Here is a 57671-nt window from a genome sequence, read left to right as displayed (position 1 = left end):
TCCTGGGGGGCTGTACCTATTTCGTTTCGCATCCCGGAGGACGTAGTTTTGATACTTATCCGGTTAATAGTTTCGAAGCAGAATCGCGTCGGATCAGTTTGTTCCAGGGATTTGGACATACACCTTCTGCAAAACAGGAAGTGCCGATTTTGGAAAAAAACACAGGAAGTGTTTCCCGTTTTGTTGCTGAAACGAAAAAGGAAATGAAGGCAGATGCGCCGATAGAGCTGATCAATCCTGAATATCCGAATACGCTGGATTTGAGGAAATTCTGGCATGCAAAAAACTAATTGACCCGACGTTTAATACATTTTATAGATTATGCTTACTGAGGCTTCCGTGAATCTTTTACAATCTTATCAAAGTGGAATTGATTCTTATGATGAAATTCTGGATGTAAACGGTCTCGTGAAGCCGCATTGGCGGGCGCTTTTTTCTACGATGGAAAAGCTTGGCCTCGATGAGCTGAAAATCAGGAACCAGGAAATTATAAGTAAGCTTCGTGAAAACGGGGTTACCTACAATGTTTATGAAAGTCCGGATGGGATGAACCGTCCCTGGCAGCTGGATCCGATTCCGTTTCTTATTGAGCAAAAAGAATGGAACGGGATTGCAAAAGGCTTACAGCAAAGAGCTTTATTGCTTGATCTGATCCTCCGGGATATTTACGGCCCGCGTAATCTGGTAAAAGATGCTGTAATCCCTGCTGAACTTGTTTTTGATAACACTGGCTTCTGTAGGCCCTGTGTCGATATTAAACTTCCTGCGAGCCGGCAGCTCATGTTGTATGCCGCAGATATGGCCAGGGGCCCGGACGGGCAGATGTGGATTTTGGACAGACGTACACAAGCACCTTCGGGTTCGGGTTATTGTCTTGAAAACCGTATTGTAATGAGTAAGCTCATTCCGGAACTTGCTGATGGGATGTATGTCAGTAAACTTTCTCCTTTTTTCAACAGTCTTCAAAACACCGTTTTAAGGTTATCAGATAAAAGTAAGGATGCACCCAACATTGTTTACCTGACACCCGGGCCTAATAACGAAGCCTATTTTGAGCATGCTTATCTTGCTTCTTATCTGGGTTATACTTTGGCACAGGGGGATGACCTGATGGTTCGAAACGGATTTGTCTGGTTGAAATCGATTGATGGTTTACAAAAGGTAGACGTCATTATTCGGAGAATCGACGACGACTGGTGCGATCCGCTTGAACTTCGGGAAGACTCGCGGCTTGGTGTGCCGGGTTTGCTCCAGGCGATTCGTATGGGGAATGTACAGGTGTTGAATCCTCCCGGCAGCAGCGTTCTGGAAAACCATGCTTTTTTGGCTTTCATGGAAAATATCTGTCAGTATTTTCTTGGTGAAAAGCTCATCATGCCTTCTGTTGCAACCTGGTGGTGCGGACATAAAAAGGAGTTGAATTATGTAGTAAATCATATCGATGAACTGATCATAAAAAAGGCAAACCGAAAATCCCGTTTCAGGTCTATTTATGGAAGGCTGCTTACAAAAAGTAAGAAGGCTGAACTGATCGCCATGATCAGCGCTCATCCGCATGAATATATTGCACAACAGGAAGTCAGCCTTTCTACGACTCCGTCACTTATTGACGGAAACATTGTGCCCCGATACGCAGCGCTGCGGGCTTTTCTGGTGGCTGATGAAAATGGCTATCACGTGATGCAGGGCGGACTTACGCGAAGTTCTCCTGTTAAAGACCGGTTTGTTATTTCAAATCAGTATGGTGGATTGTCGAAAGACACCTGGATCGTTTCCGATAAAACGGATGTGGCGCAGGAGAAAATCGTATTGAATGCACCTGCTTCTGTAAACCGGCATATTTCCCTCCCTAGCCGCAGTGCGGAGAATCTTTTCTGGGTAGGGCGTTATTGTGAGCGTACCATGGCTGTGATCAAATTTATGAATATCACAATCAACGTACTGAATCTGGATAGAAACTTTGGTGGTTCAGCGAAACAGGAACACATCAAATTCCTGCTTCAATCGCTGACACATTTGTCTTCAACCTATCCCGGTTTTATCGATGAGGACGATTTGCTTCTGGATCCGTATCCCGAAATTATAGATCTGGTGTCAAACCACAACAGGCCCGGAACAATTGCTGCAAATATTGGCGCGTTCCTGAATTCTGTCAGTGCGGTACGGAACCAGTGGGATCTGGAAATCTGGCGTATTGTCGATCATATTGATAAAGGTTATCATGAGATCAAAAATGCGTCGTCGATGAACAGCAACAATATTCAAAAAACGCTGGACGGACTTTACAACAACATGTTTATGTTTCTCGGTGTAATATCCGAAAGCATGCCAAGGGATAATAGTTTTCTTCTGCTGGAAACAGGCAAACTAATTGAGCGCATTTTATCCAGAGTTAGTGTAATACAATCAAATTTTGGTGTAAAAAATGCTGAAAGTGTTGAAAATGAATTGATCGAAGCAACCTTGATCAACCACCATTTACTGGTTAATTATCGTCAGATCTATAAATCTCAATTAAGTGTGGAAGCGATGCTTGATATGGTATTGCTGGAAAAAAGATTGCCGTTCTCGATTGTGTATATGCTCGATGAACTCAAAAAGAATCTGGGAAAATTGCCCTCCACAACACGCGGGGAAAGGTTAAATGACGCTCAAAAATCTGTTTTAGAAGCATCGACTCTGGTTAAACTGGCGAGTATTTCCGCATTAAGCAAATGTGATAAAAATTTGGAACGGATAGATCTTTTTCATCTTTTGTCAGAAATTTCCAGATTGATTTCGTCAGTATCGTTTAGTCTGACCAACATGTATTTCAGCCATACCATGATGCAGCACTCCTTTTTTAATCCTGTTGACAACGATAAGGATGAAATATAAACTGACCCACAAAACGGAGTATAAATATGCAGAGCCGGTAAATAACTACCATAGCCTTGTTTGTCTTACGCCCAGGACTTTGCCTAAACAGCTTTGCCAGGATTTTACGATTACCGTTTCGCCTGAGCCGTCACAAATTGTGGAAAGAGTTGATTTTTACGGAAATACAACGCATTATTTTTCCCTGCATTCTCCGCATAAAACGCTCACGGTACTGACAACCAGCGTTGTGGAGTGCCTTACTGAGACAACAGGAGATCCTTTAACAAAATCTTACATAACCTGCGAGGAGGCGAGATTTCGTTTTAAAGAGGAGCGTGCACTGAAAATATCGTTGCTGGAATATATCCTTCCCAGTCCGCTTGTTAAATGGGATCAGGAAATTTGTGATTTTGCCAAAGACTGTTTTAAGGATGATCGTCCGCTTTACAGCTGTGTGCAGGCCTTATGTACCAAAATTTTTACGGAATTTGATTTTGTTCCTGACTTTTCGACGATCAATACGCCGATTAAAGAAGTTCTGGCTGCAAAAAAGGGAGTTTGTCAGGATTTTTCACATTTGGCTATCGCCTGCATCCGCGGATTCGGGTTTGCGGCTCGTTATGTAAGCGGTTATCTGGAAACGCTGCCTCCTCCCGGTAAGCAAAAAATGCAGGGATCCGATGCTTCTCATGCCTGGATATCCGTTTTTATACCGGATTATGGCTGGTGCGATTTCGATCCGACCAATAATGTTGTTCCCGGAGAACGGCATATTATCACAGCCTGGGGGCGGGATTACAGCGACGTGCCTCCTTTGAAAGGAATTATATTCAGTTACGGAAAACATGCACTTAAAGTGGAGGTTGATGTAATTCCGCTGTTATAATTGGTAAAAGCCTTAAATCTCCTCAAGATTTAACAGAATGGTTGTTTGAAAGAATTTGAGAATTGACCTTGATTCTCTAATTTTACTGATCTTTTTGAAACCAGTATACAGAACCTTAGTTTGATGTGGCCGTTCAAAATAGTTTATCCTAGAAATGGTGACATATTGAAAGGTTTCGTCTTAGAATTAAATAATCATAAAATTACGGATGAAAGAATTAGCATTTAGAGATGCCATTCGCGACGCCATGTCGGAAGAGATGCGCCTGGACAAAAGTATTTTCCTGATGGGCGAGGAAGTTGCAGAATACAATGGCGCCTATAAAGCCAGTCAGGGGATGCTGGACGAATTCGGACCGGACCGCGTGATTGACACGCCGATTGCAGAGCTTGGATTTGCAGGTATTGCAGTAGGTGCAGCAGGAAACGGCCTTCGCCCGATTGTTGAATTCATGACTTTCAACTTTTCCCTTGTTGCGATTGACCAGATCATCAACAGTGCGGCTAAGATACTTTCGATGTCGGGTGGCCAGTATGGCTGTCCAATCGTTTTCCGTGGGCCAACAGGTAATGCGGGTCAGCTTGGTGCACAGCATTCACAGAACTTTGAAAACTGGTTTGCCAACACACCTGGTTTGAAAGTGGTAGTTCCTTCGAATCCATACGACGCAAAAGGACTTTTGAAATCTTCTATCCGTGATAATAACCCGGTTATTTTCATGGAATCGGAAGTGATGTACGGAGATAAAATGCAGGTTCCTGAAGAAGAATACCTGATTCCTCTTGGCAAAGCAGATGTAAAACGTGCCGGAAAAGATGTTACCATTGTTTCTTTTGGTAAAATGATCCCCCGCGTTGTCATGCCAGCCGTTTTGCAGCTTGAGAAAGAAGGTATCGACGTGGAAGTAGTTGATTTAAGAACTGTTCGTCCTATCGATTATCCCGCTGTTATCGCATCTGTTAAGAAAACAAACCGTTGTGTGGTTGTTGAAGAAGCATGGCCTCTGGCATCTATTTCAACAGAAATTACTTACCACATTCAGCGTCACGCATTCGATTTCATGGACGCACCCGTGATACGCGTAACCAACCGCGATGTGCCGCTTCCTTATGCTCCAACACTGATTGAAGAAATTCTTCCAAGTGTGAAAAGAGTAGTGGAAGCTGTAAAATCGGTGATGTATAAATAGTTTTGCTGAGAAATCCGGACAAAGCCATTTCCTTCAAGGTCATGGCTTTGTTTTTTTAGGCAATTTCCAAGCTGTTAACAGTTTAGAGTGGTACGAATTTTGCTTTTGATTTAAGTTATAGTTCCGAAATAGAGAGAATACCACTACTTTTGTGTTTTGAAAACGCTCCTTAATTACAGATTCATTCAAATCAATTAGGATTATGCAAGAAGAGAAAACCAGATATTCATCAGAAGAATTAAAGGAATTTGAAGAACTCATTCGCGGCAAACTGGAAGCGACGATGAATGAGTTGAATTATATTAAAGGAGGCCTTAGTAAAAAGAACGATAGTGGTACCGACAACACAGCCAGTACTGCCAAATCCATAGAAGATGGAGCAGACGCAAGTGAACGCGAAAACCTCAGCCAGCTTGCAGCACGTCTGCAGAAATACTCGATCCAGCTGGAAAATGCTCTGGTACGCATCAAAAACGGAACCTACGGAGTTTGCATCGATACAGGTAAACTTATCCCAAAGGAACGTCTTCGCATTGTACCTCACACACAGCAGACGATTGAAGCGAAGCTGAAGAGAGCTAGTTAAGAGAATATAGAGTAAAAGGCAGGTATATGATAATATATCTGCTTTTTTTATGCCCGACTGAGCAGTAAACAGGAATTAACCACTTTCCTCCGCACTTCCCAAAACCTCCCTGAAAACCTCCATCAATCCTTCCGAAGGTTCCTGGCCTTTATTTTTACTTTTGAAATATTCTCCAAACAACTTTTCCATACTCAGTGTCAGATCGATTTCAGCGGTTTGCTCTGTCTCATTAATCCGCCTGATCTGTGGAATGATCTGAATGATGCCGGAATGCGCTTCTGTAAGCCGTTTTTTGTCTGTAGCTTCCAGATAATTGTCGGAAACAATGGTTAGTTCTATTAAGTCATCCGCATGTTCATGAAGCCATGAAATAGCTTCGTCAATGCTTTCAAATTTTTTACGTCTTAACTTTTTTCCCTGCTTCAGTTCTATTGGTGTGTAGCTTACCAGTCTGCCCGGTTCTGCTTCGAGCAATACAACCTGTTTGGTCTGGTTCGCCTCAGAAAAACTGTATGCAAGCGGACTGCTGGAATAAACCACAGGTGGATTTTTGTCAACACTGTGGTAGCGGTGCAAGTGCCCAAGTGCCACATAATGAACCTGCTTTGGAAAGTTTTCAGTGTAAATAGCCTGGGCACCACCGATGTGAAGTATTGGCCGCTCCTCGTCAGGTTCTTCTTCCGGTGACGGGTCGCCCTTTTTCATGACATAAAGATGCGTCACGAGCAAATTGAATCCCCGGTCATCCAGATACAAATCAGCTAAATCCTGCCAGTGTTTTTGCAAATGTTCCCGCAAAGCATTTTCTGAATCCTCGGCACCTAAAAAAGTTTTAAGACGCTGTTCATTGGCATACGGTGTGTGGATAATCCGAAGCGGAAAATCACAACTGGGAAGGCTAAGTTCTATAAAACCTTTGTCCGAATGCAGAATTTCAACTTTCCCCTGCGTACAGAATTTCCGTATCTCTGTGTTTGGAAAACCTACGAAAATAATCCCGCAGACTCTTGCCAATGCGTCCGGAACCTGAATCCGCTCCGGGGAATCATGATTGCCGGCGATTGCGACGACAGCTCTGCTTCCATTGGCAGATAACCGGTGTAAGGTGCTGTAAAGTAATTCGGTGGCCTCAGACGAAGGATTGAAATTATCGAAAAGATCTCCCGCAACAATCACTGCATCGACATTTTCGCGTTCGGCAATTTCACAGATCTCAGCCAGTACAAGCCGCTGTTCTTCCATCCGGGAATACTGGTCGAGCTTTTTTCCGATATGCCAGTCGGCGGTATGAAGGATTTTCATTAGCTGTGATTAATTTAGCGAAAATAACATTTGATATTTTAAGAATTGAAACTTTCAGCCAATAGATATATTCACAAAAGAAAAAGTGCGGGCACTTTGAAACAATATGAATTCCAATTTCTTTACCTGATTATAGGAGTCGGACTGTTTGTTACGGGCTGCAGCAAAGGTTCTCAGGATACTTCAAAGAGCGGAATTGCCATTTCTTTCGATGATCATTTTATCAACGAATGGTATGCACTACGGCCGCTGTTTCAGAAATACAATGCAAAAGTTACATTTTTTATCACCTGCGGAGACAGCCTGAAAATTGATGAGATAGAAAAGTTAAAGCAGCTGCAAAAGGATGGTCATGAGATTGGTTTTCATGGGACGGTTCATTCAAAATCAACAGAGCTGATTAAGGCTGGCGCCGCTGAATACATCAAAACAGAGTTGACCCCTGGTTTGAAATACATGGCAGATGCTGGTTTCTTTCCATCTTCTTATGCACATCCCGGCGGAAATCACAATGAACGGGTGGATTCGGTGCTGTTGGCAAAAGGGTTTAAGATTTTAAGGGATGTGGCAATTTCACGAAGGGTTTTGTATGGTATACCCTTATACACCACGCTGCCCAGGATTATGAGCTGGATATATTACCCGTTCGACCAGACAAGAACAGTGGATGCCTTGCTGATTGACCAGGATTCGGAAATAACGGATGACGAAATTAAAGATGCTATCGTGAAAGCTAAAAAGACGAACACAGCACTTATGTTGTTCGGTCATAAACCACTCTATGCAAAGCCTGTGAATGGTGAATATGGTTTTAATGTGTCGTTTTTGGAAACGATATTAAAAGAAGCGGAACAGCAGAACCTGAAATTTTACACCATGACCGAGCTTGTTGAAGTTCGTTGAAATGCCTGAATTTGTAATCATGGCGACTTAAGACATATTTTAAACCCTGAATTATTTACCGGCCAAAGTGTTTGTCTTTGAATGCTAACAAAGGCTTTTCGAAATAAGAAAATGATAGTGATGCCAGTAAAACGGAAACAGCTAAGGAAGATAAATAAAGCAGTATCTGATAAGTGCTTCCGGTTAATTCGGGAAAGTATGTTTTAAGACAATTAATTAAAAATACGATAATGAACACATGGTAAAGATAAAGTCCGTAAGAAATTTTGCCAAGATGGTTCATTACAGGATTTTCCAGGCTTATTAATGAATTTGGATTACTGGATACATTCAACACGAATATGCCAAAGAAAACAGCATAAACTTCAAGAAATCCGGTAAAGTGAAAGCCCGAAAGAAATAAAACAGTCAGCAGAAAATAGGTGATAATCTGAACATCTTTACGAAAAATAACATTCAGGATTTTCACCTTATCATGGTAAACCAACCACGCACAAAAGCCACCCAACGCCATAGTTTGTATCCTGAACTGGCCCAAAAAAGTGGTAACGGCCGTTTCTGTCATTTCTTTCGTTTCATCTAAAAAGTACAGCCCGAGGAATAAAAACAGTGCCGTAATGCCAAGAAACAGCAGTGTTATGGCAATTCTTCTTTTCGGATATTTTATGAGCCAGGGCCATAGGTAGTAAAATTGTTCTTCCACACCAATGGACCAGGTTTGTGCGCACCAGTAGGGTAAATCATATAACACAAAAGCAAAATTCGGGAATACCAAAATCAACAGAGCGAGTCGTTCAACGACATGGTTTTCCAGTTTTGCGTTTGTTCCGGGAAAATAAAATAAATCGATATGTGGAAAAACAAGAAAGGACAAGCCGATGACCAGAAAATAGATTGGCCAAATCCGAAAGACCCTTCGCAGATAAAATTTCTTAGCATCCACATCTCCGAAGCGCCCTCTTTCTTCCAGTAGCAAGTAAGTAATTAAAAAGCCACTTAAAACAAAAAACAAACCTACGCCAAGCCTTCCGGCATGCTGAATGATATTGAATTCATAAATATTGGGTATGCCAAAAGAATGTTTGGCTTGTTCCAGATGGTGAAAAATAACCAGTAATGCAGCTATACAACGGCTGCCGTTCAGGTTGGGGAAGTAACGCTTTTGTCTCACTTATTTCTTTCAGATTTCTCCCCTTATTTTGCTTCTTCAAACCAGGCCATCCATTTGCCCTGTACCTTCATAACCTGTTCGATAAGGTCACGAACTGCGCCGTAACCCCCTTTTTTAGGAGAAATATAATCAGCCAGTGCCAAAATCTCGTCTGCGGAATCGGCAGGGCAGGCACCCATTACATTCGTGCGCATTACCTCGTAATCCGGCAAATCGTCACCCATGAAAACGATTTCATCTTCTGTCAGATTTGTTTCGGCTAAATATTTTTTGAAAATCGGTAATTTTCCATCCGGCGATGTTCCGATAAAAATGTCCTTTACACCCAAATATTCAAGACGCTTGCGAACCCCAATCTGATTTTGAGCAGATAAAATAGCAACGCGGTAACCCATTTTTATCGCACGGTTGATTCCATAACCATCTCGTACGTTAAAAATCCGGGGCTGTTCACCGCTTTCCAGTGCAATTACACTGCCGTCGGTCATAACCCCGTCTATATCAAAAATGAAGGTTGTAATAAGCTTGAAGCGTTCATTCAGTGAAGAATCCATTTATTTTTTGTTACGAATTTTGCAAATATAAACTAACTTTTATCGCTATGAGTTTTCCTTAGTTTATTTTGAAGTATGACGTGCTCTGATCTGTTCGGTCATGGTGCGGTACAGATCCATCCACTCAGGATTAATTTCCTGTAGATATTCCATGTGTCGGCTGGTCGTTTCTATATCACCTCGTTTTGCAGGACCGGTCTGGCCGGATGCAGGGTCGTTGGATGAAAATGCCTTATCAATGGTGTTCCGGATCAAAGGCTGTAATAAATCAAAATCCAGCTGTTCGCGTGAAAGAAGATCGTGAGCAACGGTCAGCAAATAGTTGGTAAAATTATTGGCGAAAACGGCGGCGACATGTAAAGTAAAACGTTCGTCAGAATCCATACGCGTGACATGATCACTAATACTTTCAGCTAGACTGATCAGTTTGTTTTCAATCAGTTCATTTTTGGATTCAACACAGATTGGCAGTTCCTTATAATCCATTTCAACGCCTTTTGTAAAAGATTGAAGCGGATAAAATATGCCGGTATGAACAAAGACATCACTGTAAATTTCAATCAGCTTTTGAAATTCTGCCAGTGATTTTGCACCGGAAGTATGCACGACGATTACATTTTCAGGAAAAACGATGCGTTCTATTATCTCATCAAGTGCATCGTCGGAAACGGCAATGATAATCACCTCCGCTTCACTGTCTGCGAAATTCAGGTCAGGCTGAATGTTTGTATCATACAGTTCAGTCGCAAGCTGGCGCGCGTGCTGCGTGTCGCGGCTGTACACTTCACAAATCCAATGACCTGCTTCTTCCAATGCCTGCGCAAGATGCCAGGCCACATTTCCTGTTCCGACAAAAGAAATTTTCATATAGTTTGCGCTATGTGTGAGAACATAATTCCCCTTAGTTTACCAAAGGCGCTGTTTGTTCAGCAGAAGTGATACCTGAGGGCAATTCCAGTATCCGCATGTTACGGAAATGAATCTCCGCTCCTTCGGCTTCCAGGCAGATATATCCTTTTTTTCGTTCCGAAGCTCTCAACCCATTTACAAATTTACCATTCACAGACAATTTTACGGTTCCGTCCACACAAACGACCACATATTTATTCCATTCTCCCTTTCCCTTGCATCTCTTTTCCAAAGATTTACTGCGCGGTCCTCTGGGATTATCAGGAATTGCTTTCATGCCCATTGTTGGAAATAACTCGCCGTGAACATAGTCGTCGGTGACATTGTGCTGGGTGGCATATTGAAGTTCAAGCATTTGAACTTCAATTGCTTTTGTAAGCGGATCGGTTTCCTGCGGCGTTCCTTCACTCCAGATAAAAATACCTGAATTTCCGCCTGCTTCCATGTGTTTCCATTCCACTTCCAAAACGAAATTCTCGTACTGCCGGTCAGACCGCATAACGCCAATTGGTTTTCCGGTAGAAATTAGCACACCCTTTTTTACTTTCCAGGTTTCTTTCGAAGTGTTAACATCAACCCAACCGTCGAGATTTTTCCCATTAAAGAGTGGCCTGAAAGACAGCATATCAAAGTCCTGAGCGGTGACAACGCAACAAACGTGGAACATGAAGAACAAAATGCAGGATTTTTTACAGAACATGTTCATTTAATAGGTGAAATGTAATTTTCGGAATAATTATTGTGAACAAAAAAAGTATCGTATGAATTTTAGGAATATTCTGACTGTCAGCTGCTTTGGATGACGCAATATTTGTGGAAAATATCGTTTGGCCTGTAAGTTATCATTTTGTTCCACACTCACACTTAATAAAATAATGAAAAGTTCAATTCTACTTCTGTTACTTGTCCTCTCTTGTTTTCACGTTGCTTTTGGTCAAAATTATTATCTCGGAGATGCCGGAATTGATGTCGGTGCGGGTTTTAAAAGCAATTCATGGTCTCCTTCTGTATTTTATCATGAAGAAATGGGTTTACCTAAATTACCATGGTTAAAAATGGGGCTGGGATTTAGGGCCTGGGGATATTACGGCGGCAAAACAGATCTTTATTCTCAGGGAGAAAAAACGCCGGGTCATGTCCTTCAGTTTCGGAATGTTTCAGCAAACGGGCTTAGTTTCGTGGCAAGTATTAAAATTAAAGTATGGAAACTGGAAGCCGGGGCTAATACAGATCTTACAGGTATTGCTTTTGGATCAAACAGAACTGCTTTTTATCCGGGAAACACAATATCACCAGGAGCCGGTGAAGCGTACTATAATCAGTTTTTGCCTTCTCAACCAGTTATTTTTAATCTGATCCCCTTGGCACTCGACAACTACAATGGTCAGTCGGAGGCATTTATACGCATTTGGGCAACAAAAAAGCTTGGTTTAAAACTCGGCTATGTTTTCGGGCAGCTTGCTTATGTTACCAGAAGAAAAGATGGAGGAAAGGTATTATTGGATAACAGGCAGCGCCGCTTCTCCGATCATTATCAAATGCCTTATGTAGCTCTTTGCTTCCCTTTGCTGCGATAGTTCACTATTTTCTAAAATGAAAACGGGGCCTTCTTTTATACTTCAACCGCTGTTGTTTGGGGTATGGTAAAATTTCCAAATCTCTTCAAATGTGTAAAATTATCAAACATACTTGTAATTCAATTTGTTAAACTCTATATTTGCACTCCCATTTTGCGATGGGACTGTCTTAATACAGTGTAATTTATTGAAAATCAATTAAATCTTTTTGTTAATCGTGGATACGTTAAGCTACAAAACCATCTCGGCGAACAAAAACACAGTAAACAAGGAATGGGTTGTTGTGGATGCTAAAGATGCAATTCTTGGTCGTTTGGCCAGTGAGGTTGCTAAAATGATCAGAGGCAAACACAAAACAAGCTACACTCCTCATGTGGACTGTGGTGATAATGTTATCATTATCAACGCCGATAAAATTAAGTTGACTGGTAAGAAATTGACCGACAAAGTTTATGTTCGTCACACAGGTTACCCTGGAGGTCAGCGTTTTCAAACTCCCCGTGAGTTGCTCGAAAAACACCCTGAGCGTGTAATTGAGAAAGCCGTAAGAGGTATGCTTCCAAAAAATCGTTTGGGACGTCGTTTATTTACAAACCTGTTTGTTTACGCTGCCGCAGAACATCCGCACAGCGCTCAGCAACCAAAAGAAATCCAGTTGTAATTCATGGAAGTTATCAACACAATAGGTAGGAGAAAAACAGCTGTGGCTCGTATTTACATGACGCCAGGCAAAGGAGATATCAAGGTGAACGGCCGTGATTACAAAGAGTACTTTCCATTTGAAGTACATCAGATCGTTCTTCAGCAGCCTTTCGCAACCATAAGCGGTGGCAATGGTTATGATATTAAAGTAAACGTAAGAGGCGGCGGTGTTACAGGACAGGCAGAAGCGATTCGTATGGCTGTTTCACGCGCTTTGGTTGAGTACAACGGAGAATTCCGCGGAGCACTTAAAAAAGAAGGATTTCTTACCCGTGACCCTCGTATGGTTGAACGTAAGAAATACGGACGTGCTAAGGCCCGTAGAAAATTCCAGTTCTCGAAACGTTAATCAAAGCGGTTCGCCGCGCGGTTTTGAGTCAACAGTTTTTAGTTCGCAGTTGTTGTACTGTAAACTTTTTACTGAAAACACAGGGCTTGGAAAGTCCAGACAGTACTTATCGTGCCCGATGTGCTGTGCTGCGTAACAAAAATTATTAAAATCTTATAAATCAAATTTGGCAATGGCACAAATAGAGTATAAAGAACTATTGGATGCAGGTGTTCATTTTGGTCACCTTACCCGCAAGTGGGATCCACGTATGGCTCCATACATCTTCATGGAGAAGAACGGGATCCACATCATTGACCTGAACAAAACATTGAGCTGCGTTGAAACAGCTGAGGCTGCTTTGAAGCAAATCGTTCGTTCGGGACGTAAGATCATGTTTGTTGCTACCAAAAAACAAGCGCAGGAAATCGTAACGGAAGAGGCAAAACGCCTTAAAATGCCTTACGTAACTGATCGCTGGTTGGGTGGTATGCTTACAAACTTCGGCACAATTCGCAAGTCTTTGAAAAAAATGCAGACTCTTGAGAAGATGCTTAAAGACGAAACCACGGTTAGCAATATAGCGAAAAGAGAACGCCTGATGCTTACACGTGAAAAGGATAAATTGGAAAGAGTGTTGGGTGGTGTAGCTGACCTGACGCGCCTTCCTGCTGCCCTTTTCATCGTTGATGTAAAACGCGAGCACATTGCGGTTGCAGAAGCAAAAAGATTGAACATTCCAATTTTTGCGATCTGCGATACAAACTCAAACCCTGAACTGGTTGATTTCCCTATTCCAAGCAATGACGATGCTTACAAAGCAATTTCATTGATCACTTTGGCAATTGGAAAAGCAATTGAAGAAGGTTTGATGGAACGCAAACAAGATAAAGACGATCAGCGTATGGTTGAGGAGGAGGAAGCAAAACGCCAGGTAGATAAAGGCAACGAAGCAGCTGTTGCTGCTGCGGCCGCTCCTGCTGTTGAAGTTGCTGCTGAAAGTGACGAAGAGTAAATAAGGGCGATATGGCGCGGATTGTAAGATCCTGTTATATCTGAATAGATAAAAATAGCCCATAGCCATTTGCTATGGGCTATCATTTTTTAAAAGAACAAATTCATATTTAATCGAATCATGGCAATTACCGCACAAGATGTAAATAAACTCCGCCAAATGACTGGCGCGGGCATGATGGATTGTAAAAAAGCGCTTCAGGAAGCTGACGGCGATTTTGAACAAGCTGTTGATATTCTTCGTAAACAAGGACAAAAAGTTGCTGCAAAACGTGCAGACAACGCTGTTGCTGAAGGAACCGTACTGGTTAAGATCAGTGCTGACGGAACAAATGGTAAATTGATCGCTCTGGCTTGCGAAACTGAACCGGTTTCCAATGTAGAAGATTTCAAATTACTTGCACAAAGCATTCTTGACAAAGCTGTTGAAGCTGATGTTCAGGATAAAGAAACATTGCTGTCTACCACATTGGCAGATGGTCGCCCGGTAAGCGAGCACATCGTTGACCTGGTTGGTAAATTGGGAGAAAAACTTGAAATCACTGCTTACGAAAATGTAACGGCTGATCAGGTTGTTCCTTACATTCACTCCAATGGTAAATTAGGTGTATTGGTTGCATTTGCCGGTGTTAACGGAACAGATGTGACTGAACTTGGTAAAGACGTAGCGATGCAGATTGCTGCGATGAAGCCGGTAGCGCTTGACAAAGACGGTGTAGACTCAGCAACGGTTGAGCGTGAAATCGAAGTAGGTAAAGAACAGGCAAGAGCTGAAGGTAAGCCAGAAGCAATGCTTGAGAAAATTGCTCAAGGCAAATTGCAGAAATTCTACAAAGACAATACTTTGTTAAATCAGGAATTTGTAAAGGATTCTTCATTGACTATACGTCAATTGCTTGAAAAGACAGCAAAAGGTCTTAGCGTGACTTCTTTCAAGCGCGTTGCGATCGGAGCTTAGAAAACATTCGACAATAAATTTGCTGACAACGCCTGGTATCTACTTGTATACCAGGCGTTGTTTTTTAATATTTACAAAATATTGCACCCTCGAAAATTTTTTATGCTCCACCTTGTTACTTTTTGATAATATGGTAGTCAAAACGTCTATGAATGATTATGCACGGCATAATTTAACTGATGAAGAGTTAGTTAAGCTTTTTGTAGAAACACAGGAAAACAGATATTTTGAAAAGCTTTACGAACGCTATTCAGAAAAAGTTTACCACAAGTGCTTGTCCTTCGTGAAGGATACAGCAAAGGCAGAGGACCTCACACACGATATTTTCTTAAAGCTAATTTTTAAACTCGGTACCTTCAAAGAGGATGCCAAGTTTTCAACATGGTTGTATTCCATTACCTACAATCATTGTATGGATCAGCTTCGCTCTAATAAAAAACGCGGAGAAGTTTTGCAGGAAGAGCCCATTGAAGTTCCGGATGATATCGATCTCAACAATATATTTGACGGAGATGATATTCAGGCAAAGAATCTGAAAACTGCCCTGGACCAGCTAACTGTTGATGAGAAAGGTGTTCTGTTTATGAAATATATGGACGACCTCAGTATCAGGGATATTGCTGATATTTTTAACGTGACGGAAAGCGCAATAAAAATGCGTTTATTGAGATCAAGAGAAAAACTTCGTAAAAAGTATCTTGAAACCATTATTTTCCTGGGAATTCTGGCTGTTAAGATGATTGAGTTGATTCGAAATCTTATTTGAAAAATATATATGCCGACAGGAAACTCCGTATTTAAAGAACTGGAACCGGATGATCAGGTACCTGAATATTTAAAGCATGCATTGGTGGCTGAAGTTGATACCATTCGTAATACGATGCATGTTGTTACCCATTTTACAGAACATTTTTTGACCGCCCTAACGATTGGGCTTGCCTTTACCGAAGACGAAGAATCAATTTGATGTACACCTCTATATTTATTTAACGAAAATGAATAACCTCCCCAATCTTTCGGAAATTTTAAGAAATACTTTTAACACACTCATCAGTCAGTTTGTTGATTTTGTCCCGCGTGTAATTGGTTGTTTTGTAATATTGGCAATTGGATATCTTGTTGCCAGGGGAGTTCGTATCGTAATCAGCCAGATCCTTAGTAAAGTCGGTTTTGACCGGATCGGAGATAAGCTCAATGAAATCGGCATTATCAAACAGCTAAAAACCGAAATATCATTAAGTGATATCGTTGCCAAGATTTTCTATTACTATATCCTGCTGATATTTTTAACTTTTGCAGCGGATACATTGGGCGTAAATACCATTACGGAAATGGTGCTGTCGCTTGTAAACTTCATACCAAAGCTTATTGCGGGTGCGGTTATGCTACAAATCGGTATCATGTTTTCTGATGCGATTAAGACGGCTGTTACTGCTTTATGTAAATCATTTAACATTGCTTCTGCCAAATTAATTGGCAATATTGCTTTTATCTTTTTCCTCATTATCACGTTTATTACGGCTTTAAAGCAGATTGGGATGGAAACGGCAATGCTGGAATCAAGCTTTCTCCTGATTATAGGAGGTGTTGTGGTGGCATTTGCCATTGGATATGGAATTGCATCCAGAGATGTTTTGTCCAATATTATTTCCTCTTTTTATAGCCGGAAAAATTATAAAGAAGGACAGGTAATTAAAATTGATGATGTCAAAGGTGTGATTACCAAAATAGACAATACATCCGTTACAATTGTAAATGATTCTACCACCACAATTATTCCCCTGCAGATGTTTCAGACACGGCAGGTAGAGATTTTTAATTGAATATTTTCACACTATAATAAGTTTAAAATGAATAAAGCTAAGTTGAGCTTCCTTTGCCTTGCAGTTTTAATAGGAATCACCCAAAGTTTTGCACAGGATTGGAAGAAACAGGTAGACCTGAAAAATTCACTGAATGAAGGACGTTTAAAGACACCCGGTGACACGGCCTGGCGGAAAATCGAATTCGGAGCCAACCTGAATCAGGGCTCATTTAGCTCAAACTGGACAGGCGGAGGAGTGAATTCAGTCGCTGTGGGATTGTTTTTTAATGCTTTATCAGAACAAAAAAAAGGCAAAAATTCCTGGCGGAATGATTTCCAGTCACAGTATGGCGTTGTACGGAATAAAGGACAGCAAAGCCGGAAGAATGTTGACCGCATTTTCTTCGATTCAAAATACAACAGAGAGCTGACGGCCAAGTGGAGTTTATTCGGTAACGTCAATTTTCTTTCACAGTTTGCCAACGGTTACGACTACTCCACAAATCCGGATTCAATCGGTTTTAAAAAGAAAGTTTCGGGACTATTTTCTCCTGCTTATGTAACAGAAGCTATCGGTATTGAATATAAGCCTGTACCGTACTTTTTCCTGGATTTTGCTCCCGCAGCACTAAGACAAACCATCGTTGCGGATAAAGATTTATATTTGACTATGCCTAAAAATTATGGTGTGGAAATCGGAAAACGTGTTCGGAATGAAGTTGGTATTATCCAGTTTGTCGCCAATTTTGATAAGGATGTAGCGAAAGATATAAATTTGAAATTCAGATATTTGCTTTATACTTCATACGCTAAAAATCAGATGACGCTTAAGAGAGAATTTAATGGCGATCACCGTCTGGATGCCATGATTACAGCTAAAATTGCAAAATACTTTAATGTTAACCTGGGAGCAATTGTCATTTATGACAAGGATCAAAGTAACGATATACAGTTTGCCCAGGGTTTGAGTGTCGGATTTCTGTATTCTTTTAAATAAATAAACTTTCTCATTTAACGTCTCTGATTATGCTTCAGGAATTTAAGGTTTTTATCGCCAAAGGCAACGTGCTTGATTTGGCAGTAGGTGTAGTTATCGGTGCTGCGTTTGGTAAAATCACTACTTCTTTGGTAGAGGATATAATTAATCCGGTACTGGGTTTGCTAATTGGCGGAGTGGATTTTACACAGTTGAAGATTGTCTTGAAAGAGGCTGTTGGTGAAACTCCTGAGGTAGCAATTAAGTATGGTAATTTCATTCAGGTGCTGATTCAGTTTATGATCATAGCATGGGTCATTTTCCTGGTTGTAAAACTGGCAAACCGTCTCCGTTTAAGCCAACCTGCAAAAGAATAGAAACAGTAAAATTACTTCTAATGAGAAAAAGGCATGGCAACGTGCCTTTTTTTATGCAGATAAATTTTTAGGTTAACCCCTGCCGAACTTCCCTCGAAAAAGATTTACCTTCGTTGTTTACAGCTTACAACTTGTTAATATCAGCATTGTGTCTAATAAATTAGTCGTATTGGGCGGGGGAGAAAGCGGCGTCGGTGCTGCTATTCTGGGGAAATCAAAAGGATTTGATGTTTTTTTGTCCGATCGCGGTGAATTGCATGCTAAGTACCGGGAAGAGTTAATCCGAAGAGATATTTCTTTTGAAGAAGGGCAGCATACCGAGGCGGTAGTGTTAGCTGCAGATCTGGTTATTAAGAGTCCCGGTATCCCTGATAAAGTCCCGCTGATTGTTTCATTACATGAAAAGGGAACTCCGGTAATCTCCGAAATTGAATTTGCATCACGCTATACGGATGCAAAACTAATTGCTATTACCGGAAGTAACGGCAAAACAACTACTACATTACTAACCTATCATCTGCTAAAAAATGCAGGATATAATGTGGGGTTAGCCGGGAATATAGGCGAAAGCTTTGCCTGGCAGGTTGCCGAAAAGAAATTTGACTATTATGTTTTGGAAATAAGTAGTTTTCAACTTGATAATATTGTAGATTTTCACCCGCAAGTCGCTGTTTTACTTAATATTACACCAGACCATCTTGACCGGTACAATTACTCGTTTCAGAACTACACCGATTCAAAATTCAATATCATAAAAAATCAAAGTGCCCGGGATCACTTTATCTATTTTGATGATAGCGAAGTGATTCTTGGAGAGTTCAGCAAACGTGAAATCATTCCGTCGAAGTTAGGGATTTCTTTAAATCATGAAATTAAAGAAGGAGCCTGGTTTGATGATGGATATTTGGCAATAAATAGTAAGGAGCGCCCGTTCAGGCAGGATTTTTCAGAATTGCCCATTAAGGGGCCACACAATGCAGTTAATGCGATGGCCGCAATTTTAGCGGCACAATCTGTTGGCGTTGAAACGGATAAGATTAAGACCGGGTTGCTTTCCTTTGTTAATGCGCCGCACCGTCTGGAACAGGTTGCAGTAATTAACGGAGTTACCTATGTGAACGATTCAAAAGCGACAAATGTGGATTCGGTGTTCTACGCACTTGGCAGTTTCTCGCAACCGGTTATTTTAATCGCAGGAGGCGTGGACAAAGGAAATGATTACAGTGAAATTGAAGAGCTGGTTCGTCAGAAAGTGAAAGGACTAATCGTTCTTAGCGTCAAGTACGAAAAACTGAGAGATTATTTTAGTGACATAGTTCCACAGCTTTACATCACGCAAGATGTTCAGGATGCGGTTAATCAGGCAAAAAGCTGGGGCGTCCCTGGTGATGTTGTCTTGCTTTCTCCGGCCTGCGCAAGTTTTGATCTTTTTAATAATTACGAAGACCGGGGAGATAAGTTTAAGGCCGCAGTCCGGAATCTTGAAAAATCATGATGGAGCAATCTATGGAAGGTAAAATGGATGTCTTGCAAAAGTCGAGAGAGGAAACTCAGGCCTGGTTTACCAGGAACCTGAAAGGCGATCCATGGATCTGGGGTATTTGCATCTTCATGCTGCTATGGAGTATCGTCGTTGTTTACAGCGCCAGCGTAAAAGATGCCTACAGCCAGAAAGATGGTAATACGGAATATTATCTTTATAAACATTCGTTGCTGTGTTTTCTGTCGCTGCTTGTTATGTTTTACATTCACCGGATTCCCTATATCAAATTTATTTATGTGACGCGACTTGCGGTCTGGAGTTCAATTCTCCTGTTGATCTTTACCATGTTTTTCGGGACTTCTGTAAATGATGCTTCCAGATGGATCGAGATACCAATTATAGGTCAGCGTTTCCAGCCATCCGAATGGGCCAAGGTTGCCTTAATCTCACATTTATCCTTAATCCTTGCGAGGCATATCAAAGGTGGGTGGAACACCAGAGAGTTATTTATGGAACCACTTGCGTTGGTGGGCCTGGTCTGTGGTTTGATCTTTACAAGTAACGTTTCAACAGCTGTAATGCTCGCAGGAATCTGCTTTCTGCTGATGTACGTAGGAAAAGTACCGTTGCATTATCTGCTTTTTACGGCGCTTGGCCTGGTTTTTTTTGCAACTTTAGCGATCCTTCTTAATTCTACACAGCGATCTGGCACGGCACAAAACCGTATCACTGCTTTTTTTGATAAAGATGTAGTTGTCTATCAATCTCAGCAGTCGTATATGGCGATGGCCCGGGGAGGTTTGTATGGAGAAGGGGTTTCCAAAAGTCGTCAAAGGCGCTTTTTACCAGAGCCGCAGAAAGATTTTATTTTCGCAGTTGCCGTAGAAGAATACGGAACACTGGGCGGTGTATTACTGATCATTTTATATCTGATTCTTTTGTATCGGGGACTAAAAGCAATTGAAGCAACCAAACGACCTTTCGGCGGATTACTATCTGCCGGCCTTACCTTTACTGTTGTAAGTCAGGCATTTTCGGCAATGGCCGTGACTGTTGGATTGGTGCCTGTAACCGGGCAAACATTGCCATTTTTTAGTCAGGGTGGAACATCTCTGCTTTTTACGGGTATTGCCATGGGTATGATACTGAGCGTAAGCAGAGGTGAAAAAATGGACGAGCAAAGGATTTAAAAGCCGGATGTCAAAACGAATAATCATAAGCGGAGGAGGAACGGGCGGACATATTTATCCGGCCATAGCCATAGCCAACGCAATACAAAAATTGGAACCTGATTCCGAAATTCTTTTCGTAGGAGCCTTGGGTAAGATGGAAATGGAGAAAGTGCCCAGGGCGGGATATGAGATCGTAGGTTTACCCATTGTGGGGATAAAACGGGAAATCACACTGGATAATCTGGCTTTTCCGTTTAAGCTGGCAGGAAGTCTTTTAAAGGCAAGAACAATTGTAAGGGATTTTAAACCGAATGTTGCTGTTGGTGTGGGCGGTTTTGCAAGCGGTCCGCTTCTAATGATGGCGTCTTTATCCGGAGTACCCACTTTAATTCAGGAGCAAAACTCCTATGCGGGAATAACCAACAAGCTTCTTGCGAAAAGAGCTGGTAAAATTTGTGTTGCCTATCCAGGAATGGAAGCATTTTTTCCAAAAGAAAAACTGGTGATGCTGGGTAATCCGGTGAGAAGTGATATCGTCGATGTGTCTTCAAAACGAAGTGAGGCATTGGCACACTTTGGCTTTTCGGACCAACGCAAAACTTTATTCGTAATGGGTGGAAGCCTTGGCGCCCGCTCTATTAATGAAAGCCTGAACGCTGGAATCGACAAACTGATTGCTGCAGGTTACCAGGTATTGTGGCAAACAGGAAAAGGTTTTATAGAAAAAGCGCAGGAAACTGTTGCAAGAATTGGTGCATCAAAGGTAAAAGCATTTGAGTTTATCTATGAGATGGACCTGGCCTATGCAGTTGCGGATGTGGTCGTTTCGAGAGCCGGTGCTTTATCTGTATCGGAGCTTTGTCTGGCTGCAAAACCCGCAATTCTGGTTCCTTATCCTGCTGCCGCAGAGGATCATCAGACAAAAAATGCATTGAGCCTGATTGAACAAAATGCAGCAGTCCTGATCAGAGACAATAAAACACAGCAGGATTTGGTGCCGGCAGCAATTGATCTGCTTAGCGATATTATAAAGCAGGAAGAATTGAAAATGAATATCAAAAAACTGGCAAGGCCGACTGCGGCAAATGACATTGCAAGGGAGGTCTTAAAATTGGTTAAATCGTAATCCGGATTATTGAAATGGCATCACCAATGACAAATTGGAAATATATATACTTTGTTGGGATCGGTGGGATTGGTATGAGTGCGCTTGCCCGCTGGTTTAAGGCCAACGGATTTCAGGTGGCGGGATACGATAAAACTTTAACCACGCTGGTTCAGACATTGATTGATGAAGATATTAAAGTTAATCTGGAAGATGAAGTATCGGCAATGCCAGCTGAATTTATAGCCGATCCGGATCATACACTGGTGATTTATACCCCGGCGGTACCTGTTCAGCACAAGCAGATGCTTTATCTGAGGGACAATAATTTTCTTATTCTAAAAAGATCTCAGGTGCTTGGCATGCTGACCAAAAATCTGAGAACTGTTGGCGTTGCAGGTACGCATGGAAAAACAACAACTTCCTCCATTGTTGCGCACATTTTGCGTCAAGCAGAGGTAAACAGCACCGCCTTTTTGGGTGGAATTACACAGAACTACGGAACCAATCTTCTGCTGAATGAACCAACAGAACATCTTGAAGAAGTGATCTGTGTTGTGGAGGCCGACGAATTTGATCGCTCGTTTCTTACGCTTTACCCTGAAATTGCCATTGTAACTTCCACGGATGCCGACCACCTGGATATCTATGGAAAACATGAAGCGGTACTGGATTCTTTCAAAGAATTTGTAAGCCAGATTGACGAAGAAGGAGCTTTGTTTATGAAACATGGCCTTGAAATCGGATCGGCGACAAAGGCAAAAGTTTACACCTATTCTCTGTCAGCGGGAGATTATCAGGCAGAAAATATTCGAATAGAAAATGCACGTTTTGTGTTTGATATCAAACATCCGGCAGGAGCGATTGAACAAATCGCCATGGTTATCCCCGGCTACCACAATATCGAGAATTCAATAGCGGCAGCAGCAGTTGCACTTTATCTTGATGTTCCTTCAGAAAAAATCAAGGAAGCACTGGAAAGCTATCGCGGAGTTAAACGTCGGTTTGAGTATCAGGTGGAGAGAAGCGGGAAGGTGTACATCGATGATTATGCACATCATCCGGCCGAAATAGAAGCTTTTCTTAAATCAGTGAAAGCTTTATATCCGGGTAGGCATATAACAGCTGTTTTTCAACCCCATCTTTTTACCAGGACCAGAGATTTTGCAGATGGTTTTGCAGAAAGTCTTTCCACTGCTGACAGGTTGTTGTTGCTGGATATTTATCCAGCCAGAGAATTGCCGATCGAGGGCGTTACTTCTGAAATGTTGTTGGAAAAAGTAGGTATTTCGGATAAAAAAATTATTTCTAAAGAGGAATTATTGAAGGTTTTACCTGAGTTGGATACAGAAGTAATCGTAACGATCGGAGCCGGAGATATAGACACTTTGGTATTACCAATAAAAAACTTATTCGCAGCCCCGGTAACTAATAATTAGTCAAAGCATTTTTAATATTACTGAGATGTTACGTAAATTTGGTTATTCTTGGCAATTTTTTAAACGTAGCTTGTGGCTTATTCTTCCTGTTGCCGGAATTGGGATGGCAGAAAGCAGGCTTGGTAGTCAGAGGTGTAACAATCTGGTTATCACGATTGAGGGAGATTCGGGAGCTTATTTTCTAAATCAAACAGACGTCCTTATGCTTTTAACTGAAAACGGAGGTGATCCGTTGATGGGGACACGGCTGGATGAAGTAAGTCTGAATGATCTTGAAAACCGGGTAAGAAAAAATAGGCTGATAAAAAAATGTCAGGTATATCGTGACCTGAAAGGGAACATCGTCGTTGATGTAGAGCAGGAAAGACCATTTGCAAGATGGATCAACACCTCCGCCAACGGAGAATGGCGTAATACCGACGGATACTATATAAATGAAGACGGCGTTTTTTTTCCGTTGTCCGATAGTTTTTCAGCAAGAACGCTGATTGTGTCAGGAGCTTTTTTCCGTGATTCAGGTAAATTGAAAACGGAGAAAGGCAAACTGCTGATGGATATGATTCGTTTTTTGAACGAAGATCCATTTTGGAAAGCACAGGTGGCAGAGTTAGATGCGGATAAATATGGTGATATTCATCTGCTTACAATAATGGGAGACCAAAGAATTGAATTTGGAGCGGCAGAAGGATTTGCATCCAAATTCAATAAATTACGCTTATTTTATGAAAGGGTTCTGAGTAAGGATTGGAGTAGATATTCGAAAATAAGTATTAAGTTTCAAGATCAAATAGTTTGTGAATAACAATTCACCATCAGCATGGCACACGATAAAATTGTAGTAGGAGTAGATATTGGAAGTACCAAAATTGCAGTTATAGCAGCTCAGGGCATTACGTCGGGAGCTCGTCAGAGTAATATTGAAATTCTTGGATTTAGTGAAGTTCCCGTTCAGTTAGGAGCTGTTGTTAATGGATCAGTAGAAAATATTAAACAGGTCGGCAGTGCTATACGTGAAGCGCTGGCAGAAGCCTCATCGCGTTCGGATCTGGATATCGGTGTTGTAAATGTAAGTTTTAGCGGTGCGCATGTGCGGGTAACTCCGCAAAGCGATGGTGTGATTCGCCCGTCTGCCTCAACAGGAGATGAAGTGACGCAAAGAGATGTGGATCAGCTTGTGGATGACATGTACCGGGCAAAAATACAGCCCAATTATGATGTGCTGCATGTTTTGCCTATTGACTTTGTGGTTGACAATTCAACCGGAGTGCGTGAACCGGTTGGACGTACAGGTATTAAATTAGGAGCGAACTTCCTTATTGTATCAGCGGATAACCAGTCAATTCAGCGTACAAAGAAAAGTTTGCTGGAAGCGGATCCGCATTTGAAGTTTGATAAACTGGTATATTCTCCGCTGGCAACAAGTCTTGCCGTACTTACCGATAATGAAATCAAGGCAGGTATTGCCATGGTTGATATCGGAGATCATACGACAGACCTGATTATTTATCAGGATCGTATTATCAGGCACATTGCTTCATTCCCAATTGGAGGCAGACATATAACAAATGATCTGGCAACAGGATGCGGCATACAGGTAGAAAATGCGGAACAACTTAAAAAGGAATATGGAGTCGCCGTTTCGGGAGACGTACCGCTGAATGTAGAAATCCTGGTTAATTTTCTTGCGGGCAGAGCGCCAAAGCAGGTTCTGAAAAAGAACGTAGCACTGATTATTGAAGAAAGGCTTAAAGAAATAGCTGCGATGGTTTATGCAGAAATTCTTAAGTCAGGGCATCATGAAAAACTGATTGGCGGTATTGTTTTAAGCGGGGGAAGTGCGGACATCGATGAGATTGAAGTACTTTTTGAGCGCGTGACGGGAATGTCTGTTAGAGTTGGATTCCCTGAGAATCTGGCGCGGACTGTGAAAGCGGATGCGGTTAGTAACTCAACTTTTGCAACGGCAATTGGCCTGGCCTGGGCGGGAATCAAATCGATTGATCCACGGGTAAGATCTGTTTGTAAACCAGAAGTTGTGGTAAGCCATCAGAACGGAAGCAACAATTACGTTCAGGAGCCAAAAAAGAAGGAAGAAAAAGAAGAACCTAAAAAGTCCGGGCGTTTCTTTTGGGATAATCTTCTTGGCAAAAAAGAAGAAAATACAGACGAATATTGAAATTTAGAGAAAGACACTTATCAACCCCGGGAATATGAATACAAGTTTGTTGCACGCATTAGACCAGGACTATATTGTGAACGAAATTATTAAAGAACCTCAAGGAGGGAATCAGGCAGAGCCTGCTATAATTAAGGTAATTGGTGTTGGAGGCGGAGGAAGTAATGCAGTCAACTACATGTTTGAGAAAAAAATCAAAGATGTGGAATTTGCAGTCTGCAACACCGACCGCCAGGCACTTGCGAATAGTCCTGTTCCTGTTAAAATACAGCTTGGTGCTACGCTTACCCAAGGTTTGGGAGCAGGTACGGATGCGACCAAAGGAAAGGAAGCGGCTTTGGAAACGATTGAGGAGATTAAAAGTCTTCTTGGCGGATCAACACAAATGGTGTTCATCACAGCTGGTATGGGTGGTGGAACCGGTACAGGAGCTGCACCCGTGATTGCGCAGCTTGCTAAGGAAATGGGTAAACTGACGGTTGCCGTTGTGACAGCACCCTACACCTGGGAAGGTCTTGATAAAAAAGAACAGGCACTGGAAGGTATAGAGCAGCTTAAAGAGTTTAGCGATACGGTTCTGGTTGTCTTGAATGATAAACTGGAAGAACTTTATGAAGACATGACACTGACCCAGGCTTTTGCCGAGGCAGATGGAATTCTTCTTAATGCTGTAAAAAGTATTTCGGAGATTATTACCACAAACGGTAATATCAACACCGATTTTAAAGACGTTGAAAAAGTGCTGAAAGGCGCTGGACAGTCTGTAATGGGTACTTCCGAAGCATCTGGTTCGGATCGTGCACAGATTGCTATAAAAGAAGCACTGGATTCTCCCTTGCTGAACGACCGGGATATCAGAGGCGCGAAACGCATTTTGGTTACTTTGGCTACCAGCAAGAAAAAAGAAGCCACTATGAAGGAGCAGCGTGAGATATGGCAATTTGTTCTCTCTCAGGTAGGCGGAGAAGCCCGCATGTTTAAATTAGGTACAATTACTGATGATTCACTGGGGGACAAACTTCGTGTAACCATTGTTGCCGCCGGATTTGACAGCATCGAATCTCCGATTCCGGGTATGCAGACAAAAAGCATGCTGAAAGCAAGTGCAGAAGCGCAGGTTGTAGCCGTGATCGTACCTGAGCCTATTCCTGTTCAGGAAGTTGTGTTGACAGGAGAAGTTTACGAGAATAGTAATACAAGTTCAGTAGACTTAGTAATGGATGAGATTGTATCTCCTTCCCGTGAAAATTACAGTACTTCAATAATCGATGCGGATCACAATGAAGACTGGTCGAACGAAGAATCAGAAAAACTGGAAGCGATGGTGAAATCTTTTAAAGACGGTCTTGTTAAATACGCCGACCTTGAAGGGCCTGCTTACCGTCGCAGCCGGATTGATCTTTGGAAACGTCCTGCAATTCCGGCAAGTGAAATGGAACAGCACTGGCTTAAATAAGAGATATCAATAATCAGAAAAAGGAGCTTTGAGCTCCTTTTTCTGATTAAAACCGGATGATTTGCTCTGCCTGCATTTCGATCAATTCTTTATAAAGCGCATTTGAAATAACCTGGTCGCTGTAATGGGAACGGATCTGAGCGAGTTTCACTCGTAACGCCAGTGTATTCATGCCAAGATAACTGAATACATCGTTCAGGTGGCTCATGGCAATCGTAGCTCCCTGCATATTGGAAGATAATCCAACGAGTGCAGCTTTTTTATTTGAAAAACTATTTGGATAAGGTAATCCGTCGATAAAAGCTTTCAGGACTCCGGGATAAGAACCATTATATTCCGGAACAATAAAAACAAACTTATCGGTTGTTTCAAGCAGCGCCTTTAATCCGTTGAACTGGTCGTTTTTGCCGGTATTTTCATAAAGGGCCGAAACCGTAAAATCGTGAGGAAGTTCCACCAAATCCAGGATAAGGCTATCTGCATTCAGCTGGTTAAGAATGTTTTGGTAATATTCTGCGATTTTTCGTGACATGGAATTTGGCCGGTTGGTGCCAACAATTATCACAATTGGTTTAGTCGATGTTGTCATTGAGCAGGCGATTCAGCATCGCAGTATTTCGGTCTATTTCAAAATTCAGGTTATTTGTAAGGAACAAAATTTTAGTAAATATGTTCAGTACTGGCATGCTGTTTCCTGTAAAGGTATTGGTGATTAAAATGCAATACTAGCCTCTGCTATCATTTTACCGAACATTTATTGCTATATTTGACCCCTTAATTCATCATGAAAACAAGATAAGGAACTAGCTTACAGGTCTTTATCAAAGGCGTTAACCCACATAATAATATGTCTTGGTTTATTCGGAAAGAAAAAGGTATTAATACCCCCACCGAAATGAAGCGTGAAGCTCCGGATGGTTTGTGGTATCAGTGTCCTCAATGCAAGAAAATTACTCCTACACGTGAGCACAAGCTTAATGCTTATACCTGCCCGCATTGCAACTATCACGACAAGGTAGGGTCGGAAATATATTTTGAGCTTTTGTTCGACGATAATAAATTCACTGAACTGGATGCTAATTTAACATCCGGCGATCCGCTCAAATTCGTCGACACAAAAGCTTATCCTGACCGAGTAAAAGCGACAATTCAGAAAACCGGATTGAAAGATGCGGTTCGTACGGGTTATGGCAAGATGAACGATCTGGATATTGTTATCGCCTGTATGGATTTTAGCTTTATTGGCGGTTCGATGGGATCGGTTGTGGGTGAAAAAATCGCTCGCGCTATCAACTATGCACTTAAAAAGAAAATACCTTTTTTGATGATTTCGAAATCCGGTGGTGCACGTATGATGGAGGCTGGTTTTTCATTGATGCAAATGGCAAAAACGTCAGCTCGTCTTGCATTACTGTCTGAAGCAAAACTTCCGTATATCTCTTTGCTTACAGATCCGACTACGGGTGGAGTAACTGCATCTTATGCAATGCTTGGTGATTTCAATATTTCCGAACCGGAAGCACTGATCGGATTTGCCGGCCCGCGCGTTATTCGTGAAACAATTGGTAAGGATTTGCCAAAAGGATTTCAAAGTGCGGAATTCGTTCTTGAACATGGTTTCCTGGATTTCATTGTAGATCGCAAAGATTTAAAAGATAAACTTACAAGTCTGCTAACTATGCTGAGCTGATATGCGTTTGGTTTCCCATCCCGTTCTGTGTAATTACTATGTGACCTATCGCTGCAATGCTTCATGTGGTTTTTGTGACATTTGGGAGAAACCATCGCCATATATAACAGTCGAGAATCTTCGGGAGAATCTCCGGGATCTTAAACGACTTGGTGTTAAAGTGATCGATTTCACAGGTGGTGAGCCGCTTTTGCACCGGCAGTTGGATCTGTTGCTCCGGGAAGCAAAGGATCACGGTATGATCACCACCGTGACCAGTAACGGCCTGCTTTATCCCAAATATGCTGAACGATTGAAGGGCCTTATTGATATGCTCCATTTTTCACTGGATTCACCGGATCGCGATGAGCACGACAAGTCCAGGAATGTGAAGTGTTTTGATAAGGTAATGGAGTCGATCGAAATCGCCAAGAGCATGGGAGAGAGGCCGGATATTATTTTCACGGTATTTGAAGATAATGTTCATAAAATACGCCAGCTATGGGAAGAAGTTTGTTTACCAAACAATCTGATCCTAATTCTTAATCCGGTATTTGAATACAATAATGTAGGCGGGAATTTATCCAAAGAAGCTTTAAAGGAGCTGGTTTGGTGGGGTAAGCAAAAGAATGTTTATCTCAATGAGGCCTTCATACAATTACGGCTCGACGGAGGCAATCACGTTGAAGACCCGGTATGTAAGGCTGCCAGTACTACGCTTGTAATTTCGCCGGAAAATAAACTCGTTCTTCCCTGTTATCATCTCGGTCTTAAAGATTTTCCGATTGAAGGAAACTTGTTTGATCTCTATCATTCCGATGAAGTGCAGAAACTGGTAGCACTGGAAGGAAAACTCCCGGCCTGTGAAGGTTGCGCGATCAATTGTTATATGCAGCCATCCTTTGCAGTTGAGATGAACCGGTACTGGTGGAAGGCCCTGCCAAGTACATTAAAATACAACAGGATAAAAGGAACCTGGAAACAAATGGTGGGGCTGTAATCAGAGATAATCTGTTTTGCGCCTTGTATCCGTTATCTGAAGTATTTTCCAGCCGGCCTTATCCTTGCCCAAAAGAAATACATTTACACCGCAGTGAGAAAATTTATCGCCCAGATAAAATTTGTATGGCGCCCAAACCGTAGCCATTGGCCCGTCTGTTAGAATTTTCACATCATAAATTCTTTCATCCCAAATTTCCTTGTGAGGTGTTCCTATTGCTTTTATAAAACGTTCGAATGATGACTTGTCCGCTTTTAGTGAATCGTTTGCATTGATTAGCACTGAAGACAATGTTGCTCCGGGCAATATGATGCTTCTTACCGCCGCCGAATCGCCGGACCGCATACCGTCAAAAAATTTATCGACCGTTAGCCGTACCTCGCTTTGATAATCCTGTGCTTTTGTTTTAATCGTTGACAGCAGGAATAAAGTCAGAAACAGGTAGCAGAATGGCGCAGAGATTTTCATAAGTTGGTATAATTTTATAAAAGGTTAATTTTGCACCTCTTTTAAATCAAAAGAATAGAATGTCTGAAAAATTAGTCAAAAAAGTAGATATAAAGAACAGAAGGGCTTCCTTCGAATATTTTTTTATAGAAGAGTTTACTGCAGGTCTGGCACTTACCGGCACAGAAATAAAGTCTATACGTCAGGGGAAGGTTAATTTTCAGGATGCGTATTGTCTTTTTATGGACAATGAGCTGTACGTCAGAAGTCTGCACATTTCTCCCTACACCGAAGGAACGCACTACAATCACGACCCGATGCGTGATCGTAAACTGCTTATAACCAAGCGTGAAAGGAAAAGATTAACCGAAAATTTGAAGGATCAGGGATTAACAATTATTCCGGTCCGAATTTTTACCAGCGACCGCGGATTCGCAAAAATGCACATTGCACTGGCCAAAGGTAAAAAGCTGTACGACAAGCGGGATTCGATCAAAGAAAGAGATGTCAAGCGTGAAACAGATCGTATTAACTATTAGCGCAAACGTTTTAACCGTTATAGCCTGACCGGAAATGCCAGGGCCGGTTCATTATCAACAGGTTTGAAGTAAAATTTTAAGAATATTTGAATTCTTCCAAACGTTTTTTTACGTAAAAATTCCTATATTGTCAGAATCAATTACCTCAAAGACTCATGGGTAAAGTACTGGTTCTTAATCAAGATTACAGCGCGTTAAGTGTTTGCACGGTTCCAAAGGCGTTTTTGTTAGTGTACATGAACAAGGCAGAGATGCTTGCCGAGTCTCCCAACGATTTTCTGCGGACTGTAAGCAGTGAATATCCGTCTCCGATTGTTATCCGTTTAAACCATTACATCAATCTCCCGTATCGTGGCGTGGTAATGAGCCGTCACAACATTTTTAAAAGAGACGGTAACCGCTGCCAGTACTGCGGAACGCACGACCATCTTACACTTGATCATGTCATTCCTAAGTCCAAGGGAGGGAAAACCAGCTGGGATAACCTGGCAACGGCCTGTAAAAGATGTAATTCGCGTAAAGGAGACCATACACCTGAAGAAGTAGATATGCCCTTGCGACAGCGTCCTTTCCGGCCATCATTTCTTATGTTTATTAGAGATTTTTCCGGGTTAGCTGATGAAACATGGCTTCCATACCTTGGTTCGAAGGAAAGAAGCCGCTGAGTTTTTCCCGCAATTCTTCCTGAACAGGCACATTTACTCAATTTCTGCCTGAATTCTTCATATTTTCTTACTAAAATCAATTGTACCTCTGGATTTTAACGGAGGGAAATTGTACCTTTGCGCTCTGTTTTTTTAAATATATTCGTTTCCACCAATTTTCAGCTATTTCGCTCGCGAGCTGATGTATTCCAGAGCAATAAGTCCTATTTATGTCTAAGGAAAAACAAACACAAGCACTTCCTGATTTCGATTGGGAGAAAGCAGAAGACAAAGGTTTTGGTACAGGTTATTCATCTGCTGACCGTACCCGCCTTGAAGCAATGTATGACACTACAATTTCTCCTGTTCAGGAAAAAGAAGTAGTAAAAGGAGTAGTAGTAGGTATTACTGATCGTGAAGTGATTCTTAACATCGGGTTCAAATCTGATGGTATCGTTTCATCCAATGAATTCCGTGACCTTCCTGGTATGAAAATCGGGGATGAAGTGGAAGTTTATGTAGAAAATCAGGAAGATGCACAAGGTCAGCTTGTATTATCCCGCAAAAAAGCGAAAGTAATTACTGCATGGGATAACATCCAGAAATCTTTTGACGAAGATGTTGTTATTGATGCTAACGTTAAAAGAAGAACAAAGGGTGGTCTTATTGTAGATATATTTGGTATCGAGGCTTTCTTGCCAGGTTCACAAATCGATGTTAAACCAATCCGCGATTTCGACATCTTTGTTGGAAAGCGTATGGAGGTGAAAGTGGTTAAGATCAATTACGCAAATGATAACGTAGTTGTATCGCACAAAATATTGATCGAAAAAGATCTTGAAGCACAGCGTCAGCAAATCCTGAACAACCTTGAAAAAGGTCAGGTACTTGAAGGTGTGATCAAGAATATGACAAACTTCGGTGTGTTCATTGATCTTGGTGGTGTAGATGGTCTTCTTCACATTACGGATATTTCATGGGGTCGTATCAACCACCCATCTGATCTTCTTGCTTTGGATCAGAAACTGAACGTGGTTGTTCTTGACTTTGATGAAGAGAAAAAACGTATCTCTCTTGGCTTGAAACAACTTCAGTCTCACCCATGGGATTCTCTTGCAGAAGAAATCCAGGTTGGATCGAAAGTTACAGGACGTATTGTTAATGTTGCTGATTACGGCGCATTCCTTGAGATCAAACCTGGTGTTGAAGGTTTGATCCACGTTTCTGAAATGTCATGGTCTCAGCACCTGCGCAATCCTCAGGAATTCATGAACGTAAATGATGAAATCAGTGCAGTAGTGTTGACACTGGATCGTCAGGAACGTAAAATGTCTCTGGGTATTAAACAACTTACCGAAGATCCATGGACACAAGGTTCATTGAAAGATAAGTATGCAATCGGTACCCGTCATAAAGGTGTTGTTCGTAATCTTACAAACTTCGGTTTATTCATCGAACTTGAAGAAGGTATCGACGGACTTGTTCACGTTTCAGATTTGTCATGGACCAAGAAAATCAAACATCCTTCTGACTTCGTTAAAGTTAACGACGAACTTGAAGTTGTTGTTCTTGAACTTGACGCTGACAACCGTCGTCTTGCTTTGGGTCACAAACAACTTGAAGAAAATCCATGGGATACATTTGAAACCATCTTTGCAGTTGGATCTGTTCACAAATCCACAATCGTTGCAAAAGGTGATAAATTTGCTACCCTTGAGCTTCCTTACGGAATCGAAGGTATTGCTGCAATCAAAAATCTTACAAAAGAGGATGGTTCGGTTGCCGAGGTTGGAGAAAGCCTTGACTTCACAGTTCTTGAGTTTCTGAAAGATGAAAAGAAAATCGTTCTTACTCACTCGGAAGTGAAGCCATCCGCTGCACCTGTAGCTGCTGAGAAAAAAGAAGAAAGAGCTCCTAAGGCTAATTCATCTTCTTCTGCTGCTAAATCTTCTCCTGCTGAGTCGTCAAGCAAAGAAGGTGAAAAGTCTACTTTCGGAGACTTAAGCGTACTTTCTGCTTTGAAGGAACAGTTTGAAGAAAGCGAAAAGAAAGAAAAAAAGTAATTAAAAGTTAATAAGCGTGCGGAGTAGAGAATTTTTTTAATACTTTTGCACCCGGGTTGGACAAAGCATCCAGCGATGTCCAACCCAAATTTGGTTCCGTGGCCGAGTGGCTAGGCAGAGGTCTGCAAAACCTCGTACAGCGGTTCGAATCCGCTCGGAACCTCCCCTAAAATGTCGCTGGTTTTTTACTGCCGTGAGTGTCATTTTTACATAAAATACCATTTGAGATTTGCCGGAAAAGCCGGTAGTCACAGATGGTATTTTTTTGTTAAATAGTTGAAATTCAGAAAGGAAAAGTGTGCTTTTTCATTTAAAACTTCCTGTATAAATTAGAAGAATTATAAATAAGATGTCCTTCCAAAATATACCTGAAATACTTTTGTGGATAAAAAATCGTACACTAGTTTTGTCTGTTGAAGAATAATGAATAGTTGATTATGTATATACCATTCCCAGAAGACTCTAAGTTTTGTTCCTTCATTAAATGCTCTAAAGTATTTGTAGCCATTCTCCTGGCAATTATGCTTAGTACTCCTGTTTTGGTATCTGCTCAGGACAGTACAGCTGCTGCAGGAGCCACCGCTGCTGCTCCGGCAGGCGGAGGGGATGCTGCCAAAGGTGAAGCTCTATTTAAAAATAACTGTGCTCAGTGCCATGCTGCATCGGATGAGAGAGTGGTTGGTCCCGGTCTTAAAGGAGCCACCACACGTAACAATATGGCGTGGTTAACCAAGTGGGTTAAAAATTCTCAGGCAGTGATTGCTTCCGGAGATCCTTACGCGGTTAAGTTATACAATGAATACTCCAAGGCGCAGATGACAAGTTTTCCAAACTTGTCGGATGACGATATCAAAGGCATCTTTGCTTATGTAGATCAGGCGGCCACTGCCGCTGCCGCCCCGGCCGCTGCTGCGGGTGGAGCAACTGCTGCTGCGGGTGCTGCTCAATCCGGCGGTCCATCCGATCTGTTTATGATTGTAGTTGTTGCACTTGCTGTCATCATGTTATTGGTATTGGGTGTTTTGCTTGTTATCGTATCATTGCTTTCAAAAGCAGTAGGCGGTACGGAAGCACCTGCAAAGGGTGATTTCATGAGTCGTCTAAGCAGCTCATTAAAATCCATTGCAAATGATCCTTCAATTCGCTCTGCGACAATCTGGATTTTTGTTCTTTTGTGTTTGAAAGCTACTTTGGACGGTGCTTATGGTGTTGGTATTCAGCAGGGGTATGCTCCTAAGCAGCCGATCACTTTTTCTCACAAACTTCATGCAGGAGAATACAAAATCGATTGTAACTATTGCCACACAGGTGTGAACAGAGGTAAATCCGCACACATCCCGTCTGCAAACATTTGTATGAACTGTCATGGTGTGATTAAAAAAGAGTCACCTGAAATTCAGAAAATTTATACATCGATTGAAAACAATCAGCCAATTGAATGGGTGCGTGTTCACAATCTACCTGACCTTGCCTACTTTAATCATGCCCAGCACGTTAACGTAGGTGGTGTTGAATGTGAAAACTGCCACGGAGATGTTGCTCAGATGGAAGTTATCCAACAGCGTTCTTCTTTAACTATGGGATGGTGTATCGACTGTCACCGTAAAACGGAGGTTAATACAAAAGATAATAAGTACTATGACAAGCTGGTTCAGCTTCATGGTTCTGAAAGCAAAGAAGCTTTAAAAGTTGCTGATATAGGTGGTTTGGAATGTTCTAAATGTCACTATTAATCAAAAGAAATTAATACAGGATACGACTCATTTGTATTGAATAGTTTTATGGAAAATACTAATAAAAGATACTGGCGGGGAATTGAGGAACTGCGTAATGATGAAAAATTTGTCAAAAACGCAGCATCTGAATTTGCCGATGGACCAACTGAAAGTCAGTATGAGAGTTTGGTGGATGGTGCTGGTACACATCGCCGCGATTTCTTAAAAGTTTTGGGTTTTGGTATGGCGGCGGTTTCATTAGCTGCCTGTGAAGCTCCTGTAAAAAAAGCGATTCCTTACGTTAACAAGCCTGAGGGTGAATTTCCTACAATCGCCAACTGGTATGCATCTACATATTCTGAAGGCGGTGACTATGCAAGCATTCTTGTAAAAACGCGTGAAGGCCGGCCAATCAAAATTGAAGGTAATTCTTTGTCAAAAGCTTCCTGTGGAGTTAGTGCACGTGTGCATGCTTCTTTATTGGGATTGTACGATAACGAAAAATTAAGAGGTCCTAAAAAGGGCGACGATACCAAAGTAAGCTGGGATGTAGTTGATAAAGAGATTCTTGATCAGCTTACTCAGATTGCAGCAAAAGGCGGAGCGATTCGTATTTTGTCATCTACGATTTTAAGCCCGTCGACTAAGGCGGTTATAGCAGATTTTACTGCAAAATATCCTACAACAAAACACATCGTTTACGACGCAAATTCGTCTTCTGCGATTTTGAGAGGAAATGAGCTTTCTTTTGGTAAAGCAGTACTTCCTTCTTATGATTTCAGCAAAGCGAAACTGATCGTTGGCATCGATGCTGATTTTCTTGGAACCTGGATTGCGCCGGAAAGCTTCTCATCTCAGTTCGCTCAGACACGTATTGTAGGAAGCGGTGCGGATGGTAAAAAGGAGATGTCGAGACATTACCAATTTGAGTCGATTCTTTCTCTTACCGGTTCTAACGCAGATTACCGTACAGCAGTAAAACCTTCTCAGCTGGGATTGGTTGTTACCTCTCTTTACAATAAGGTTGCGGCCAAATTAGGTGGACAGTCAATTGCAGGTGCAAACCTGGAAGTAGCTAATCTTGATAAAGCAGCTGCTGAACTGGTTGCAGCAAAAGGACAGGCGCTGGTTGTTTGCGGTGTGAATGATCCTGCCGTACAAGTTGTGGTAAATGCTTTGAACGGTTTGTTGGGAAGCTACGGAACTACAATCGATATAGATAATCCTGTTTATTTCCGTCAGGGAAATGACGTGGCAATGAATGAATTTGTTGAAGAAGTAAAAGGTGGAAAAGTTAGCGCTGTAATTCTTTACGGAGCAAATCCAGTTTACGATCACCCACGTGGTTCTGAACTGGCTGCTGTATTACCAAAAGTTTCTCTTGGCGTTTCATTTAATGATCGTGCAGATGAAACTTCTTCTTTATTAAAATATATACTTCCCGCACCTCATTACCTTGAATCCTGGAATGACGCAGAACCTAAGGCTGGTTTTTACAGTCTTACGCAGCCTACAATAGGATTGATTTTCAGTACAAGACAAGCGCAGGCAAGTCTTTTGAAATGGGCAGGGCAACCTTCCGATTTCCATGAGTACATGAAATCATACTGGAGAAAGAATATTTACACGCAGGGCGGAACAGGTGATTTTGAGAAGTTCTGGGTGAAATCGCTTCATGATGGTGTTTTTGGAAGTAACCGTGCAGTTGCAGCTTCGGTAGCAGCTTTCAGCGGAGATCTTGCTTCTGCGGCAGCAACAGTTGCGAAAAAATACAAAGCGTCTTCAACCGGAATCGAATTAGCGATATTTGAAAATGTTGGTATCGGTAACGGTGCACTGGCAAATAACCCTTGGCTTCAGGAATTCCCTGAGCCGGTTACAAAAGCCTGTTGGGACAATCATGCTGGTCTTTCGCAAAAAACAGCGACTGATTTAGGAGTTGTTCAGGGAGATGTTGTTAAAGTTGATTTCAAAGGCAAAGCAATAGAAGTTCCGGTTATCATTCAGCCTGGTCTGGCAAATGGAACAGTTGCAGTTGCCATCGGTTATGGCCGCGAGAAAGCTGGTAAATCTGCCAACGGAGTCGGAAAGAATGTTTATCCTCTTGCTTCATTTGCCGAAGGCTTCCTTTCATTTACGCCGGGTGAAGTAACTGTTAGCAAAACAGGCGAAACCCGCGAGATTGCACAAACACAGACGCATAATACGGTGATGAACCGTAAGTCTGTTCTTCAGGAAACAGTTCTTGCTCATTTCCAGAAAGATCCTATGGCTGGCAGGTTTGTTCCGAAAATCCATACATCAGAAGGAGAAGTGGATGCAACGGATTTGTCTCTTTGGAACGGGCATCAATATAAAAACCACTCATGGGGAATGGTCATCGACCTGAACACATGTTTTGGCTGCGGATCCTGTGTAGTTAGCTGCCAGGCAGAAAACAACATTCCTGTTGTTGGACGTCAGGAAGTAATAAACAGCCGTGAAATGCACTGGTTACGTATCGACAGATATTATAGCAGTGATGCAGATGTTGAAGATTTGAGAGGATTGGAAATTGCTTCGGAAAATCCGGAAGTTACGTTCCAGCCGATGATGTGCCAGCACTGTAATAATGCACCTTGTGAAACTGTTTGTCCGGTTCTTGCAACTACACACAGTTCGGAAGGGTTGAACCAAATGACTTACAACCGCTGTGTTGGTACTCGTTATTGTGCAAATAACTGCCCTTACAAAGTACGTCGTTTCAACTGGTTCAAATATTTTGATAACGACAATTTCGACTATAACTTTAACAATGACCTTGGTAAAATGGTCATTAACCCGGATGTAACGGTGCGTTCACGCGGAGTAATTGAAAAATGCTCAATGTGCGTTCACCTGATCCAGGAGGCGAAATTAACTGCGAAAAAAGAAAGAAGACGTGTTACAGACGGAGATGTTGCAGTAGTTTGCGGTACTTCCTGCCCTACCAACGCGATTACTTTCGGAGATATGAATGATCCTGAAAGTAAAATTTCAAAACTTCTTGCAGAAGAACGTGAAGGAAGAGCTTTCCACATGTTGGAAGAAATTAACGTTCGTCCACAGATTTCTTACCTGACCAAGGTTCGAAACAAAGATGTAGCAGCTAAGGCGGAAGTTAAAAAAGAGCACGCCTGATTTTGTTGAAACAAGTATTTATTTGAAGATTAAATCATTATAAATTAGAGTAGTATGCATGTTACTTCACCCGTGAGAGAACCCCTTATTCAAGGTGGAAAAACGTACGCAGACGTGACGGAAGATATATGCCGTCAGGTAGAGGGTGCTCCAACAAAGGAATGGAAAATAGCCTTTGGAATTTCTCTTATCGTTTTGGCATACGGATCATGCTGCCTGGCATGGACCTGGTGGGAAGGTCTGGGTGTTTGGGGTTTGAATAAAACAGTAGGCTGGGCCTGGGATATTACCAACTTCGTTTGGTGGGTAGGTATCGGTCACGCGGGAACACTTATTTCTGCTATCCTTTTGCTTTTTCGTCAGAAATGGAGAACATCCATTAACCGCGCAGCGGAAGCGATGACTATTTTCGCCGTTATTTGCGCAGCTTCTTTCATCCTGATGCACATGGGCCGTCCATGGATGGCATATTGGGCGTTGCCACTTCCAAACGTATTCGGTTCACTTTGGGTAAACTTTAACTCTCCGCTTGTTTGGGACGTTTTTGCGATTAGTACTTATTTCTCCGTTTCTCTTGTTTTCTGGTACATCGGTCTTATTCCTGACCTTGCTACCATCCGCGACCGCGCAACCAGCAAAATTTCCCGCTTTATGTATGGAACATTTGCAATGGGCTGGGACGGATCTGCTAAAACATGGTCGCGTTATGAATACATCAGTTTAATTCTTGCAGGTCTTTCAACACCGCTTGTACTTTCTGTACACACGATTGTAAGTATGGACTTTGCTACTTCGGTAATTCCGGGATGGCACACAACAATTTTCCCTCCTTATTTCGTAGCGGGTGCGATCTTCTCAGGATTTGCAATGGTGCAAAACCTGATGCTTATCACACGTGTGGTTTACAGACTGGAAGATTACATTACCCTGGAACACATTGAAACAATGAATAAAGTTATCACCCTGACAGGTTCTGTTGTAGGTGTGGCTTATATCACTGAGTTTTTTATTGCCTGGTATTCAGGTGTTGAATATGAATACTACGCGTTCTTCAATCGTATGACTGGTCCTTACTGGTGGGCATACTGGGCGATGATGACATGTAACGTAATTTCTCCTCAGTTGTTCTGGTCAAGAAAACTACGTCGCAGTATTACATTTACATTCTTTATATCCGTAGTTGTAAACATCGGTATGTGGTTTGAGCGTTTTGTAATTATTGTAACTTCTCTTCACCGCGATTACATTCCTTCAAGCTGGGCGATGTTCTCACCAACACGTTACGATATTGGTGACTATATCTTCTCATTCGGATTGTTCTTTACATTGTTCCTTCTGTTCTCGAAATATTTACCGGTAGTCAACATGGCAGAGGTAAAAGCTGTTATTCGTTCAACTTCTGCTAATCTTCCTAAGAATATAGCAGGTGTTGCAAAAGTAAGACAACAGGGAACTGCTGAGCCTGCTTTTAATAAGGACAGCGAGTAGAAAATTAATCGGATCAGACGAGAAAGAATTTAACATTAGTATAGTATATGGCAGAGTTAACTGGTAAATATTTAGTCGGAGTTTATGACGATGACGATACTGTTCTACATGCGGTGCCACGCCTTAGAAAAGCAGGAGTGAAAATACAGGAAGTGTATTCTCCATTCCCCATTCACGGTATGGACGATGCATTAGGACATCCAAGAACAAGAATTGGTATTGCTGCATTTATGTTCGGTGTAACCGGATGCTGCGTGGCATTGACACTTATGATCTGGACGATGGGTATCGACTGGCCAATGATTGTGGGTGGTAAAGATCCAATCTCTATTCCTAATTATATTCCAATCACCTTTGAGTTAACAGTATTGTTTACTGCATTCGGGATGGTAATCACATTTTTTATATCGAATGGCCTTAGTCCGGCAGCGCATAATTATCAAAGATTTGATGTTCGCTCAACCGATAACAAATTTGTTATGGCGATCGATTTAGGAAGAAACACAATGTCAGCAGAAGATATATCACGGGCATTGAAAGACAGTGGTGCTGAGGAAGTTAACATCAGACAATTTTAATGTTCGGACGATGAAATTGAGAAATTTATATAAGTATTCGGGTTTATTAATGATCACGCTTTTGCTCACCAATGTGAGTTGTAACCGCGATCCTAACAACCCTGGAAAGGAGTATGCTCCAAACATGTATCTTCCTGTGGGTTACGAGCCTTACAAACAGGAGAAACCCAATCCGGTGAATCCAATGGGTTTGACAATGCGTTTGCCGGTTGAAGGAACAGTTGCACGCCGCAACTATAAAACCAGCTTCGGTGAAGGAGATTCAGCGAATGTGGATTTGATGGTTTACAACATTCCAGCAGACAGCATTTCGATTTCAGAACGTGTTTTGAAAAATCCGGTTCCTTTGAATGAAAAAACACTTGCGGAAGGTAAAGTTCTTTACGACAGATACTGCCAGCATTGCCACGGTGCAGCCGGTGCAGGTGATGGTAAGGTAGGCGCGATGTATAAAGGGGTTCCTAATTATGCAAGTGATGCTTACAAGAGTCTGAACGAAGGACACATCTTTCATGTGATTACCCATGGCAAGGCCCGTATGTGGCCTCATGGCTCACAGATCAATCCGGAAGAGCGGTGGAAAATTGTACATTATGTACAGAAACTGCAAAAAGGAGCTTAATACATTTTGATAACTGAGTAATAATAATTTATAATGGCATCAGCACATTCGATTCCTTCTATTGAAGAACGGTTTGAATTTACCTCAGGGGCTAAGAGAAACTTAATGATTGGCGGTGCCGTAGGCGTTGCCCTCATTCTGGTAGGAGCTTACCTGGCTGCAAACGGTGGAGGACATGAAGCGGCAGCACACGGAGCCGAACACGCGGCGTCTGCAATTGGACATCCAACACCTGAAAACGCAGGGAAGGCACATGAAGCGGCGGCGGCAGCTCATCATGAGATTTCATGGGTAGCGCGCATCTGGGCTAACATTTGGGTAAATGCTGTTTACTTTACAGGTATTTCAGTAGTCGGAATGTTCTTTATCTCTTACAACTATCTTGCTCAGGCGGGCTGGTCAGCAGTGTTTAAAAGAATTCCGGAAGCACTTCCTGCATTTTTACCTGTAACCGGAGTAATTATGCTGATTACCTTTTTCTTTGGCGGGCATGATTTGTTTCACTGGACACATGAAGGACTTTACGAAGTAGGCGGACCGGAATATGATCCGATCATTGCAGGTAAACAGGGTTTCCTGAATACCCCTTTCTTTGTTGGAAGATTGATATTTTACTTTGTTGCCTGGTATGGTATGTGGAGAGTACTTCGCAATTTCTCTTTGCAGGAAGACGAAATCGGAGGTACTGATTTTTACGAAAGATCGATTAAATGGGGAACTGCATTCCTGGTGGTGTTTGGTGTAACTTCATCAACTTCTGCATGGGACTTTGTGATGTCAATTGATACACACTGGTTCAGTACCATGTTTGGATGGTATACACTGGCAAGCTGGCACGTATCCGGTCTTGCTGTGATGACATTGACCGTGGTAATGTTACGTGAAAGGGGTTATCTGAGAGCTGTAAATTCAAGTCACCTTAGGGATTTGGGTAAATTCGTATTCGCATTCAGTATATTCTGGACTTATGTTTGGTTTGCGCAGTTCCTGTTAATTTACTACGCCAATCAGCCGGAAGAAACAATTTACTTCATTGAGCGTTTCAGAGGATATGATGGTTATTTTAAGGCTCCTTTCTTTATCACATTAATTCTTAATTTCTTTTTGCCATTCCTTATTTTAATGGCAAGAGACGCTAAGGCAACACATTCGATTTTGAAAGTTGCTTGCTGGGCAGTTATCATTGGTCATTATATGGATTTTTATACCAATATAATGCCGGGTACTTTGGGATCCAATGCAGGATTCGGTCCATTGGAATGGGGTTTCTTCCTTTTATTCCTTTGTGCATTTGCTTACTCTGTCGCATCTCAGTTGGGAAAAGCAAATCTGATACCAAGACATCATCCAATGTTGGAAGAGTCATTACATCACGATATCGCTTAATTTGCATAACCAGTTTAATATCATGAATTATATCATCGCATTAGTCGCTCTTGTTTTTGTGGTTCTCACAGGTATTGTGATTGCCAGACTTCAGGGCGTAATTAAAAGCATAAAGAAAACAGATTCGGAGGAAGCTGAGCCATCTGGCAATAAGGTCAACGGAGCTATGTTTATTGTTGTTCTTGTTTTGGGAGCAATTGCAATAGCCTGGTCTTACATGCATGCAAGAGAATATTTCCTGCCTGAGGCATCATCTATTCACGGAAGAAGGACGGATGACCTGTTCTGGTTCTCTATGGGTATTCTCACCATCCCTTTCATAGCAGTTAACTTTCTTATCTTCTTTTTTTCCTGGAAATATCAGCACAAAAAAGATCACAGAGCATCTTTTTACCCGGATAACCACAAGCTTGAGTTAATCTGGACTATCGTGCCTGCGGTTGTGATGGCATTATTGGTTTTCACAGGTTGGAAAGCATGGTCGGATATTACATCTGAGCCTCCGCGCGATGCAGAAGTAATTGAAATAACCGGTAAACAATTTAACTGGATCGTACGTTACGGTGGTGTTAATGACAATAAACTTGGGAATTACAATTACAAGCTTATCGATGCGCAGAATGAAGTTGGTATAGATCTTTCAGACGAAAACTCTTTTGATGATTTCCAGAATCCAACAGAAATGCACATTCCTGTCGGAAGACCCGTTCTTTTGAAGATTCGTGCACGTGATGTATTGCACAGCGTTTTTATTCCTCACATGCGTGTGAAAATGGATGCAGTTCCTGGAATGCCGACCAAGTTTTGGTTTGTACCGGACAAGACGACAAAAGATATGCAGGCGGAATTGAACGATCCAAATTTCAAATATGAAATTGCATGTACTGAGGTTTGCGGACAAGGACACTTTTCGATGAAGATTAATCTTGTTGTTGAAGACGAAGCGTCGTATAAAAAATGGTGTTCTGAGCAATCGACTTTCTTACAGACTTATCCTGAGTATCTTGCAAAAGTACCTGATAACCTGAAAGCAAAAGCGATGAAAGGATTACCTGCTGAAACAGCAGCACCGGCGGATAGTTCGGCAACTGCAAGTGCAGGCGTAAGTGCGGGTAGCAGTATCCGTTAATCATATTAATTTAAAATATATTCTAGTATATGTCAGCTGTTGAAGGAATGGAAACCGCCCATGTGGATGCTCACGAACATCACCATGTGTCTCAGAACTTCTGGCAGAAGTATATCTTCTGTGAAGACCACAAAATTATAGCAAAACAGTACCTTATAACGGGGATTATCTGGGCGGTGATAGGAATATCTATGTCCGTAATTTTCCGTATTCAATTAGGATTACCTGATTCTAACCTTTCCTGGCTAAAACCAATACTGGGAGGCTGGATTAGCGAAACGGGTAAACTGGATCCTAACTTTTACCTGGCGCTTGTAACAATGCACGGTACCATCATGGTATTTTTTGTGTTGACAGCCGGTTTGAGTGGTACGTTCAGTAACTTCCTTATTCCATTGCAGATCGGTGCAAGAGATATGGCATCGGGTTTTATGAACATGTTATCTTACTGGTTTTTCTTCCTGGCAAGTATTATAATGTTCGGATCTCTGTTTCTTCAGACAGGACCTGCTGCCGGTGGATGGGTAATTTATCCGCCTCTTAGCGCACTGCCTCAGGCGCATCCGGGTTCAGGTGCAGGTATGACTTTGTGGCTGGCAAGTATGGCACTGTTTATCGTATCTCAGTTATTGGGTGGTATCAATTACATTACGACCGTAATTAACCTTAGAACACGCGGAATGTCTTTTGACCGTCTTCCACTGACGATCTGGTCTTTCCTGATCACGGCTGTTCTGGGTCTTATTTCTTTCCCGGTTTTGCTTTCTTCTGTATTGCTTTTGATAATGGACCGTCACTTCGGTACAAGTTTCTACCTTTCTGATATTTATATCAACGGTGAAGCACTACCAAATGTAGGAGGTAGCCCTATTTTGTTCCAACATTTGTTTTGGTTCCTTGGTCACCCTGAGGTTTATATCGTTCTTCTTCCGGGTCTTGGAATTACATCAGAAGTAATCGCTACAAATTCAAGAAAACCAATTTTTGGATACCGTGCGATGATCGCTTCCATGTTGGGTATAGCTTTCCTTGCGTTCATTGTTTGGGCTCACCATATGTTTGTTACAGGTATGAATCCTTTCCTCGGATCGGTATTTATGTTCCTGACGCTAATCATTGCGGTTCCGTCAGCGGTAAAAGGGTTCAACTACATTACAACACTCTGGAAAGGTAACATCGTGTTTACGCCAGGTATGCTGTTCTCTATCGGACTTGTTTCACTTTTCGTTTCGGGTGGTCTTACAGGTATTATTCTTGGTAACAGTGCACTGGATATCCAGCTTCACGATACTTACTTTGTAGTAGCTCACTTTCACCTTGTAATGGGTGCAGCATCTGCTTTCGGATTATTTGCAGGTGTTTATCACTGGTTCCCAAAGATGTTTGGCCGGATGATGAACCCGACATTAGGACAGATACATTTCTGGTTTACCTTCATCGGTATCTACCTGATCTTTATCCCAATGCACTATGTAGGTATCGCTGGTTTTCCACGTCGTTACTACCAGTTCACCAGCTACGACTTTACACATAAGTTCATGGACATGAACATGTTTATATCTGTTGCGGCGATATTCTCATTCCTTGCACAGTTTATTTTCCTTTGGAACTTCTTTTACAGCATTTTCAAAGGCGGAAGAGCACCTCAAAATCCATGGCGTTCAAACACTTTGGAATGGACAACTCCTATTGTTCCGGGACACGGAAACTGGGAAGGCGAATTACCTGCCGTTTACCGTTGGTCTTACGATTATAGCAAGCCAGGTGCAAAAGAAGATTTCATTCCTCAGAATATACCTTACTCGCAGACACTGGAATCCAATTTCCCTCATGAAAATGAGTTGATTGCAACCGAGAAAGCGATAGAGGCACAAAACTTTAATGACCAGTTCAACTCCCATTAATATCAAAGCCAGCCGTCGTTTCAGGCGGTTGGCTTTGAATACTGTAATTACACTCTATTGCCTTATTATTGCTGGTGGAGTTGTAAGAAGTACCGGAGCCGGAATGGGATGTCCCGACTGGCCAAAGTGCTTTGGAAGATGGATACCGCCTACCAAACTTTCAGAACTACCCGCGGATTATAAAACAATATACGGAGCTAAACTGAAAGGGGAGATCGAGTTTAATCCTGTGAAAACCTGGATAGAGTATGGAAACCGGCTAATTGGAGCTTTTACAGGAGTGATGATATTTCTGACGCTTCTTGCCTCAGTTCCTTATTTAAAATCCGGTTCTAAAAAGATATTCTATTACAGTCTTGCGGCGTTTTTGCTTGTTGGAATTCAGGGTTGGCTGGGTTCAAAGGTAGTGTCAACAGAGCTGATGCCGGTGATGATCACCCTGCACATGTTGCTGGCCATTGTGATTGTGTTTATTTTGTTATACCTCTTTACCTGGTCGTCGTTTTCACAGCGGATACTGGAATTTGGTATCAACAAACGTATCTTGAATACATTAGGATGGGTTGTGCTGACTTTTTCACTGCTTCAGATTCTCCTGGGGACACAGGTAAGGGAAAATATCGATGAGGTAATTAAGATATTTGGCTATGAAGCAAGGGCGTCATGGATAGACAAACTGGATTACAGGTTTTATGTACACCGCTCGTTTTCAATTTTGATACTGGCCGTTAACCTGTTCTGGTTTTATGAGGTTACCAATAACGGGTCAGATAGGTTATTAGTCAAATTGTCTAAACTTTGTGTTGCGATATTGGTGGTTGAATTGGCATCGGGTATTTTAATGGCTTATTTTGGAGTTCCTCCTTATGCACAGCCGGTACACCTGACATTGGCGATATTACTTATTGGACTTCAATTTGTGGTATGGCTGTTAGTAAATAAGAATAAGTATTTGGTTAAAGGACAAGAAGTGGGTGGAATTGGTGTAGATGAAATTCTTTTAAAATAATGACGTCAGCAGTAGTAGATTTATCAATAGGAGAAAGAGTACGGGTTTTATTTGAATTACTAAAATTCAGATTGGCATCGCTTATTGCATTTTCCGGGGCGATGGGATATTGTTTGGGAGCGACCGAGGTGGTGTGGACTAAAATGGTTTTGTTCATTTTGGCGTCCATCGGAATTACAGGAGCAGCTAATATCATCAATCAGATCATTGAAAAAGATCTTGACAAATTGATGAAACGGACTGCCGGCAGACCGTTGCCGAGTGGTAGGATAACCGTTAACCAGGCTATTGTCTGGTGTGGGATACTTGGTGTTTCGTCACTGGTTATATTTGTTTCGGTTTTTAATTTAACTACCGGGCTCATTTCGCTTTTATCACTGGTGCTGTACGGTTTCGTTTACACACCATTAAAGAGAGTTGGTCCGATCGCTGTTTTTGTGGGTGCTTTTCCGGGAGCATTTCCTCCGATGATTGGTTGGGTGGCCGCTACAAATCATTTTGGTCTTGAACCTGGCATTTTGTTTGCTATTCAGTTTTTCTGGCAATTTCCTCATTTTTGGGCGATTGCATGGGTATTGGATGACGATTATAAACGTGCCGGATTTAAATTGCTTCCTGCAAACGGTTTAAAAGATTCTGGTACAACGCTGCAGATCATGATCTACACGTTGTTTTTATTGCCAATCGGATGGCTGCCATATGAGTTGGGTATGACAGGAATCAATTCTGCTTTTATAGCTACTGTTTTCGGCGTTTTGTTCTTGGCTCAAACCTTTCACTTAATGAGAAAGTGTTCGGACAAAACAGCACGTCAGCTTATGTTTGGCTCGTTTATATATTTACCGATTGTACAGATTGCATTTTTGTTGGATAAATTGTGATAACTGATTAAGAAAGAGATGGAGAATATTCAGCAGGTTAAAATGGATAAAGGCCCCAGGGAAACTCTGGCGATGGATCCGGTAAAATTTATACTTTGGTTATTTCTGGTAAGCATTATAATGCTTTTTGCTTCACAGACAAGTGCTTATCTGGTAAGAAGAGCGGAAGGTAACTGGCTGGAATTTGAGATGCCAAAGATTTTCTGGTATAGCACCGGAGTTTTGATCGCGAGTAGCCTGGTTATGCAGTACGCATATTTTGCAGCAAAAAAAGATCAGTTCAACCAATTGAAAATAGCAATTTCTATTACTTTTGCACTGGGTCTGGCTTTTCTCTGGATGCAGTTTGAAGGTTGGAAACAGCTTGTAGACATGAATGTCTATTTTGTAGGGAATCCTTCGGGCTCGTTTTTTTATGTATTTACAGGATTACACGGATTTCATATTATAACCGGATTAATTGTTTTGATAACAGCACTAACGGCTGCATTCCGGTTAAATATTCATTCCAAGAATCTCAGAAGAATTCAGATTTGCACAACGTACTGGCATTTTTTAGATATTCTCTGGTTATACCTTTTTGTTTTTTTATTGACTTTTAATTGAAATTTTTTCACCAATGGCTGCACATGTAACAACACCTGGCACGGTAGAACCCAAAATGTGGATGGGGGGTATTGAGCCTATGAAAGCAAGTTACGGTAAACTGATGATGTGGTTTTTCCTCATTTCGGATACCTTTACTTTTTCTGCCTTGCTGGTGGCTTATGGAACAGCGCGTTTCAGTTTTCCTGCATTTGAAGGCAATAGAGCCGACTTTACTTTTTCAAATTTATACTGGCCAATCCCTGAAAGAGTATATGAAGCAGTTCCGTTTTTGCACGGAATGTCTCTGCCTCTTGTTTTTGTGGGTATCATGACATTTATTCTGATCGCCAGTAGTGTAACAATGGTATTGGCAGTTGAAGCCGGTCATCGTATGGATCGTGAGAGCGTTGAAAAATATATGCTTTGGACTATCCTGGGTGGATTCACCTTTCTTGGTTGCCAGGCTTGGGAATGGTCTCACTTTATCCACGGAACAGAGTCAGGTTCAGTTTTTAAAGTATTTGAAGACGGAGTACAAGTCAGTAAAACCATTTTCGGGGCTAATCTCACAGAGAATCAGTACGGTCCTACTTTGTTTGCAAACTTCTTTTTCTTCATCACCGGTTTTCACGGAACACACGTGTTCAGTGGAGTTATTTTGAATATTTTGATATTCTTCCGTTCAGCAACTGGTTTTTACGACAAACGCGGAAGCTACGAAATGGTTGAGAAGGTTGGTCTTTACTGGCACTTTGTTGACTTGGTTTGGGTATTTGTATTTACATTCTTTTATCTGGTTTAATCCTCAGAATTCTTTAAATTTTAGATCATATGTCAGAAGTTCATCATATACACAATCAGGATCCAAATGCCGGCGCCGAGCAGCGCAAAGCTATCTGGAAAACATTCTGGATACTTTTAATCCTGACCGCCCTTGAATTCGTTATTGCCTTTATGGTACCTCATGGTGTTTTGAAGGTGGGTATCTTCATCGTCATGACCATTGTTAAGGCGTTTTATATTGTGGGAGAATTTATGCACTTAAAGCATGAGACCAAAACTTTAATCTGGTCGATTCTAGTTCCTATCATTTTTGTTGCATGGCTGATTCTTGCTCTCCTTTTAGAAGGTAGTGCGATCTTCGATGCAGTGTTTGGGTGAGTATTAAAAATATGAATAAATATAGCAAAGCCGGATTACTGATCGTTACATTAGTGATTCCGGCTTTGATTTTTACATTTCTGAGGTTTTTCGCCACCAATCATTACGGCGTTCCTTTTTACCATCCTTTAACGGATTCGAAAGGGAAGGTAATTGTGAATAATGAGGATACGCTTTTTTATGAGGTGAAAGGAATAAAGGCATTAAAACCCGATGGGCAGGAAGTATCAAAGGAAGTTTTTAAAAATAAACTGACTGTAGTTAACTATTTGCCTGGCGCCTGCGATGATACTTGTCAGATCACAATGGGTAATCTTGATAGGGTATATCAGCTGAGACAAGCAATAGTTAATTTAAATCTTCTAACAATAACTGGGGTCCCATCTGATTCTTCAGAAAATACGAAAGTGCTTCAAAGTAAAGAGGGATGGTTGGTTGTGATAAGTTCTACTTCGGATTTGGAAGAAACTTTGAACAAGACGCTGAAATATCAGACAAAAGTACCCGGCGCGAAAACCAATTCTGCAAATAATAAGTTAATACTTATTGATGAGAATGGTCATATCAGAGGTTATTATAACGGAACTGATCCGGAGGAGGCAAACCGGCTTATGGCGGAGATAAAGATTTTAGATTTTGAAAAAAGGGAAGCCTTGAAAAAATAGTTATGGCCACTTTGATTTTAGAAAAAAAACAAAAATATCAAAGGATTATCAACATCCTGGCGATCGTAATTCCTTTGGCAGTTGCTGCAATCCTTGGCATTCGTCAAAAAGTTGACCTTGGTACCTGGACAAAAGTTTTGCCGCATGTAATTGGTATTATTAATTCCCTGACAGCAATATTTCTTCTTTTGGGATATTATTTTATCAGAAAAAACAATCGTACCGCACACAGACAGATGATGACTGTCGCTTTTTTGCTGGGGGCTGTTTTTCTGGTTTGTTATATATTGTATCATATTTCAAATGAGTCAACGCCCTTCGGAGGCTCAGGTTCGGTTCTTCGTTTTACCTACTACTTTCTATTGATCTCACATATTTTACTATCAATAGGCGTAGTTTGGTTTGTATTACGTGCAGTCTATTTTGGATACACCAATCAGCTTCCCGAACACAGGAAGGCTGTAAAATATGCATTGCCGATCTGGCTTTACGTAAGTATCTCAGGCGTTGTAGTTTACTTAATGATCAGTCCATATTACGTATGAAAAAATTCGCGATCATTTTTGGCATGCTGTTGATGTTTATTCTTACATCTGCAGATACCTATGCACAATGTGCCATGTGCAGAGGTTCCGTTGAGAGTTCTATGGGTAATGGCAGGAACAACGTAGGCGTGGGTTTGAACACGGGAATCGTATACCTGTTTGTGATGCCCTACCTGATCGTAGCGGTGATTGGTTACCTTTGGTATCGGAACAGTAAAAAAAATCAGCAGGAGCGGGATTTTATTAATTCCAGAATCAGGCAGGCGTATCAGAGCTAATAATTTTCACCATGAATAGTGCAGGCGGAATCCGGATAACGGTTCCGCTTTTTTTGTCTACAGTTAAACTTGTAAATTAGTTTAAGAAAAAAATCCAAATTGAAGGGTAATAATTTATCCTGACGCCTTTACTACCAAACGTTTTTTTATGCGATCCATACTTCTGACAATACTTATCCTGCTGAATTTCTCAGTAAACGCACAGGAAATTTCAACTGCTAAACCATGGACTTTTTGGTGGTGGATGGGTAGCGCCGTAACAAAGCAGGATATAACCAAACAGCTCGAAATTTTTCAAAAGTCAGGTTTAGGTGGAGTTCATATCATACCGATTTACGGAGTAAAAGGTGCCGAGGCCGGTTTCATCCCATTCCTGGGACCGAATTGGCTGGATATGATGGGCCATACGGTTCGTGAAGGGAAACGGCTTGGACTCGGCGTGGATTTGTCTACGGGCACGGGCTGGCCGTTCGGAGGGCCCAATGTTCCGGTGTCCCTGGGTGCAAAACAAATGGACGTGAAAGGTGGTAAACCAAGTGTTAAAAATACAAAGCAGGCGGTGAAACGCGCGGCGCCGGGCGGCGAAGGTTTGGTTTTTGATCCGTTTCATAAAAACGCAATGTCGCAATATTTAACTCGCTTTGATTCGGCGTTTGCCACTGTGAAAGACCTGCCCAGGTCTATGTACATGGATTCATACGAAGCGTACGGGGCAAACTGGACGGATGATTTTCCACAGGAATTTCAAAAACGCCGGGCATATAACATTGAATCCAAGCTCGCACTTCTAAAAGATTCGACCGGCAGTGAAGATTCAAAGCTGGTGAAAATGGATTATCATCAAACACTTGCGGAATTACTGCGTGAGCGTTACGCACATCCGTGGACGGATTGGAGTACGAAACATAAATTCCTGACCCGCTATCAGGCGCATGGCTCTCCCGGTAATCTGCTGGATCTTTACGAGGAAGCTGATATCCCCGAAACGGAATCTTTTGGTACAAGCCGTTTTGATATTCCGGGTTTAAGAATTGATCCTGATTATTCGATCAAACAATTTGGCACACCAAATCCGCTTGCAATGAAGTTTGCTTCTTCTGCTGCACACTTTTCAGGTAAGAAACTGGTTAGCTCCGAAACAGGAACCTGGCTCGCGAATCATTTTAAGGTTTCATTATCCCAGATAAAACCACAGCTGGATGAGCTTTTTACGGCCGGGATTAATCACATATTTTACCACGGGACAACTTATTCGCCAATTAATGAAGTCTATCCGGGCTGGTTGTTTTATGCGTCTACCAATTTTGGCCCGAACTCTCATTTTGCAGAACATTTCGCGCTGCTGAACAAGTATGTGGAAAACTGTCAGAATTTATTGCAAAACAGCAAGCCGGATAACGATGTTTTGGTGTATTTCCCGATTCATGATCTCTGGTCTACGCCTGGCAAGTCGGGTGGAGGTGTTCATTTGCTTGAAGTGCATCACGTCGATCGCTGGCTGCTGGACCTGCCATTTGGGAAACTGAGTCAGAAATTATGGAAGGAAGGATATGCTTTTGATTTTGTATCGGATAGTCAGTTAAATAGACTTCATGTAAGCAAAAACGGAAATGTGTCTTCGGATTCAACTTCGTACAAAACCATCCTGATTCCTTCGGAAACTTTTATGCCGGAGGAAACCCTTTTACAATTGACAAAACTTGCCAAAGCAGGAGCAAAAATTGTTTTTGAAGGGAAAACACCGGATTCGGTTACAGGTTATGCAAATCATGGAGAAAGACAAAAGGTTTTCAATAACCATATATCTGAGGTTCGGAAATTGCCTTCTGTGCAGGTTGGTAACGATTTGGATAAAATGCTTTTAAAAAATGGAGTGGTCAATGAAGAGCTGGCAAAAAAGGGATTGACCTTTATTCGTAAAAAATCAAAAGACGGTAAAGTGTTTTATTTCGTCGCCAATGTTAGTAGTCAATTTACCGAGGGATGGGTTAGTCTGGGTCAAACTGGTAAAATCAGTAAGTTCGATCCGCTAAAAGGTGAATCTGTTCTGCCATACAGGAATGTAAATGGAAAATCAGAAATCTATTTGTCACTTATGCCAGGAGAATCCGCGTTTTTGAAAATTGCAAAAGACAATTCACTGCTGGCTTTAAATAATTCAATTAAAAAAGAATTTCCTGTTGATGGATCCTGGAAGATTGATTTTGTCAAAGGAAAACCAACTCTTCCTGCTTCTGCCAAAATAAATACTCTGCAATCGTGGACGACTCTGCCGGATTCTGCGGTTTATTTTTCAGGAACGGCAAGGTACAGTTTTACCTTTAATGCTTCCGAGGAAATGGTTAAAAGTAAGATTTTATCATTGCATTTAGGTGACGTTCGTGAAGTAGCAGCTGTAAAACTGAATGGTAAATCCGTCGGTACGGCCTGGTCGATTCCTTTTAATCTGGATGTACCTTCCGGTTTATTAAAAGCCAAAAATAATTTACTTGAAATTGAAGTGACCAATCTTTCAGCCAATTACATGCGTTTAAGAGACAGGCAGGCACCTGACTGGAAGAAATTTTATGATATCAATATTGTTGACATCACTTATAAAAAGTTTGATGCTTCCTCCTGGGAGCCGATGCCTTCTGGTTTACTTGGCCCGATTAAGTTCGTGTATCAGTAATATTATTCCCAAAGCGGGTAATGTTCCAGCTGGATTTGTTTGCCAAAAAAGATATTTGTTGACTGTTCGAACGATAGGGTGTAGTCGGAGACATAAAATTGTCTTTTGCCTTCACCCTTTTCGTTTACCAGGTAATGTTGTTCTAAAAGTGCTCTCAACGAATTCGCTACAATTTCGGAGGTATCCAGAATCTCGACAGAATCACCATAATATTTCGCAATCTGATTTTTTATCAGGGGATAATGGGTGCATCCGAGTATAAGCGCTTCAATCCCAGCCAGAGACGGATCAGACAAATAACTGGATATAATACTCTCACTGATGTTGTTGTCAAAAAAGCCTTCTTCAATCATCGGAGCCAGCAAAGGCGTTGCCAGTGATTTTAACTGGATATTTTTTCCAAGCGCGTCTACCTTTTTTTTATAAACATTGGATAGTACCGTTTGTTTTGTGCCAATGAGCCCGATCGTTTTGCCGTCGTAATGCTCTTTGATATAATCTACCACCGGATCAATCACATTAAGTACTTTTGCTTTACTCCCAACATATTCCTTCACCAGCTCGAATGCTGCAGCAGACGCCGAATTACAGGCGATGAGGATAAGTTTACAGTTTTGCTGTAAAAGCATGTTGCAAATCTTGATGGCATAAGCCTGGATGGCGGCAGTAGACTTATCCCCGTAAGGAAGGTGCGCGGTATCTCCGAAGTAAATTGTATTTTCCTGTGGGAGAAGCCTGGTAACCGCGCTGGCTACGGTCATCCCACCAATACCGCTGTCAAAAATTCCTATTGGGGCAGAAGAATCAAACATGTAAATCGAATTGTAGTTGATCTTTAAGATCTGCAAATATTGATATTAATGCTAAATCACAAAACGAAAATATTTTATTTCAAATTTTGAAAAGATAAAAAAAAGAATGTTTTAACATGAATAAACTGAATACCAGAGCTTTGATTGATAATTTCTAAGTCGATAATATCAAAAAGTTAGTTTTAAAAAATAAAATTAAAAAAAGTTAAAGGTAGCATGCAACCTCAAAGGGAGGAATCAGCATCTTGCTATCGAAACCACCGGTTAGCATGAGTCGAATTTTATCATTATTTAATCACGAGGCACAGCTTGTCAAATCGCTCAGGAAGCAAGATCCGAAAGCGCAGCGGCAACTGTACGAAAAATATAGTCCGCGCATGCTGGGGCTGTGTTTTCGATATGCTGGTGATGAAATGACTGCGGAGGATATCATGGTCGAGGGTTTTATGCGGGTTTTCAATAAAATCGATCAGTTTAACGGCGAAGGTAGTTTTGAAGGGTGGATCCGTCGCATCATGGTAAATGAAGCACTTGGATTTTTACGAAAACAAAAAAGAATTCTGGAAGACACCTTGTCGGACGAAGCAGAAAATATCCCTGACTATGCTTACGCCGACCAGAATCTGAATGCAGAAGAATTGTTGGCATTGATCAGTGAGTTGCCTGCCGGTTACCGAACTGTATTTAATCTGTATGCGATTGAAGGCTATGCCCACAGTGAAATTGCTGAAATGCTTGGTATCAGTGAAAGTACTTCCAAATCGCAGCTGCACCGGGCAAGAGCAATGCTGCAAAAAATGGTTTCTGATTGGGAAAGCGGTTTAAAAAAAAAGATAAGTTATGAAAAAGCATCCTGTTGATGATCTTTTTAAGGGTAAGCTTGCAGATTTAGAAAGGCAGCCATCTGACTCTGCCTGGAAACGTATTGAGGCAAAACAGAAAAAATCTGAGCGTCGCCTGGCGGGGTGGATCTGGTATGCAGCTGCGGGCGTTGCGGTTGTACTGCTGAGCGGATATCTGGTATGGCAGCAACAGCAGTTGTCTGGTAGCGATGGTATTGCAGTTATTTCCGGAAAGGCCGATAGTTTGTCAAACAAAGTTATTTCGCCGGATTCATCAAAAGAAGGTGATTTGAATGTTGATCAGGCTGTCTCGGGCAGAGAAATTTCGTCTATTCAGAAGCCATCAAAAGTTGAAGAGCGGTCAGACCTTCCTCAAAGAATTGCAATTGCTCAAAAAACACAACTCCCCGCTTCGAAAGAAGTAAGACAGGAATTGGTACCGCCTGTGGATATGCCTGCGAATGAAATTGCTGTAAATAATATAAAAACTGATTTAGAGCCGGAACCCGTAAAGACAAATATTTCACAGCCGATGGTTGCGCTAAATGAAAACAAAGAGGAAAACCGGACAATCGTTGTAAAAGTTGAAGTGCCGGAAGAAGATAACGAGAAACATAAGACCTCCCGTTTCACAAAAGTTTTCCGTCAGTTGAAAAATGCCAGAGCAGGAGATCCTGTCGACTGGAAGGACGTTGGATTTAACCCCAAAACGATTGTTGCAAGAGTTGACGAAACGATTCGCGACAAAGAAGAAAATATTTCGGAGAAATATCAGAACATAAAACAAAGAACAAAATTGTAATTTAAATAGCCATGAAAAATAAACTGTATTTCGGCATTATACTTATCCTTAGCCTTTTGAATGTAAATGCTTTTGCAAAATCGGCAAAACATACGGAGGAAACAGAGAAAGATTCCATTATCGTGACATTCGGTGATAAAACTAGGCTGATTATTTATGGGGAAAACCGGGAAGAGCTTCAAAAAATCATGAAATATGATTTAAATGCATTGTTAAAAGATTTGAAAGTTCGCCTGGATCGTTCAGATGCGGATACAACTTATCTGAAAGAAGAATTCAACGGCAATGATTATCTGAAAGATAAGTCGGCGGACAAAGATGAAAAGGACTATGTACGGATCGGAATGCGTGGTATACACATCAAAGATGGCGACACGCGGGTTACAATCAATGGGAAAGGTGTTGAAGTAGATGATAAAGACGGATCAGTTTCTACGGAAAGCAGCTATAAAAGGACCGGGAAAAGATTTTATCGTGCCAACATCAATTCGAGTCCCCGTAAAGGGTTCAATGTAGCGGTTGGTCTTAATGCCTACGGAACCAACGAAGCGACTGCCGGATATAACAAAGAGGATTATGATTTGCGTCCTTTTGGCTCTCGATATATCAGTCTGGGATACATCGCGAGCGCCACTGTGGCAAGAGGGAAAAATGCAAAATTTGGCTTGGATTTCGGGGTTGATTTTTCCTGGAATAACCTGATGTTTGACGGAAATAATACGGTTACTAAAAGTGCTGACGGAGTTAACTTTCCTCCTGTTAAGAACGCTGATGGTAAGGAAATTAATCTGAGTAAATCCAAACTGGTGCTTCCGTATGTTAACCTTTCATTTATGCCGACAGTTAGTTTTTCAAAATCTTTTATTTCTTATATCAGCGGGGGAGTTTATGGCGGTTACCGGCTGGGCAGCTACACCAAAACCAGAGAGGAGGGAAGTAAGGACAAAGATCATGTGCGAATGAATTATTATGTGAACGACCTGCGCTACGGACTGGCATTCGAACTGGGCATCCGTAAATTTCCTGATCTGTTTGTGAATTACGATTTAAATAATGTTTTTGAAGATAATCGTGGACCGTCGGTCAGAATGATCAATTTTGGAATACGATTATTTTAAATAAAATGTGCCATTACGGGCTGGAAATGGCTTTTACATTTTCAGCCCGTATTTTTTTGTAATTTTTTTTCAAAACAATTTGAGAATATCAGAAAAGGTTATAATTTTGCAGCTCCAAAAGTGAAACAAGCGGCTTTCGCGGATGTATTGAAATGTTGAAAAGGGGGTGTACCAGAGTGGCCAAATGGGGCAGACTGTAAATCTGCTGGTGTACGCCTACGGTGGTTCGAATCCATCCGCCCCCACAGTTGATGCCAGATTTATTCTTTAATTACCAGTTCAAGGATAGGCAAAACAAAATGCGGAAGTAGCTCAGCTGGTAGAGCGATAGCCTTCCAAGCTATAGGTCGCGAGTTCGAACCTCGTCTTCCGCTCCATTTTTAAGACACCCGTAAGCGATCAGCGAAAACATTCATATAGATACTTTTTCGCTGATCGCTTTTTTGGCTGTTTAAGAAAAATGGAAATGCTTGAAGCAGCATTTCTAAAAGTTTTGAAATATTGCCGTTGTAGCTCAGGGGTAGAGCACTTCCTTGGTAAGGAAGAGGTCAGGGGTTCAAATCCCCTCAATGGCTCGAAAGAGTTTGAAATATTGAGTAGAGTACTTCCTTGGTAAGGAAGAGGTCAGGGCCGGGCGGCCGGTGCCGTTCAAATCCCTTCAATGGCTCGAAAGAATATTTATGTTCTTTAATCTTGATGTCTGTTGATCGATAATTATTTATTGGGAACGATTTAAAGATTTTGATCCTTGTATTTGTTTAATTGGTTTTGAAGCGCTTGGTATTGTAAGCTAGACAGGATCAATCATTAGTGTTTAATAAATTCGTAATAACTTTTAATTTTAAGCGTACTTAAGTCATGGCAAAAGAGACGTTTGACCGCTCGAAACCCCACGTAAATATTGGTACTATCGGGCACGTTGACCACGGTAAAACTACCCTTACTGCAGCTATCACAACTGTGTTGGCGAAAAAGGGTTTAGCAGTACTTCGCGATTTCTCATCAATCGACAATGCTCCTGAAGAGAAAG

General features: G+C 41.6%; 57 protein-coding genes and 4 tRNA genes (2 of these 61 cut by a window edge). 53 read left to right on the top strand and 8 right to left on the bottom strand.

Annotated elements, in window-relative coordinates; genetic code table 11:
• From E0F88_RS22155 to E0F88_RS22135, 5 genes are all read left to right on the top strand, one after another.
• Window positions 1–290, top strand: the end of a protein-coding gene (locus E0F88_RS22155) for a transglutaminase family protein (protein ID WP_131960471.1). It extends 3139 nt beyond the left edge of the window; the window shows 290 of its 3429 coding nt (coding positions 3140–3429); the start codon falls outside the window, past its left edge; it ends in the stop codon at window positions 288–290.
• A gap of 49 nt (window positions 291–339) precedes the next feature.
• Complete coding sequence (locus E0F88_RS22150; RefSeq protein WP_229213872.1) at window positions 340–2877, top strand: circularly permuted type 2 ATP-grasp protein; 2538 nt, start codon at window positions 340–342, stop codon at window positions 2875–2877.
• Window positions 2867–3745 (top strand): transglutaminase family protein, encoded by an 879-nt coding sequence (locus tag E0F88_RS22145; protein WP_131960469.1) that lies wholly within the window; start codon window positions 2867–2869, stop codon window positions 3743–3745. The genes E0F88_RS22150 and E0F88_RS22145 overlap by 11 nt, the downstream gene beginning before the upstream one ends.
• A gap of 208 nt (window positions 3746–3953) precedes the next feature.
• Entirely contained in the window at window positions 3954–4934 is a 981-nt protein-coding gene (locus tag E0F88_RS22140; protein ID WP_131960468.1) for a pyruvate dehydrogenase complex E1 component subunit beta, read from the top strand.
• A 199-nt stretch (window positions 4935–5133) separates the two neighbouring features.
• Entirely contained in the window at window positions 5134–5520 is a 387-nt protein-coding gene (locus E0F88_RS22135) for a TraR/DksA family transcriptional regulator (protein WP_131960467.1), read from the top strand.
• Between the two features lie 75 nt (window positions 5521–5595).
• Here the strand turns inward: E0F88_RS22135 and E0F88_RS22130 are convergent, their stop codons facing one another.
• Entirely contained in the window at window positions 5596–6822 is a 1227-nt protein-coding gene (locus E0F88_RS22130; RefSeq protein ID WP_131960466.1) for a metallophosphoesterase family protein, read from the bottom strand.
• Between the two features lie 96 nt (window positions 6823–6918).
• On the opposite strand from E0F88_RS22130, the gene E0F88_RS22125 reads away from it, so the two are divergent.
• Window positions 6919–7725 (top strand): polysaccharide deacetylase family protein, encoded by an 807-nt coding sequence (locus E0F88_RS22125; RefSeq protein WP_131960465.1) that lies wholly within the window; start codon window positions 6919–6921, stop codon window positions 7723–7725.
• 55 nt (window positions 7726–7780) lie between these two features.
• Here the strand turns inward: E0F88_RS22125 and E0F88_RS22120 are convergent, their stop codons facing one another.
• The 4 genes from E0F88_RS22120 to E0F88_RS22105 form a co-directional block, all read right to left on the bottom strand.
• A complete protein-coding gene (locus tag E0F88_RS22120; RefSeq protein WP_131960464.1) occupies window positions 7781–8896 on the bottom strand; it encodes an acyltransferase family protein in 1116 nt (371 codons plus the stop codon).
• Between the two features lie 23 nt (window positions 8897–8919).
• Window positions 8920–9450 (bottom strand): KdsC family phosphatase, encoded by a 531-nt coding sequence (locus E0F88_RS22115; protein ID WP_131960463.1) that lies wholly within the window; start codon window positions 9448–9450, stop codon window positions 8920–8922.
• 63 nt (window positions 9451–9513) lie between these two features.
• Window positions 9514–10317: a Rossmann-like and DUF2520 domain-containing protein gene (locus E0F88_RS22110; protein WP_131960462.1), complete on the bottom strand. Its 804-nt coding sequence runs from the start codon at window positions 10315–10317 to the stop codon at window positions 9514–9516.
• Window positions 10318–10351: 34 nt separating this feature from the next.
• On the bottom strand, window positions 10352–11026 hold the full coding sequence (locus E0F88_RS22105) for a 3-keto-disaccharide hydrolase (protein ID WP_229213871.1): 675 nt from the start codon (window positions 11024–11026) through the stop codon (window positions 10352–10354).
• Between the two features lie 208 nt (window positions 11027–11234).
• On the opposite strand from E0F88_RS22105, the gene E0F88_RS22100 reads away from it, so the two are divergent.
• From E0F88_RS22100 to ftsZ, 17 genes are all read left to right on the top strand, one after another.
• A complete protein-coding gene (locus tag E0F88_RS22100) occupies window positions 11235–11936 on the top strand; it encodes a hypothetical protein (protein ID WP_131960460.1) in 702 nt (233 codons plus the stop codon).
• A 217-nt stretch (window positions 11937–12153) separates the two neighbouring features.
• A complete protein-coding gene (rplM, locus tag E0F88_RS22095; RefSeq protein ID WP_131960459.1) occupies window positions 12154–12597 on the top strand; it encodes a 50S ribosomal protein L13 in 444 nt (147 codons plus the stop codon).
• 3 nt (window positions 12598–12600) lie between these two features.
• Window positions 12601–12987, top strand: coding sequence for a 30S ribosomal protein S9 (gene rpsI / locus E0F88_RS22090; RefSeq protein WP_131960458.1), 387 nt, complete (start codon window positions 12601–12603; stop codon window positions 12985–12987).
• A gap of 172 nt (window positions 12988–13159) precedes the next feature.
• A complete protein-coding gene (rpsB, locus tag E0F88_RS22085) occupies window positions 13160–13981 on the top strand; it encodes a 30S ribosomal protein S2 (protein WP_131960457.1) in 822 nt (273 codons plus the stop codon).
• Between the two features lie 120 nt (window positions 13982–14101).
• Window positions 14102–14938 carry a translation elongation factor Ts gene (gene tsf, locus E0F88_RS22080; RefSeq protein WP_131960456.1) on the top strand — a complete coding sequence of 279 codons (837 nt, stop codon included), beginning with the start codon at window positions 14102–14104 and terminating at the stop codon, window positions 14936–14938.
• 148 nt (window positions 14939–15086) lie between these two features.
• On the top strand, window positions 15087–15704 hold the full coding sequence (locus E0F88_RS22075; RefSeq protein ID WP_131960455.1) for an RNA polymerase sigma factor: 618 nt from the start codon (window positions 15087–15089) through the stop codon (window positions 15702–15704).
• A 9-nt stretch (window positions 15705–15713) separates the two neighbouring features.
• Window positions 15714–15905, top strand: a complete 192-nt coding sequence (locus tag E0F88_RS22070) for a hypothetical protein (protein ID WP_131960454.1) — start codon at window positions 15714–15716, stop codon at window positions 15903–15905.
• Window positions 15906–15933: 28 nt separating this feature from the next.
• Window positions 15934–16761: a mechanosensitive ion channel family protein gene (locus E0F88_RS22065; protein ID WP_131960453.1), complete on the top strand. Its 828-nt coding sequence runs from the start codon at window positions 15934–15936 to the stop codon at window positions 16759–16761.
• 27 nt (window positions 16762–16788) lie between these two features.
• The gene (locus tag E0F88_RS22060) at window positions 16789–17739 is read left to right on the top strand and encodes a DUF3078 domain-containing protein (protein WP_131960452.1); all 951 of its coding nucleotides are present in this window, start codon (window positions 16789–16791) and stop codon (window positions 17737–17739) included.
• Between the two features lie 29 nt (window positions 17740–17768).
• Entirely contained in the window at window positions 17769–18095 is a 327-nt protein-coding gene (gene mscL / locus E0F88_RS22055) for a large-conductance mechanosensitive channel protein MscL (protein WP_131960451.1), read from the top strand.
• Between the two features lie 145 nt (window positions 18096–18240).
• Window positions 18241–19590, top strand: a complete 1350-nt coding sequence (gene murD, locus E0F88_RS22050) for a UDP-N-acetylmuramoyl-L-alanine--D-glutamate ligase (protein ID WP_131960450.1) — start codon at window positions 18241–18243, stop codon at window positions 19588–19590.
• The gene (locus tag E0F88_RS22045) at window positions 19587–20768 is read left to right on the top strand and encodes an FtsW/RodA/SpoVE family cell cycle protein (RefSeq protein ID WP_229213869.1); all 1182 of its coding nucleotides are present in this window, start codon (window positions 19587–19589) and stop codon (window positions 20766–20768) included. Before murD ends, E0F88_RS22045 begins: the two co-directional genes overlap by 4 nt.
• 7 nt (window positions 20769–20775) lie before the next feature.
• The gene (gene murG / locus E0F88_RS22040) at window positions 20776–21876 is read left to right on the top strand and encodes an undecaprenyldiphospho-muramoylpentapeptide beta-N-acetylglucosaminyltransferase (RefSeq protein ID WP_131960449.1); all 1101 of its coding nucleotides are present in this window, start codon (window positions 20776–20778) and stop codon (window positions 21874–21876) included.
• 26 nt (window positions 21877–21902) lie between these two features.
• On the top strand, window positions 21903–23294 hold the full coding sequence (gene murC, locus E0F88_RS22035; RefSeq protein ID WP_131960448.1) for a UDP-N-acetylmuramate--L-alanine ligase: 1392 nt from the start codon (window positions 21903–21905) through the stop codon (window positions 23292–23294).
• Between the two features lie 25 nt (window positions 23295–23319).
• Window positions 23320–24096, top strand: a complete 777-nt coding sequence (locus E0F88_RS22030; protein ID WP_131960447.1) for a cell division protein FtsQ/DivIB — start codon at window positions 23320–23322, stop codon at window positions 24094–24096.
• Between the two features lie 15 nt (window positions 24097–24111).
• A complete protein-coding gene (ftsA, locus tag E0F88_RS22025; RefSeq protein WP_131960446.1) occupies window positions 24112–25470 on the top strand; it encodes a cell division protein FtsA in 1359 nt (452 codons plus the stop codon).
• Window positions 25471–25504: 34 nt separating this feature from the next.
• A complete protein-coding gene (gene ftsZ / locus E0F88_RS22020) occupies window positions 25505–26926 on the top strand; it encodes a cell division protein FtsZ (protein WP_131960445.1) in 1422 nt (473 codons plus the stop codon).
• A gap of 46 nt (window positions 26927–26972) precedes the next feature.
• On the opposite strand, the gene E0F88_RS22015 is transcribed toward ftsZ, so the two are convergent.
• Window positions 26973–27515 carry an NADPH-dependent FMN reductase gene (locus E0F88_RS22015; RefSeq protein ID WP_131960444.1) on the bottom strand — a complete coding sequence of 181 codons (543 nt, stop codon included), beginning with the start codon at window positions 27513–27515 and terminating at the stop codon, window positions 26973–26975.
• A gap of 258 nt (window positions 27516–27773) precedes the next feature.
• On the opposite strand from E0F88_RS22015, the gene accD reads away from it, so the two are divergent.
• Complete coding sequence (gene accD, locus E0F88_RS22010; protein WP_131960443.1) at window positions 27774–28616, top strand: acetyl-CoA carboxylase, carboxyltransferase subunit beta; 843 nt, start codon at window positions 27774–27776, stop codon at window positions 28614–28616.
• Window position 28617: 1 nt separating this feature from the next.
• On the top strand, window positions 28618–29595 hold the full coding sequence (locus E0F88_RS22005; protein ID WP_131960442.1) for a radical SAM protein: 978 nt from the start codon (window positions 28618–28620) through the stop codon (window positions 29593–29595).
• On the opposite strand, the gene E0F88_RS22000 is transcribed toward E0F88_RS22005, so the two are convergent.
• Window positions 29596–30063, bottom strand: coding sequence for a nuclear transport factor 2 family protein (locus E0F88_RS22000; protein ID WP_131960441.1), 468 nt, complete (start codon window positions 30061–30063; stop codon window positions 29596–29598). It lies immediately after the preceding gene.
• Window positions 30064–30122: 59 nt separating this feature from the next.
• Between E0F88_RS22000 and smpB the strand changes: the two genes are divergently transcribed.
• The 21 genes from smpB (at window position 30123) to E0F88_RS21895 (ending at window position 53067) form a co-directional block, all read left to right on the top strand.
• Window positions 30123–30581 (top strand): SsrA-binding protein SmpB, encoded by a 459-nt coding sequence (gene smpB / locus E0F88_RS21995; protein WP_131960440.1) that lies wholly within the window; start codon window positions 30123–30125, stop codon window positions 30579–30581.
• A 155-nt stretch (window positions 30582–30736) separates the two neighbouring features.
• A complete protein-coding gene (locus E0F88_RS21990; protein WP_131960439.1) occupies window positions 30737–31246 on the top strand; it encodes an HNH endonuclease in 510 nt (169 codons plus the stop codon).
• 209 nt (window positions 31247–31455) lie between these two features.
• Window positions 31456–33288: a 30S ribosomal protein S1 gene (rpsA, locus tag E0F88_RS21985; RefSeq protein ID WP_131960438.1), complete on the top strand. Its 1833-nt coding sequence runs from the start codon at window positions 31456–31458 to the stop codon at window positions 33286–33288.
• 92 nt (window positions 33289–33380) lie between these two features.
• A tRNA-Cys gene (locus E0F88_RS21980) sits at window positions 33381–33451 on the top strand.
• 358 nt (window positions 33452–33809) lie between these two features.
• Window positions 33810–35021, top strand: coding sequence for a c-type cytochrome (locus tag E0F88_RS21975; protein ID WP_229213867.1), 1212 nt, complete (start codon window positions 33810–33812; stop codon window positions 35019–35021).
• 48 nt (window positions 35022–35069) lie between these two features.
• On the top strand, window positions 35070–38162 hold the full coding sequence (locus tag E0F88_RS21970; RefSeq protein WP_131960436.1) for a TAT-variant-translocated molybdopterin oxidoreductase: 3093 nt from the start codon (window positions 35070–35072) through the stop codon (window positions 38160–38162).
• 54 nt (window positions 38163–38216) lie between these two features.
• The gene (gene nrfD, locus E0F88_RS21965; RefSeq protein ID WP_131960435.1) at window positions 38217–39650 is read left to right on the top strand and encodes an NrfD/PsrC family molybdoenzyme membrane anchor subunit; all 1434 of its coding nucleotides are present in this window, start codon (window positions 38217–38219) and stop codon (window positions 39648–39650) included.
• A gap of 47 nt (window positions 39651–39697) precedes the next feature.
• A complete protein-coding gene (locus tag E0F88_RS21960) occupies window positions 39698–40228 on the top strand; it encodes a DUF3341 domain-containing protein (protein ID WP_131960434.1) in 531 nt (176 codons plus the stop codon).
• Between the two features lie 10 nt (window positions 40229–40238).
• The gene (locus E0F88_RS21955; protein ID WP_131960433.1) at window positions 40239–40850 is read left to right on the top strand and encodes a c-type cytochrome; all 612 of its coding nucleotides are present in this window, start codon (window positions 40239–40241) and stop codon (window positions 40848–40850) included.
• A gap of 33 nt (window positions 40851–40883) precedes the next feature.
• The gene (locus E0F88_RS21950; protein WP_131960432.1) at window positions 40884–42236 is read left to right on the top strand and encodes a quinol:cytochrome C oxidoreductase; all 1353 of its coding nucleotides are present in this window, start codon (window positions 40884–40886) and stop codon (window positions 42234–42236) included.
• A gap of 22 nt (window positions 42237–42258) precedes the next feature.
• The gene (locus E0F88_RS21945) at window positions 42259–43365 is read left to right on the top strand and encodes a cytochrome c oxidase subunit II (protein ID WP_131960431.1); all 1107 of its coding nucleotides are present in this window, start codon (window positions 42259–42261) and stop codon (window positions 43363–43365) included.
• A 29-nt stretch (window positions 43366–43394) separates the two neighbouring features.
• A complete protein-coding gene (locus E0F88_RS21940; RefSeq protein ID WP_131960430.1) occupies window positions 43395–45269 on the top strand; it encodes a cytochrome c oxidase subunit I in 1875 nt (624 codons plus the stop codon).
• Window positions 45247–46278 carry a COX15/CtaA family protein gene (locus E0F88_RS21935; RefSeq protein ID WP_131960429.1) on the top strand — a complete coding sequence of 344 codons (1032 nt, stop codon included), beginning with the start codon at window positions 45247–45249 and terminating at the stop codon, window positions 46276–46278. Before E0F88_RS21940 ends, E0F88_RS21935 begins: the two co-directional genes overlap by 23 nt.
• Window positions 46278–47159: a heme o synthase gene (gene cyoE, locus E0F88_RS21930; RefSeq protein WP_131960428.1), complete on the top strand. Its 882-nt coding sequence runs from the start codon at window positions 46278–46280 to the stop codon at window positions 47157–47159. The genes E0F88_RS21935 and cyoE overlap by 1 nt, the downstream gene beginning before the upstream one ends.
• Window positions 47160–47177: 18 nt before the next feature.
• Entirely contained in the window at window positions 47178–47765 is a 588-nt protein-coding gene (locus E0F88_RS21925) for a cytochrome c oxidase subunit 3 (RefSeq protein ID WP_131960427.1), read from the top strand.
• Window positions 47766–47778: 13 nt separating this feature from the next.
• Window positions 47779–48549, top strand: coding sequence for a cytochrome c oxidase subunit 3 (locus tag E0F88_RS21920; protein ID WP_131960426.1), 771 nt, complete (start codon window positions 47779–47781; stop codon window positions 48547–48549).
• 29 nt (window positions 48550–48578) lie between these two features.
• Window positions 48579–48908, top strand: coding sequence for a cytochrome C oxidase subunit IV family protein (locus E0F88_RS21915; RefSeq protein WP_131960425.1), 330 nt, complete (start codon window positions 48579–48581; stop codon window positions 48906–48908).
• Window positions 48909–48919: 11 nt separating this feature from the next.
• Entirely contained in the window at window positions 48920–49573 is a 654-nt protein-coding gene (locus E0F88_RS21910) for an SCO family protein (RefSeq protein ID WP_131960424.1), read from the top strand.
• Window positions 49574–49575: 2 nt separating this feature from the next.
• Window positions 49576–50118 carry a DUF420 domain-containing protein gene (locus E0F88_RS21905; protein WP_131960423.1) on the top strand — a complete coding sequence of 181 codons (543 nt, stop codon included), beginning with the start codon at window positions 49576–49578 and terminating at the stop codon, window positions 50116–50118.
• Complete coding sequence (locus E0F88_RS21900) at window positions 50115–50396, top strand: CAMCR motif-containing small membrane protein (RefSeq protein ID WP_131960422.1); 282 nt, start codon at window positions 50115–50117, stop codon at window positions 50394–50396. The genes E0F88_RS21905 and E0F88_RS21900 overlap by 4 nt, the downstream gene beginning before the upstream one ends.
• A gap of 148 nt (window positions 50397–50544) precedes the next feature.
• Window positions 50545–53067: a glycosyl hydrolase gene (locus E0F88_RS21895; RefSeq protein WP_131960421.1), complete on the top strand. Its 2523-nt coding sequence runs from the start codon at window positions 50545–50547 to the stop codon at window positions 53065–53067.
• Window positions 53068–53069: 2 nt separating this feature from the next.
• Here E0F88_RS21895 and murI read toward each other — a convergent pair whose 3' ends face one another.
• The gene (murI, locus tag E0F88_RS21890) at window positions 53070–53879 is read right to left on the bottom strand and encodes a glutamate racemase (protein WP_131960420.1); all 810 of its coding nucleotides are present in this window, start codon (window positions 53877–53879) and stop codon (window positions 53070–53072) included.
• Window positions 53880–54148: 269 nt separating this feature from the next.
• On the opposite strand from murI, the gene E0F88_RS21885 reads away from it, so the two are divergent.
• The 7 genes from E0F88_RS21885 to tuf all read left to right on the top strand — a co-directional run.
• Entirely contained in the window at window positions 54149–54739 is a 591-nt protein-coding gene (locus tag E0F88_RS21885; RefSeq protein WP_131960419.1) for an RNA polymerase sigma factor, read from the top strand.
• Window positions 54720–55523 (top strand): hypothetical protein, encoded by an 804-nt coding sequence (locus E0F88_RS21880; protein WP_131960418.1) that lies wholly within the window; start codon window positions 54720–54722, stop codon window positions 55521–55523. The genes E0F88_RS21885 and E0F88_RS21880 overlap by 20 nt, the downstream gene beginning before the upstream one ends.
• Window positions 55524–55534: 11 nt before the next feature.
• Complete coding sequence (locus E0F88_RS21875) at window positions 55535–56641, top strand: porin family protein (RefSeq protein WP_131960417.1); 1107 nt, start codon at window positions 55535–55537, stop codon at window positions 56639–56641.
• 162 nt (window positions 56642–56803) lie between these two features.
• A tRNA-Tyr gene (locus E0F88_RS21870) sits at window positions 56804–56886 on the top strand.
• 56 nt (window positions 56887–56942) lie between these two features.
• Window positions 56943–57018, top strand: a tRNA-Gly gene (locus E0F88_RS21865).
• 126 nt (window positions 57019–57144) lie between these two features.
• Window positions 57145–57216 (top strand) — tRNA-Thr (locus E0F88_RS21860).
• A gap of 283 nt (window positions 57217–57499) precedes the next feature.
• Window positions 57500–57671 carry the 5' end (the start) of an elongation factor Tu gene (tuf, locus tag E0F88_RS21855; RefSeq protein WP_131960416.1) on the top strand. Its footprint extends 1016 nt past the window's final position, so 172 of the gene's 1188 nt are visible here — the first part of the coding sequence; the start codon lies at window positions 57500–57502; its stop codon lies beyond the right edge, outside the window.

Origin of the sequence: Dyadobacter psychrotolerans (genome assembly GCF_004349265.1) — a bacterium.
Lineage (GTDB): Bacteria > Bacteroidota > Bacteroidia > Cytophagales > Spirosomataceae > Dyadobacter > Dyadobacter psychrotolerans.
Note: the sequence above shows the minus strand (reverse complement) of the source record. Positions and strands in the feature narration are given on the sequence as shown.

What these genes read in the sequence shown, in the direction of transcription:
- E0F88_RS22145 (WP_131960469.1), top strand. Translation starts at nt 2,867, where the DNA reads ATGAAATATAAACTGACCCACAAAACGGAGTATAAATATGCAGAGCCG.
- E0F88_RS22140 (WP_131960468.1), top strand. Translation starts at nt 3,954, where the DNA reads ATGAAAGAATTAGCATTTAGAGATGCCATTCGCGACGCCATGTCGGAA.
- E0F88_RS22130 (WP_131960466.1), bottom strand. Translation starts at nt 6,822, where the DNA reads ATGAAAATCCTTCATACCGCCGACTGGCATATCGGAAAAAAGCTCGAC.
- E0F88_RS22115 (WP_131960463.1), bottom strand. Translation starts at nt 9,450, where the DNA reads ATGGATTCTTCACTGAATGAACGCTTCAAGCTTATTACAACCTTCATT.
- E0F88_RS22110 (WP_131960462.1), bottom strand. Translation starts at nt 10,317, where the DNA reads ATGAAAATTTCTTTTGTCGGAACAGGAAATGTGGCCTGGCATCTTGCG.
- E0F88_RS22105 (WP_229213871.1), bottom strand. Translation starts at nt 11,026, where the DNA reads ATGTTCCACGTTTGTTGCGTTGTCACCGCTCAGGACTTTGATATGCTG.
- E0F88_RS22100 (WP_131960460.1), top strand. Translation starts at nt 11,235, where the DNA reads ATGAAAAGTTCAATTCTACTTCTGTTACTTGTCCTCTCTTGTTTTCAC.
- rpsI (WP_131960458.1), top strand. Translation starts at nt 12,601, where the DNA reads ATGGAAGTTATCAACACAATAGGTAGGAGAAAAACAGCTGTGGCTCGT.
- rpsB (WP_131960457.1), top strand. Translation starts at nt 13,160, where the DNA reads ATGGCACAAATAGAGTATAAAGAACTATTGGATGCAGGTGTTCATTTT.
- tsf (WP_131960456.1), top strand. Translation starts at nt 14,102, where the DNA reads ATGGCAATTACCGCACAAGATGTAAATAAACTCCGCCAAATGACTGGC.
- E0F88_RS22075 (WP_131960455.1), top strand. Translation starts at nt 15,087, where the DNA reads ATGAATGATTATGCACGGCATAATTTAACTGATGAAGAGTTAGTTAAG.
- E0F88_RS22070 (WP_131960454.1), top strand. Translation starts at nt 15,714, where the DNA reads ATGCCGACAGGAAACTCCGTATTTAAAGAACTGGAACCGGATGATCAG.
- E0F88_RS22065 (WP_131960453.1), top strand. Translation starts at nt 15,934, where the DNA reads ATGAATAACCTCCCCAATCTTTCGGAAATTTTAAGAAATACTTTTAAC.
- E0F88_RS22060 (WP_131960452.1), top strand. Translation starts at nt 16,789, where the DNA reads ATGAATAAAGCTAAGTTGAGCTTCCTTTGCCTTGCAGTTTTAATAGGA.
- mscL (WP_131960451.1), top strand. Translation starts at nt 17,769, where the DNA reads ATGCTTCAGGAATTTAAGGTTTTTATCGCCAAAGGCAACGTGCTTGAT.
- E0F88_RS22045 (WP_229213869.1), top strand. Translation starts at nt 19,587, where the DNA reads ATGATGGAGCAATCTATGGAAGGTAAAATGGATGTCTTGCAAAAGTCG.
- murG (WP_131960449.1), top strand. Translation starts at nt 20,776, where the DNA reads ATGTCAAAACGAATAATCATAAGCGGAGGAGGAACGGGCGGACATATT.
- murC (WP_131960448.1), top strand. Translation starts at nt 21,903, where the DNA reads ATGACAAATTGGAAATATATATACTTTGTTGGGATCGGTGGGATTGGT.
- E0F88_RS22030 (WP_131960447.1), top strand. Translation starts at nt 23,320, where the DNA reads ATGTTACGTAAATTTGGTTATTCTTGGCAATTTTTTAAACGTAGCTTG.
- ftsA (WP_131960446.1), top strand. Translation starts at nt 24,112, where the DNA reads ATGGCACACGATAAAATTGTAGTAGGAGTAGATATTGGAAGTACCAAA.
- ftsZ (WP_131960445.1), top strand. Translation starts at nt 25,505, where the DNA reads ATGAATACAAGTTTGTTGCACGCATTAGACCAGGACTATATTGTGAAC.
- E0F88_RS22015 (WP_131960444.1), bottom strand. Translation starts at nt 27,515, where the DNA reads ATGACAACATCGACTAAACCAATTGTGATAATTGTTGGCACCAACCGG.
- accD (WP_131960443.1), top strand. Translation starts at nt 27,774, where the DNA reads ATGTCTTGGTTTATTCGGAAAGAAAAAGGTATTAATACCCCCACCGAA.
- E0F88_RS22005 (WP_131960442.1), top strand. Translation starts at nt 28,618, where the DNA reads ATGCGTTTGGTTTCCCATCCCGTTCTGTGTAATTACTATGTGACCTAT.
- E0F88_RS22000 (WP_131960441.1), bottom strand. Translation starts at nt 30,063, where the DNA reads ATGAAAATCTCTGCGCCATTCTGCTACCTGTTTCTGACTTTATTCCTG.
- smpB (WP_131960440.1), top strand. Translation starts at nt 30,123, where the DNA reads ATGTCTGAAAAATTAGTCAAAAAAGTAGATATAAAGAACAGAAGGGCT.
- E0F88_RS21990 (WP_131960439.1), top strand. Translation starts at nt 30,737, where the DNA reads ATGGGTAAAGTACTGGTTCTTAATCAAGATTACAGCGCGTTAAGTGTT.
- rpsA (WP_131960438.1), top strand. Translation starts at nt 31,456, where the DNA reads ATGTCTAAGGAAAAACAAACACAAGCACTTCCTGATTTCGATTGGGAG.
- E0F88_RS21975 (WP_229213867.1), top strand. Translation starts at nt 33,810, where the DNA reads ATGCTTAGTACTCCTGTTTTGGTATCTGCTCAGGACAGTACAGCTGCT.
- E0F88_RS21970 (WP_131960436.1), top strand. Translation starts at nt 35,070, where the DNA reads ATGGAAAATACTAATAAAAGATACTGGCGGGGAATTGAGGAACTGCGT.
- nrfD (WP_131960435.1), top strand. Translation starts at nt 38,217, where the DNA reads ATGCATGTTACTTCACCCGTGAGAGAACCCCTTATTCAAGGTGGAAAA.
- E0F88_RS21960 (WP_131960434.1), top strand. Translation starts at nt 39,698, where the DNA reads ATGGCAGAGTTAACTGGTAAATATTTAGTCGGAGTTTATGACGATGAC.
- E0F88_RS21955 (WP_131960433.1), top strand. Translation starts at nt 40,239, where the DNA reads ATGAAATTGAGAAATTTATATAAGTATTCGGGTTTATTAATGATCACG.
- E0F88_RS21950 (WP_131960432.1), top strand. Translation starts at nt 40,884, where the DNA reads ATGGCATCAGCACATTCGATTCCTTCTATTGAAGAACGGTTTGAATTT.
- E0F88_RS21945 (WP_131960431.1), top strand. Translation starts at nt 42,259, where the DNA reads ATGAATTATATCATCGCATTAGTCGCTCTTGTTTTTGTGGTTCTCACA.
- E0F88_RS21940 (WP_131960430.1), top strand. Translation starts at nt 43,395, where the DNA reads ATGTCAGCTGTTGAAGGAATGGAAACCGCCCATGTGGATGCTCACGAA.
- E0F88_RS21935 (WP_131960429.1), top strand. Translation starts at nt 45,247, where the DNA reads ATGACCAGTTCAACTCCCATTAATATCAAAGCCAGCCGTCGTTTCAGG.
- cyoE (WP_131960428.1), top strand. Translation starts at nt 46,278, where the DNA reads ATGACGTCAGCAGTAGTAGATTTATCAATAGGAGAAAGAGTACGGGTT.
- E0F88_RS21925 (WP_131960427.1), top strand. Translation starts at nt 47,178, where the DNA reads ATGGAGAATATTCAGCAGGTTAAAATGGATAAAGGCCCCAGGGAAACT.
- E0F88_RS21920 (WP_131960426.1), top strand. Translation starts at nt 47,779, where the DNA reads ATGGCTGCACATGTAACAACACCTGGCACGGTAGAACCCAAAATGTGG.
- E0F88_RS21915 (WP_131960425.1), top strand. Translation starts at nt 48,579, where the DNA reads ATGTCAGAAGTTCATCATATACACAATCAGGATCCAAATGCCGGCGCC.
- E0F88_RS21910 (WP_131960424.1), top strand. Translation starts at nt 48,920, where the DNA reads ATGAATAAATATAGCAAAGCCGGATTACTGATCGTTACATTAGTGATT.
- E0F88_RS21905 (WP_131960423.1), top strand. Translation starts at nt 49,576, where the DNA reads ATGGCCACTTTGATTTTAGAAAAAAAACAAAAATATCAAAGGATTATC.
- E0F88_RS21900 (WP_131960422.1), top strand. Translation starts at nt 50,115, where the DNA reads ATGAAAAAATTCGCGATCATTTTTGGCATGCTGTTGATGTTTATTCTT.
- E0F88_RS21895 (WP_131960421.1), top strand. Translation starts at nt 50,545, where the DNA reads ATGCGATCCATACTTCTGACAATACTTATCCTGCTGAATTTCTCAGTA.
- murI (WP_131960420.1), bottom strand. Translation starts at nt 53,879, where the DNA reads ATGTTTGATTCTTCTGCCCCAATAGGAATTTTTGACAGCGGTATTGGT.
- E0F88_RS21885 (WP_131960419.1), top strand. Translation starts at nt 54,149, where the DNA reads ATGAGTCGAATTTTATCATTATTTAATCACGAGGCACAGCTTGTCAAA.
- E0F88_RS21880 (WP_131960418.1), top strand. Translation starts at nt 54,720, where the DNA reads ATGAAAAAGCATCCTGTTGATGATCTTTTTAAGGGTAAGCTTGCAGAT.
- E0F88_RS21875 (WP_131960417.1), top strand. Translation starts at nt 55,535, where the DNA reads ATGAAAAATAAACTGTATTTCGGCATTATACTTATCCTTAGCCTTTTG.